Origin of the sequence: Methylobacterium sp. J-070 (assembly GCF_022829385.1) — a bacterium.
Lineage (GTDB): Bacteria > Pseudomonadota > Alphaproteobacteria > Rhizobiales > Beijerinckiaceae > Methylobacterium.
This window is the reverse complement of record NZ_JAKSXX010000287.1, coordinates 1-52,472: the sequence shown is the minus strand read 5'-3', so window position 1 is coordinate 52,472 and position 52,472 is coordinate 1. Positions and strand designations below refer to the sequence as shown.

Here is a 52,472-nt window from a genome sequence, read left to right as displayed (position 1 = left end):
AACCGCGTCCGGCCGCATTCGTCCCTGGGCTATCGGCCGCCCGCGCCTGTCAGCTACCCGGATCTGGCCTTCCGGCTACCCATCGCCGCCACCATGCAGTAGCCTCTCAATCGGCTCGGTCCAAAATACCGGTCAGGTCAGGGGATCCTCGGCCCCAGCCGGGCGGTGGCGCACCGGATCAACGACCCGGATTCCGAGAGCAACTTCCTGATCCAGCGCGGGGTCAATTCCTTCGTCCAGACGGTCCGGAACCGGACCACGCGGGCGGAGAACGGGCCGCAGGGAAAGACCTTCTGGGGCTTCGTCAACACCGCGTCGAACCCGCAGTGGCGGGCGATCAACATGGTCCGCACCCGCAAGGCCGTGCTGGAGGTGATCCCCCGCACCCTCGCCCAGTACATCGGCCGCAACCTCGGGCCGCACCTGATCACCACGATCGGCCGGGCGATCGAGGGCTTCCTCGGCGAGCTGCACGGCCTGCCGGAGCCGGCGATCCTGTCCGGCTGGCGGGTGCTGTGGCCGCGCGAGCTGAACAGCGATGGGGTGATGGCGGTGGGCGGTTCGGCGTTCCGGGTGAAGTTCCAGGAGGCGCCGCCGCTGCTCGACCTCCAGATCTACACCGAGCCGAACGAGCAGTCGTTCGACATCACCGCCGCCGAGATCGCGGCCGCGATGTCGGCCTTCGCCGTGCAGGGCCAGCTCTACGGCGTCGGCGCGGCCGCCTGAGGCCCACCGGACAGCGCGCGAGGAGGCGCAGATGGACAACGTCATCCGCGGCGGCAACTGGTGGTGGTCGCAGCTCAACGCGTGGCGGGTTCTCGAAGAGGTCGAGATGCCCGAGATCGCCCACGAGATGGACAAGTTCGCGGGCTCCGGCCACCACATGGGGGTCGAGTGGCCCGAGGACATGAACCCCCTCACCGCCTCGGTGAAGCACCGCACCAACGACCCGCAGGTGCGCGGCCTCTGCGGCCGGGTGCCGCCGAACTACATCGAGACGACCTACTACGAGAACCTGGAGAGCTACCGGCCCGGCGGCACGCCCAAGGGCCGCACCGTGCTGATGCGCGGCCTGCTCAACGCCGTGAAGTCGAACCCGGTCCGCGGGGTCAAGCGCTCGGACGTGGACTACACGTTCGGGACGATCGTCTACTACCACGACCTGTTCGACGGCCGGTCGGTCCACCGCTTCGACTATTTCGGCGGCCCGGGGCAGACGCTGGTCGACGGGGTGAGCCCGTTCGCCCACCGGGCCCAGAACCTCGCCATCGCCGGCGGGACGGTGCTGTGATGGCCGGCCGCCCGTCTAAGCCGATCGAGAGCTACCCGCCGGCCGATCTCGGCAACCTGCCGCAGCCGCCGGCGCCCCCGCCCGGCGCGACGCAGGCGGCGCCGGGTCAAGCCCCCGCCCCTGCCCGCACCCCCGCCCGGGCCGAGGTCGAGGCGGCCGTGCTCGACTTCCTCGACCCGGCGGCGGTGAGCGCCGGCGTTCCGCTCCGCTTCGGCTTCACCTGGGAGGGCCGGCCCGTCACCGAGATCCCGATCCGGCGCCTGAGCGGCGCCGAGGTCGGCCGCATCGCCGTCGCGCGCGGCGAGGCCGTCGAGCTGTACGATTACTACGCGGCGATGGCGGGCCTGCCGAAGGCGGTCCTGCGCGGGCTGATCGACGACGATCTGGAGGCGTTCGAGGAGACGGCGCGCCCTTTCTTGCCCCGGTTCATGCGGGACGCCCTCTCGTCCCCGACTGGAGCCGGTGGCGCGCCCTCACCCGCCGGGCCGGCCGCGCCCTCGGCGAGCCCTGGTCCCGCGTCCTGACGATGCCCTGGCCGGAGATCGTCCTGGCGGCGGCCGAGGACCAGGACAGCGAGGCGGAAGGCGGCAGCGGCGCGCTGATCCGCGCGCTCGCCGCCCTGCGGGCCATCCTGGAATAGCGTGAGGCGCCCCCGTGTCGCACCTCGACGTAGCGCTGCGCCTGCGCCTTCAGAACGAATTGAAGGCCGGGGCCCGCGAGGCCAGGCGGGACATCGCCGGGATCGGCGAGGCCGCCCGGGGGCTGGGCAAGGAATTCGGCAAGGCGCGCGGCTTCGATCAGCTCGGCCGGGACATCGAGGGCGCCGGCCTGCGCGCCCGGAGGCTGGACCGCCAGCTCGCCGGCCTCGGCCGCGCCCGCGGCGCCTCCGGCCTCGGCCCGGCGCTGGAGGCGGCGTCGGGCCACGCCGCGGAGCTGGCGCGGGCGACCGCGCGGATCGCCGGCAACCTCGACCGGGCGACGGGCCGCGCAGCGGCGCTGCGGGCGGAACTGGCCGGGGTCGCGGATGCGGCCGAGCGGGCGCAGCGCGCGAGCGGCCGCGTCGGGCGCATGGGTGGGCGCATGGGCATGGGCATGGGCATGGGCGTGGGCGGCCGCGGGGCCGGCGGCCCGGTCCTGCCGCCCCGCGGCGGACGGGCCGGGGAGGACGGGGCCGGGGCGGCCGGCGCGCTGGCGGCCCGGTTCGGCGCCGGCGCCCTGGGCATCGGCGGCGGCGCCTACGCGGTCGGGGCCCTGGGCAAGAAGGCGGTCTCCACCTACGCCGACCTCCAGTCGGCCGCGAAGGCGCTGGCGATCACCGCGGACGCGACCGACGCCACCGTGGCGGCGACGGTCGAGCGGTTCCGGACGATCGGCCCGTCGCTGGGCGCCACGCCGCAGGAGATGATCGAGGCCGCCAAGGTCTTCGTGGAGGCGGGCCTGGACTACAAGACGGCGGTCGACGCCGTGGTGCCGTCGCTGAAGACGGCGCGCGCCTCCTTCGGCGAATTGCCCGAGACCGCCAAGGCGGGCGTGGCGGCGATCAGCAACCTCGGCATCACGGTCGACGCGCTGCCCGAGGCGTTCGACCGGATGGCCAAGGCCGGCAAGGAGGGCAACGTCGAGCTGAGGAACCTCGCCCGGATCCTGCCCGCGGTGGCGGCGGGGGGCTCGAACCTCGGCCTGAAGGGCCTGCCCGGGCTCACCGACATCGTCGGCGCGCTGGAGATCATCGGGAAGGTCACCGCCTCGCCGGACGAGGCGGCCAACCGGCTGGAGAACCTGTTCGCGAAGGGCACCGCCGACGAGACGGTGCGGAGCTTCGAGAAGGTCGGCGCGGCGATGGGCCGGACCGTCGACCTGGAGAAGGAGATGGAGGCGGGGGCGGCGAAGGGCGAGAGCAAGCTCGCCGTGCTGCTGCGGCTGACCAGGGAGCTGACGCAGGGCAATCCGTTCCGGATCAACGAGCTGTTCGGCGACATGCAGGCCCGGCAGGCGATCGAGGCGCTCCTGAAGTTCGAGGCCGAGTACGACGGCATCCGCGCGCGGATCAACGCCGGCAGCAAGGGCTTGGTGGAGCAGGATTTCGCCCGCGCCACCGACCGGCTGAAGGCGGATTTCGAGAGGCTCGGCGCGGCCTGGGACCGGCTGGCCGGGCGGGTCGGCGAGGGCCTGGCCCCCGGCGTGGCCGCCGCCACCCGGGAGGCCACGACGTTCCTGGAGCGGCTGGAGCAGGGCGACACGATCCTCCAGCGCATGGCGACGCGCTTCGGCCCGACAGCCGGGGAGGCCGCCCAGGGCAACAAGGCGCTGGGCGACCGCGCCGAGGGCGTCGACGCGTGGTTCGAGGAGAACCTCCCCTGGCTCAGCGGCAAGCGGTGGAACGCCGCGATCGACGCCCGGCTGGGCACGACCGGCCAGGAGGCCGGGCGCCTGCGGGACGATGCGGCCGCGCGCCGCCGCGCCGCCGAGGAGGCCGAGATCCTGGCGCGGCCCGACGCGATCCGGGGGCAGATCGGCCGGCGCCAGGCGGTGCTCGACCGGTCGCGGGCGCGCGCGGCCGGCGAGCCGGGGCTGCAGCGCAATCTGGCCGAGCGGCAGGTCCAGACGAGCGAGGCGGAGATCGGCCGCCTCGAAGGCGAGCTGGCCAAGGCCACGGCAGCCGTCGAGGCGCTGAAGGCGCAACGGCTCGCGGAGGCCGCGACGATCGAGGCCCTGGCGCGCCAGCTCCAGTCCCTGGACCGCCTGTCCGGCTTCGGGCTCGGCGGCCCGAAGGGCGAGGCGGGGGCGGTCGGCTCCGGCCGGGCCGCGTTCGGGCTCGGACCCGGCGGCACGAAGGCCGAGATCAAGGCCGAGCCGCAGGATCTGTCCGGGACCGCCCGGCAGACGATGGACACCTACGAGCGGGCCGTGACGGCGGCCCTGGAGCAGATCGAGGCCGTCGTGAAGGCCTCGGCCGCCCGCATGCAGAGCGCCCTGTCCTTCACCGCCGCGCCGACCATCGCGCCGACGATCTCGGCCCCGTCCGGCGGCGGACGGGGCGCCGCGCCGGCCGCCGCGCCGGGGGGCGGCGGTGCCCCGGCACGCGGCGCAGCGCTCCGCCGGGGCGGCACCACCATCACCGGCCCGATCCACGTCCACGGCGTGACCGACGTGGCGAGCCTCCACCGGGGCATCCAGCGGGAGGCGGACCGGAAGGTCCGCGAGGCCCGCAACGACGCCCTCCACGACACGGGGAACGACTTCGCGTGAGCGACCCGCTGTGCATGATCGGCGACGCCGTGTTCGAGCGGATCGGCCTCAACCCCACGGGCTTCAGGCGCGTGCAGCAGGCGACGCTGGCGGAGAACCAGGTGTTCGACGACGCGCCGTTCTACCAGCCCACCGCCATGGGCGCGCGCAAGATCACCGTGGAGCTGGCGACCCGGCCGCACATCTTCGGCGGCCTGCAGAACATCGCGATCCTGCGGGCGCACCAGGAGGCGCTGGCGATCGTGCCGTTCATGCGCCTCTACGGCGTGCAGACCGGCACGGTCTTTCCGGTCGGGCAGTTCGACGGCGACGTCTTCATCGACGAGATCTCGGAGACCGAGTCCAAGCTGGCCCCCGACGGGATCGGCTACCGGCACGCGTTCACGGTCGAACTGACCCTGGTCGGCGCCCGCGCGGGGGGCTTCGGATGACCACGATCCGCCGCACCGTCCCGGAGGAGATCCGCCTCGACCGGGCGGCCAAGCGCTATCTCGGCACCGAGCAGGGGGGAAGCGTCGAGGCGATCCTCGCCCTCAATCCCGGCCTGGCGGCCGAGGGCGGCTGGGTGCCGGCGGGCTACGAGCTGGTGCTGCCGGTGCCCGATCCCGACGCGGTGCCGGTGCTGCCCAGCATCGATCCCTGGGCGTGAGCGGCGATGTGGCGGCGCCCGCTCCTGGCCGTGGTCAACGGCTCCGGCAGGAACCTCATGGGCCAGCTCAAGGGCCAGTGGCTGGAGGTGAAGGTCACCGACAGGGCGGGCCAGGAGAGCGACAAGGCCACGATCCTGTGCCTCGGGCCGCCCGGCCGGTTCGGGATCCCGAAGCGCGACGAGGAATTCGAGATCCTGATGGGCTGGGCCGACGAGGGCCTGGTCACGCAGGGGCGCTTCAGGTTCCAGAAGGCCAACGCCCGGGGCGCCCCCGAGGACGGCGAGCGGATCGCGCTCGACTTCAAGGCGGCCGACTTCGTGGACGACCTGAAGAAGTCCGGCCGGCAGCACTACGACGACGGCACCACCTTCGGCGACCTCGTCCGCCGCGAGGCGAAGGCGGCCGGGCTGGCGGCGGTGGTCGATCCGGGCCTGGACCGGATGACGCTCGGCTACCGGCTGCGCTGGGATCAGTCGGCGATCGATTTCCTCAACGAGGTGGCGGACGACGTCGGCGGCACGATCAAGCCCGCCGGCGGCAAGCTGGTGGCGATGAAGCGCGGCGGCGGCACCACGGGCGGCGGCCAGGCCCTGGAGCCGATCCTGATCCGCCGCCGCCGCAGCTTCGGCTACGACGTCGACATCGAGCCCCGGCCCGAGGCGGGCCACGTGGCGGCGGCCTGGCAGGACGAGAGGACCGGCCGGCGCCGGCTCACGAAGGTGCCCACCGGCCGCGACGGGCCGATCGTGATCCTGCCGCACCCCTACCGCTCGGAGATCGAGGCGCGGGAGGCGGCCAAGTCCCAGGCCTACGAGCGGAGCAACAACAGCGGCTCGGGCTACTTCGAGAGCCCCGGCCTGCCCCGCGCCCGGGCGGAGGCGCCGGTGATCGCCTCAGGCTTCGGCGGCTTCATCGACGGGCGCTGGACGGCGGAGAGCGTCGAGAAGGTCATCACCGTCCGGGGCGCCTTCACCGCGACGGTCAACATCACCGCCGGCGACGAGAAGAAGGGCCAGAAGGGGCAGTGATCCGGCGGCCCTTCAAGGACCGTTGACGCCAGCCTGCCGCCCCCGCGCCGTGATGACACGCGAACCTGCGCGGCGTGCCATTCGATTTTGCGGGCTACACGACCGCCTCCGCGTTCCTCGACAATCTCGTCACCGGGCTCGCCATCACCCTGTTCGGGACCGGGCTCGCGGCCCTGACCCTGCCGGCCCTGCTCGGCTGCGCCCGGCGCGGCTGGGGCGATCTCGCCCCGTCGGTCGCGTGGATGCCGGTCTACTTCCTGATGGTCAGCCTGGCCGCCTGGCTGGCGCTGATCGAGCTGCTCCGCGCCCCGGACCGCTGGAACAAGACCCCGCACGGCCTCGCGCGCACCTCCCGCAGCGGGCGGCTGCGGCGCGCGCCGGCGCGCTTGGCCCCGGCGGCCCGATGAGGCGCGCAGGGCGGGCAATCCGTCGCGGCGCGCTCCAACGGTGCCGGTCCTGCCTGTCGCCGCCGAGGACGAGGATGCCGGCGTCTCGCCGCCGATCCGGGCGGACGAAGCGTCGGTCCGCCCACGTGGGACTGCGCGGGCGAACCCGGCGCAACGCTTGAGGGCCGCCGGCCGTTGTCGTCCCGGGAAGGGTGTCCATGGCCACGATCGCGATCCTGATCGGCACGCAGGCGGGCGCCCGCCTTCTGGCCGCCGCCTCCGAGCGGGAGGCCGCCCTGTCGGCCGAGGCCTTCCTGCTGCGCCTGCCCGTCCGCGCGCTCCCGGCCCCGCTCTGGGTTCAGTGCGCCGACCCGGCGGTCAGCGGTCGCCTCACCGGATACCTGAACGCCCTGCAGGCCGAGCAGGTGCGCGAGCGCGACGCCCGGGTCTGACGTCCGGCGGGCGAATTCCCCTTTCCCGCGCCATGCGCTAACGCCTCCCGCATGAGCGAGGCAGACGAGGCGGACCGGTCCGGACGGATCGCGGCGGGGGGGGCGCAGGAGCCGCCCCTGCACAGGCTCCTGCGCCTGATGGCGGCCCTGCGCGATCCGGACCGTGGCTGTCCCTGGGACGTGGCGCAGACGCCCGCCACCATCGTGCCCTACACGATCGAGGAGGCCTACGAGGTCGCCGACGCGGTGGCGCGGGGCGACCGCGCCGACCTGCGCGACGAACTCGGCGACCTGCTCCTCCAGGTGGTGTTCCACGCCCGCATGGCCGAGGAGGCGGGCGCCTTCGCGTTCGACGACGTGGCGCGCGCGATCGGCGACAAGCTGGTCCGGCGCCACCCGCACGTGTTCGCGCCCGACGGCTCGCCCCTCCCCGACGGTTCGCCCCTGCGCGACCCGGGGGAGGTCGAGGCGCAATGGGCCGCGATCAAGGCGCAGGAGCGCGCGGCGCGCGGGGCGGCGGAGTCCGCGCCGGATCCGCTCGGCGGCGTCGCCCGGGCGCTCCCGGCCCTCGCCCGGGCGGAGAAGATTTCCCGGCGGGCGGCCGCCTACGGCTTCGACTGGGGGAACGCCGCCCAGGTCATCGAGAAGGTCCGCGAGGAGACCGACGAGGTCGCCGAGGCCCTGGCGGCGCGCGACGCGCGGGCCGTCTCCGAAGAGATCGGCGATCTGCTGTTCTCGGTGGCCAACCTCGCCCGGCATGCCGGGATCGACCCGGAGGCCGCCCTGCGCGACGGGACCGTCAAGTTCGAGCGCCGCTTTTCCGCCATGGCGGCGCATCTGCGGGCCGCCGGGGGCGAGCTCGGCCGGTCGGACCTGCCCGCCATGGAGGCCGCCTGGCAGGCGGCCAAGCGGGACGAGACGACGCGCGGCACGTGAGCGGCGGCGACCGCCCGCGTCGAACGGCGTGCCGGAGGTCTCGACAGGCGGCGGCCGGCGGATATGTTCCGCGCATGCGCCTCACCCTGCTTCCCGCCCTCGCCGCCCTCGCCCTGACCGCCGCCCTGCCCCGGCCCGCGCGCGCCGAGCCGATCGTCCAGGAACGGTTCGGCTGCCACAGCCAGGAGGTCACCGACCGCCTGTTCAAGCTGGTCATGGCGGGGGACGAATCGGGGTTCGGGCAGCTCCTGCAGGGCAGCCTCGCCAGCGGCGAGTGCCGGTCCTGGAAGCTCGGGCAGTCGGTCCGGCTCGAATCCCGGACGATGAGCTACGGCTGCCTCGCCCAGGAGGATACGCAGGAGCGCTGCTACTGGACCCCGCTGAGCGCGATCGAGAAGGCGAACTGAGGACGCCGGGACCGGGAGGCGGGACCCGGCCCCTCAGGCCGCCCGCACGGTGCTGAGGAATCGGTCGACCTCGGTCGAGAGCTGCTCCGCGTGGCGCGACAGGTCCGTGGCCGCGGTGAGGACGTGGTCCGCCGCCCGGCCGGTCTGCTCCGAGGCCTGGGCCACGCCGGCGATGTTGCCGGTGACCTGCTGCGTCCCGGTCGTGGCTTGGCCGACGTTGCGCACGATCTCCTGGCTGGCCGCGCCCTGCTGCTCCACCGCCGCCGCGATCGTCGCCGCCACGGCGTTGATCTCGCGGATGCGGCCCGTGATCGTGCCGATGGCGGCCACCGCCTCGCCGGTCGCGCCCTGGATCTGCGACATCTGCCCGGCGATCTCCGCGGTGGCCCGGGCGGTCTGGTCGGCGAGTTCCTTCACCTCGGCGGCGACGACCGCGAAGCCGCGCCCGCGGCGTGTCCCGGCGGGCGCGGGCGGGAGGGCCGGCGCCGCCCGGAGGGGCGCCGGGTCGCGGGGGCGGCTCAGGCGGCCTTCTTGCCCTTGCCCTTGGACGGCTCCGCATCGTCGTCGGGCATGCCCGCGACGTTGATCGTCTCGGCGATCTTGGAGAGCAGCGCGTCGGTCTTCTTCTCCTCCTGCAGGGTCTCGTCCAGCAGCTTGGCGGCATCCGCGAAGCCGAGCTGGCTGGCCCAGGTCTTCAGGGTGCCGTAGCGGGCGATCTCGTAATGCTCCACCGCCTGGGCGCAGGCGGCCAGGACCGCGTCGGCGGCCGGGCTGTCGGCGAAATCCTCCAGATCCTCCTCCATCTCGGAGGTGATCCCCTGCATCGCCTCGCAGGTCTTGGCCCGGGCCGGCTTGCCGATGATCTCGAACACCTGCGTCAGGCGCTCGACCTGCTGGGCGCTCTCCTCCGCGTGGGTCTCGAAGGCCTGCCGCAGCTCCGCGTGTTCCGCGGCCTTCGCGGATTTCTTGAGCGCTTTCACCGATTGCTTCTCGGCGTAGTAGACGTCCTTCAGGGTCTCGTAGAAGGCATCGTGCAGCGTCTTCTGCTTGGCCATGGCGGTCTGTCTCCGTTGGCGCCGCCGACCGATCGGCGGCATCCGGACGGGGAACGCCGGTCCGCCTCCCCGTATCCGCGCGATTTCTTCGCCCTGTGGAGGAACCTCCTCGCCGGAGCGCGGGACGCGGTCCCGGCTCAGGCGCCGTCCCCGCCCGGGCCCGGCGTCCCGCGCCGGCCGCCCCGGGCCGGACCCGGTTTGACGGGGCCGGGTTCGGCCGGGACGGCTCTGGTCGGGCCGACCGGCCGGGGCCGGAGACGGTCGAGGACGGCTTCGAGGGCACGCTCGACGGCGTCGCGTTCCGGCAGCGCGTCGGGGAGCGGCGGGCGCGCTGGATCCGTGTGTCGCCGCCGCGTCATGCCGTCCGCCCGTATTACGGTCGGGCGGCGCGGTATTCCGTCGCCCCCGGTCTCCGTCCGGCGGTATATCGTCCTGGATCCGGGGATCAAAGCCTGCCGTGATCCGGGGATCGCAGGATCCTGTGATCAAGGTTCCCGGAGGGTTGCTGGCGGGGCTTGCCGCGGGACCGCGCCGTCCGGCCGCGCAGCCTCGGAGGTCTTGCGGTCCGGGTCGGCAGATCTCCGACGGTCGCCGAACGGCCAGTCGATCAGGCCGCCGGCCCAGAGCGCCGCCCAGACGAAGACCGGCTGAAACGCCAGGCGTGGACCGTGATACCACCAGGAATCCGGGAGGCCCTCGATATGGACCTGCGCGAAGGCGTGCTTCAGGTTCGCCGGGTAGACGCAGACCGCGTAGAGGGCGAGGCCGATCGCGGCGGCGCGCCGGAACCGGCGGGTCAGCAGCCCGGCGGCGCCGGCGATCTCGCACAGGCCGGTCGCCAGGATGACGAGGCGCGGCTGCGGCACCCAGTCGGGCATCAGCGGCAGCATCGTGTCGGCCGCGGCGAGGTGCACGACCCCGATGAAGGCGTAGACCGCCGCGAGCCCGTAGCGCAGCCTGCGGCGGCCCGCCGTGAGCGCCGCGTCGGTCACGCGACCGCGTCCTCGGCCACGCCGCAGGCCCGGGCCACGCCGGCGCGGAGCGCCGCCGTGAGACGGGCCACCGCCGCGTGTTCGGCCCCGGGGAAGGCGGTGTCGCCGACCGCGGTCACGGGCGCCAGGAGCCGCAGGGAGTTGGTCAGGAACACCGCCTCGGCGCCCATGAGGTCGGGCAGGCTCAGCGAGCGTTCCTCCGCGCGCAGCCCGCAGCCGGGGGCGAGCCGCAGGATCTCCCCCCGCACGATCCCGGCCAGCACGCCGTCCTCGCCCGGCGGCGTGACCAGGGTCTGCCCGAACAGCGCGAACAGGTTGCCGGTGCCCGCACAGGCGACGCGCCCCCGCGTGTTGCGAAACAGCGCCTCGTCGAACCCCGCCGCCGCGGCCTCGCGGGCGGCCAGCACCGCGTCGAGATAGCCCAGCGTCTTCAGCCGGGCGGCCGGCGACGTGTCGTTGCGGGCGATGGCCGTCGGCCACAGGCGCAGGGACGCGAAGGCCGCGCTCCGGGCGCTCGGCGCCGCGGTGGCGAACAGGGTCGGGCGCGGATCCTCCGGCGGCCTCAGCCCCCGCGGGCCGGAGCCGCGGGTGAGGGTGGTGCGGATCGCCAGCCGCGCGCCGTCGCCGGTCCCGGCCAGCGCCCGCATGGCGTCGCGGATCCGCTCCGGTTCGGCGGGGATCCCCAGCGTCTCCGCGGAGGCGACGAGCCGGGCGATGTGGGCGTCCTCGAAGGCCACGCGGCCGCCGAGCGCCAGCGCCGTGTCGAACAGGCCGTCGCCGAGCGTCAGGCCGCGGTCGGTGTGGTCGAGGGGCGCGGCCGTTCCCGGGACGACCCGCCCGTCACGCCACAGCATCGCGGCGCTCCTCCGGCCTCTCCCGCCAGGCGCGGGCGAGGTCCAAAAAATTGGCGAACAGGGCGTGGCCGCCCTCGGTCAGGACCGATTCCGGATGGAACTGGATGCCGTAGGTCGGATGGGTCCGGTGCGAGAGCGCCATGACCTCGCCCTCCTGGGAGACCGCGTCGACGGAGAGGTGCCGGTCCATCTCGGCGCCGGGCGTCACCACCAGCGAGTGGTAGCGGCCCACCGGCATCGGCGCCGGCAGCCCGGAGAACAGCCGCTCGCCCCGGTGGTCGATCGGCGTCGCCTGCCCGTGCAGCGGACGCCGGGCCCGCTCGACCGTACCGCCGAAGGCCGCGCCGATCGCCTGATGGCCGAGGCAGACGCCCAGGATCGGCACGGCGCCCGACAGCTCCCGGATCGCCGGGAGCGAGATCCCCGCCTCCGCCGGCGTGCAGGGGCCGGGCGACACCACCAGGGCGTCCGGGGCGAGCGCCCGGATGCCGGCGACGTCGAGGGCGTCGTTGCGCACGACCCGGACCGTCTCGCCCAGCTCCTCCAGGTAGCGGACGACGTTGAAGACGAACGAGTCGTAGTTGTCGAGGACGAGGATCATGCGAAGGCCTCGAACACCCGGGCGGCCTTGGCGAGGGTCTCGTCGTATTCCGGGCCCGGCTCCGACAGCAGGGTCACCCCGCCCCCGGCCTGCAGAACCGCCTGCCGGTCGTCCATGAACACGGTGCGGATCGCGATGGAGGTGTCGAGCGCCCCGTCGAAGCCGATCCGCCCGATGGCGCCGCAATAGAGCTCCCGGGCGTCGCCCTCGATCTCGGTGATGATGTCCATGGCGCGGATCTTCGGGGCACCGGTGATCGAGCCGCCGGGGAAGGTGCCTTCCAGGAGGTCGAGGGCGTCGAGCCCGTCGCGGAGCGTTCCGGTCACCACCGACACCAGATGGTGGACGTTGGCGTAGGTCTCCAGGCCGCACAGGGTGGGCACGGCGACGCTGCCCGGCGCGCAGACCCGGGACAGGTCGTTGCGCAGCAGGTCGACGATCATGACGTTCTCGGCCCGCTCCTTGACGGAGGCCTGGAGCGCCTCCGCCGCCGCGCGGTCCGCCGCCGGGTCGTCGAGCCGGCGGGCGGTGCCCTTGATCGGCCGGGTCTCGACCCGCCGTCCGTCGAGCCGGATGAAGCGCTCGGGCGAGGACGACGCCACCGTCAGCCCCTCCAGCTCCAGATAGGCCCCGAAGGTCGCCGGGTTGGTGGCGCGCAGCCGCCGGTAGAGGGCGAACGGGTCGAAGCCGGGCGGCAGGTCGGCGGTGAAGCGCTGGGCGATGTTGGCCTGGTAGATGTCGCCGGCACGGATATAGTGACGGACCTTTTCAACAGCCTGTTCATAGGTTTGTCGGTCGAAATTCGAGTGCCACGTAAGCGTTGCTCCCGGCGCCCGGGCCGGCTCCGCCGGGTCGTCCGCGCTGGCGAGCAGGTCGGCGAAGCGGGCCAGCCGCGCCTCCGCGCGGGTCTGCCGGGCGGCCGGTTCGGTCTCGGGAAAGCCCGTGGCGACGAGCCGGCCGGTGCCGGCGGCATGGTCGATCACCAGCGCGGTGTCGTAGAAGTTCAGGGCGATGTCGTCGGTGAGCCCCGCCCGTCGGGCCGGCGCCGCGACCCGCTCCAGCGCCGCGCCGAGGTCGTAGGCGAAGTAGCCGATCGCCCCGCCCGGGAACGGCTCGGAACCGGGTTCGACCCGATAGGGCGCGAGGCAGGCCCGAAGCGCCGCGAACGGACCGCCCGCGACCGGACGGCCGTCGAGGGTCGCGCGCCCGTCGCGGAAGCGGAAGCGCGCGAACGGGTCGGCGGTCACGATCCCGTAGCGCCCCAGCGGATCGTGCCGCATGGCGCTGTCGAGGAAGGCGAGCGCCGGCAGGCGCCGCATCCGGGCCGCCGCCGCGACGGGATCGATGTAGGGAATCTCTCGGGTCCACATGACCGGGTTCGGGGCTGGTGTCCTGGCGGCTGAGCGCGGTGAGTTGCCGTCGCACAGGCGATGCCGCGGGGAAAGCGGCAGTTCCACGCAGGGGCCGCCGGGGAGAGCCGACAGGGTGTGTCCTGGGCGCAGGACCGGCCGGGCCGATTTTCATGCAACACATCAGCTTATGCGCACAAGCCGATGACCGAGCATCAGATTTTTGGATCTGCGTCAGCCCCACGCGCCGGGCCGGCCACCCCTGCGGCCGGTGGCCTCGCGCGAAGGCCCCGGAGCGGCTATAGGGAGGCCATCCCGAATTCTCGTCCTCGCGTTCCGTGTGCCTGTTCCACCGGTCGCACGCGCGGGCGGCGTCCGACCCGTCGAATGGCCCCATGACCGCCACCGCCTCGCCCACCTCCCCGGGATCCGCCCCCGGAGCGGCCCCGAAGATCTCGTTCGTCTCGCTGGGCTGCCCGAAGGCGCTGGTCGATTCCGAGCGGATCCTCACGCATCTGCGCGCCGAGGGCTACGAGCTGGCCCGGCGGCACGACGGCGCCGACGTGGTGATCGTCAACACCTGCGGGTTCCTCGACTCGGCCAAGGCGGAGTCTCTGGCGGCGATCGGCGAGGCCATGGCGGAGAACGGCCGGGTGATCGTCACCGGCTGCATGGGCGCGCAGCCCGAGGAGATCCGCGAGAAGTACCCGGACCTGCTCGCGGTGACCGGGCCGCAGGCCTACGAGTCGGTGGTGGCGGCGGTCCACGAGGCGGTGCCGCCGGCCCACGACCCGTTCCTCGACCTCGTGCCGCCGCAGGGGATCAAGCTCACCCCGCGCCACTACGCCTACCTGAAGATCTCGGAGGGCTGCAGCAACCGCTGCAGCTTCTGCATCATCCCGTCCCTCCGCGGGAACCTCGTCAGCCGCCCCGCCGCCGACGTGCTGCGGGAGGCGGAGAAACTGGTGAAGGCCGGGGTGAAGGAGCTGCTGGTCGTCAGCCAGGACACCAGCGCCTACGGGGTCGACATCCGCTACGCCGAGAGCCCGTGGCGCGACCGGCAAGTGCGGGCGAAGTTCTACGACCTGACCAAGGAACTCGGCGAGCTCGGGGCCTGGGTGCGGCTGCACTACGTCTACCCCTACCCGCACGTGGACGAGGTCATCCCGCTGATGGCCGAGGGCAAGGTGCTCCCCTACCTCGACATGCCGCTCCAGCATGCCAGTCCCTCAGTCCTGAAGCGCATGCGCCGGCCCGGCAACCAGGAGCGCCAGCTCGACCGGATCCGCAGCTGGCGGGCGACCTGCCCGGATCTGGCGATCCGCTCGACCTTCATCGTCGGCTTCCCCGGCGAGACCGAGGCCGAGTTCGAGGAGCTGCTGGCCTGGCTCCAGGAGGCGAAGCTCGATCGCGTCGGCTGCTTCGAGTACGAGCCGGTGGCGGGCGCCACCGCCAACGCGCTCGGCGACCCCGTGCCGCCGGCGGTGAAGGCCGAGCGCAAGCGCCGGTTCATGGAGGCGCAGAACGGGATCGCGCTCCGGCTCCAGCGGGCCAAGGTGGGCCGGCGGCTGGCCATGATCGTCGACGCCGTCGAGGGCGGGGTCGCGAAGGGCCGGTCCAAGGCCGACGCCCCGGAGATCGACGGCACCGTCCACGCCGCCTTCCGGCGCCCGGTGCGGGTCGGCGACATCGTCACCGTGAAGATCGACCGGGCCGAGGCCTATGACCTCTACGGCACGGTCGCCTGAGGCGGGGCGCCCGTGCCGCTGCTTTCGGCGGATGCCAGGGACTGAACGCTTCTCCCGATCTCACCCCTCATGCCGAGGTGTGGGCGCGGCGAGGCGCGAAGGCGATGTCCAGGGATCGCGCGGCCGGCCGGAGGGCGCCTTCGAGACGTCCGCTCCGGCCCCTCGAAGGTTGCCCTCCCCCCCCGCGAGACGGGAGAGGCAGAACCGCCTTCCGCTCCGAAGACCGAGCGCCGGACGGTCCCCGGAGCCCCGGTAGGGGAGGTTGGGCGCGCCCGCCGTGCCGGGATCCGTTACCGCTTCGGCACAGGATGCCGCTATGACATCCTGTGCAGCAGGCCCCGGCGCGACGTCGCCCCGGACCGAAGGAGTTCCGCGCGTGCAGAAGACCGTGCTCGGCATCGAGACCACCTGCGACGAGACCGCCGCCGCCGTGGTGTCGGTGGACGAGGAGGGCGTCGGTCAGATCCGCGCCAACGAGGTGCTGAGCCAGATCGCCGAGCACGCGGCCTATGGCGGCGTCGTGCCCGAGATCGCCGCCCGCGCCCACGTGGAGGTGCTTGACCGGCTCGTCGCCCGCGCCCTCGACCGGGCCGGGATCGGCTTCCCCGATCTCGACGGCATCGCGGTGGCGGCCGGGCCCGGGCTGATCGGCGGCGTGCTGGTCGGCCTCGTCACCGCCAAGACGCTCGCGCTCGTGACGCGCAAGCCGCTGCTCGCCGTCAACCACCTGGAGGCCCACGCCCTCACCGCCCGGCTCACCGACGGGATCGCCTTCCCGTACCTGCTGCTGCTGGTCTCGGGCGGCCACACCCAGCTGGTCGCGGTGCGGGGCGTCGGCGACTACGTCCGGCTCGGTTCCACCGTCGACGACGCGATCGGCGAGGCCTTCGACAAGGTCGCCAAGCTGCTGGGCCTCGGCTATCCCGGCGGCCCCGAGGTCGAGCGCCTGGCCGAAGCGGGCGACCCGGAGCGCTTCGCCCTCCCCCGCCCGATGCTCGGCCGGCGCGAGGCCGACTTCTCCCTGTCGGGCCTCAAGACCGCCCTGCGGATCGAGGCCGAGCGGATCGCCCCGCTGGCCGAGCGCGACGTCGCCGACCTGTGCGCGAGCTTCCAGGCGGCGGTGGTCGACGTGGTTGTGGACCGCGCCCGGGTCGCCCTGCGGGCCTTCTCGGACGTGGCCGGCCGGCCGACCGCCCTGGTGGCGGCGGGGGGCGTGGCCGCCAACGGCGCCGTCCGGCGGGCGCTGGCGGCGCTGGCGGGCGAGGCGGGCCTCGGCTTCGTGGCCCCGCCCCTGCCGCTCTGCGGCGACAACGGCGCGATGATCGCCTGGGCCGGGCTGGAGCGGCTGCGCCTCGGGCTCGTCGACGACCTCACCGCCCCGGCCCGGCCCCGCTGGCCCCTGGCGGCCGATCCGGCCCGCGCGGCGATCCCGGCCGGATGAGCGCCGCGGCGCGGCGCGCGCATTGGCGGGACTTGGTGGAGCGCCGCCTGCCCGGATCCGCCCGTCCGGACTGGCCGGTCCGCCTCGACCATTGCTTCGCCCGGATCCTCCTGGACAATGCCTGCGGCGGCCCCTGGCGCGCGCAGGTGCGTCCGCCCGCCCACGCCAACATGCCGGTCGACCGGCTCGAGGCGGCGATCGCGCTGGGGGAGGCGGTGCTCGCCGGCCGGGCGGATCTCGCGCTCCTGAACCGGCGCTCGCTCGCCTGGCGCGGCAAGATCGCCGCCGCCCCGGTGCCCGACGCGATCCGGGACGGCGACCTGATCCTGCGCCGCTGGCGGCCCGACGATACGGCGCCGTTCGCGGCGCTCAACGCCGACCCGGCGGTGATGGCTCACTTCCCGCGCCCGCTGACCGCGGCGGAGAGCGCCGCCGAGGCCGGCCTGTGCGATCGGCGTTTCGTGGCCGACGGGTTCGGCCCCTGGGCGCTGGAGCAGGGCGGCCGGTTCATCGGCTTCGCCGGCGCGCTGCGGATCCTGAGGCCCCTGCCCTTCCCGGGCGGCGACCGGCCGGGGAGCACCGTCGAGCTGGCCTGGCGCCTGACGCGGGATTCCTGGGGCCGGGGCTTCGCCACCCGGGCCGCGCGACGCGCCCTCGCCGACCTCGCGGAGCGCTGCGGCCTCCGCGCCGTCGTGGCCTACACGGCGGTCGGCAACGACCGGTCCCGGGCGGTGATGGAGCGCCTCGGCATGGTCCGCGCCGGGACCTTCGCGCATCCGTCGGTGCCGGAGGGGCCGCTGCGCGACCACGTGCTCTACCGGCTCGATCGTGCGGACGCGGAGGAGGCTGCGGCATGAGCGCGGAGACCCCGATCAACGTCGTCGGCGGCGGCGCCTGGGGGACGGCGCTCGCCAACGCCGCCGCGGCGGCCGGGCATCCCGTGACCCTCTGGCTGCGCGACGCGGCCGCGGCCGCCGCCCTCCAGGCCAGGCGGGAGAATCCGCGCTACCTGCCGGGGGTGCCGCTCCATGGCCGGATCGCCGCCACCGCGCAGCCCGAAAGACTTGCCGGCGCCCGGGCGACCCTGCTGGTCGTGCCGGCCCAGACCGTGCGCGGCGTGCTGGAGACCCTGCGCGGCCCCCTGGCCTCGGCCGGTCCGGTGATCCTCTGCGCCAAGGGGATCGAGCGCGGCAGCGACAGCTTCATGAGCGCGGTGGCGGCCGAGGTGCTGCCGGCGGGGACGCCGGTGGCGGTCCTGTCCGGCCCGAGCTTCGCGGCGGACGTCGCCCGCGGCCTGCCCACCGCCGTCACCCTGGCGGCGGCCGATCCCGGTCTCGCCGCTGCCCTGAGCGGGCTGCTGTCCGGGCCGAGCCTGCGGCTCTACCACACCGACGACGTGCGCGGCGTCGAGATCGGCGGCGCCGGCAAGAACGTGCTGGCGATCGCCTGCGGGATCGTGGCGGGGCGGGGGCTCGGCGAGAGCGCCCGGGCGGCGCTGATCGCCCGCGCCTTCGCCGAACTGATGCGCTTCGCCCGCGCCTTCGGGGGGCGGCCCGAGACGCTGATGGGGCTCTCGGGCCTCGGCGACCTCGTGCTCACCGCCTCCTCGCCGCAATCGCGCAACTTCGCCTTCGGCCAGCGGCTCGGCGCCGGGGCGGGCCCGGCGGAGGCCGCGGGCGGCAAGCTCGCCGAGGGCGCCTTCACGGCCGGGGCGCTCGCCGCTCTCGCGGCGGCCCGGGGCATCGAGATGCCGGTGGCGGCGGCGGTCGCGGCGATCGTGGCGGGGGCGGCCGGCGTCGACGACGTGGTCGCCGGCCTGCTCGCCCGGCCGCTGCGGGGGGAGACGGATTAGCGGGTCGGTGGGAACCGGTCGGCCCCCGCGTTCCGCGGCCCGGTGCGAGGCGCCGGCGCCGGACGGCCGCCCGTCACAGGGTTTCGAACGCCGTCCGCGCGGGCTTGTGGAAAGCCGCTGCGGATGGATTTCTGCCGATCGGCTTCGGCACAAACCAAGCACCAGGGCGGACGCTATAGGCCCACATGCCTTCATAGACATCGTCTGGTCCAAGGTCCGACGTGCGGTCGGACCTCGGTCGCTCAATCGTGCTGGCCGCATGGAGCGTACGCGCAGCGCGCGATCAAGTCGCGTACTGGGCCTCCCCGTTGCCGAAGGACCAGTTTTCCTTGGCGATTTCGACGAGGCTGATGAAAACGTCCTCGCGGCGGAGGCCTAGGCGCTCGTGCAGGCCGTCCGCGACCGCCCTGTAGAAATTGCGCTTTTGCTCCACCCCGCGCCCAGCGTTGAGGGTGAGCTGGATGACAACGCAGTCACCCGTCCGGTGGATACCGAGGTAGCCCGGATCGATGAAGAAGTTCTCCGGCTCATGCTCGTTGATGACTTGGAAGCGATCGTCTTTGGGTACGTTCAGCGCTTCGAGCATGGCGGCGTAGACGACCTCGCCGATCGTTCGGCGGTACTCGGCGGACTTGCCCTTGGCGAGATCGATCCGAGCTAATGGCATGTGATGCTCCTGCGGCTAACGAGCGCCGGCCTATCGGGCTGCGTTCACGGTCTGGCTCGGCTGGAATGGCCGCCCGACGCCCATGTCGAGAGCGGACATGCGCGCTCGCCGCCGTACCTCGCGATGCGGGTCACCGCTCCTCCGGTGACCATTCGGGACTGTAGCCGCCGAGAGCGGGATGATACATCTCGTCGCCGGAATGCTGCGTGAACTCCACGTTGAGGCGATCCTCGCGCAGGCCGAGGATCTCGACGCAGTGGGCGCACAGCGCCTTGGCGACCTCCATCCGCAACTCGGCCGAGCGCCCCTTGCGGATGTCCAGCATCATCACGGACACCGGCACCGGCTCGCCGCCGGCATCCGGTATTCGCCACACGCCGCCCGCGCCGAGTTCACGGATGGCGACGCTGATCCGCCTGATGTCGACCGACATCATCTCCGCGTAGGTCCGGCTCATCTGCGCAGCGAGGCGCTTCTTGGAGGCCACGGAATGCGTGCCGGTGACGTCGAGCTGAAGGTACGGCATGGATGGTCCCCGGGTTCAGGCCGCGTTCGTAGCAAGCCCGTAGCGCGCCGAGGGCTTGGCGTTGTTGAACTTGGCGGACATCGCCCGGCGATCCTCCTCCCAGCGCGTCCAGTCGCCGACGTCCTGCAGGCCCGGGATGGTGACGTGCTCGCCCTGGTCGAGCCCGGCCAGCGCAGCATCGACCAGATCGGCCGCCGACATGGTGGTCGACGACGTCTTCTGCGCCGCGTAACCGGCAACATCCCAAAACTCGGTGGCCGTCGCACCGGGCAACACGGTCTGGACGCGCACGCCCTTGTCAGCGAGGTCCTTCTGCAGCGCGTGGCCGAAGCTGAGGACGTAGGACTTCGAGGCGCTGTAGACGCCGTTGAGCATCTCGACCGCGACGCCGACGACGGACGAGATGTTGACGATGGTCCCCGTTCCGCGCGCCACGAAGGCTGGCGCGACCGCGTGGGTCAGGCGGGTCAGCGCGGTGATGTTGAGCTGGATCATCGCGTCCATCGTCTCCACGTCGGCCTGGAGGATCGACGCGACGGAACCGATGCCGGCGTTGTTGACGAGCATGGTGATGCGCGCGTCCTCGCGCAGACGGGCCTCCAGGCGCGCGAGATCGTCCTTGCGGACCAGGTCGGCCTTGAACGCCTCGACCTGTCGCCCGGTCTCGTGGGCCAGGCGGTCGGCCAGCGCCTGCAGGCGTTCCCCGTTGCGGGCGACCAGCAGGAGGTCATACCCCCGCCTGGCGAGACGGTCGGCGTAGATCGCGCCGATGCCGGCGGATGCGCCGGTCACGACGGCGAGACCCTTGTTGGACTGGGTGGTCATTGTCGTTCTCCTCTTCCTTCGCGCCATAGGCTGACGGCGTTCAGTGGGAGGACGCTACCGTTGCCTGGCTGCGGCGCAAATGTCATAGTTGCGTCGATTTAGGACATTGGGGCGAGCATGCAGCGCGTCGGCTTCGTCGTCTATCCCGGCTACTCGATGATGGCGCTGGCGGCCGTGCCGGCCTTCGAGGTCGCCAATCTCGCGGCGGAAGAGGCGACCTACGACATCCATTTCATCTCCGAGCATGGAGGGCCGGTCAGCACCTCGGCCGGCATGAACGTCGAGACGCAGGCATTCGGCGACACGTCCTTCGACACGCTCGTCATCGGCGGCGGCACCTTTGTGCAACCGTCGACGCCAGGCCTTATCGCCCTCGTGCATCGCGCGGCCGCTCAGGCCCGGCGCGTCGCCGCGATCTGCACGGGGGCCTTCGTCCTCGGCGAGGCCGGCCTGCTCGACGGACGGCGGGTCACGACGCACTGGATGCACGCACGCGCGTTGCAGAACCAGTTCCCCAAGTGCTCGACCGACGCGGACCGCATCTTCATCAACGACGGCCCGATCTGGACGTCGGCAGGCATGAGCGCCGGCATCGACTTGGCGCTCGCCCTGATCGAGGCGGATCTCGGCCACGAGGTGGCGAAGGAGATCGCCAAGAAGCTCGTACTGTATCACCGCCGGGCAGGTGGCCAGTCGCAGTTCTCGACGTTGCTCGACCTCGACGCGAAGTCGGACCGCATCCAGGCGGCCCTGACCTATGCCAAGCGGAACCTTCACCGCCCTCTATCGGTCGAGGAGTTGGCGGATGCCGCGCACCTCAGCCCGCGCCAGTTCAGCCGCGTCTTCCATGCCGAGACCGGTCAGTCGCCGGCCAAGGCGGTCGAGAACCTGCGCGTCGAGGCCGCGCGCGTCTTGATGGAGCGCAGCCGGCATCCCATCGATGCCGTCGCCGACCAGACCGGCTTCGCGGACCGCAATCGGATGCGCCGGGCCTTTCTCCGGGCGTTCGGGCAGCCCCCGCAGGTCATCCGGCGCAATGCGCGGGGCGACCTGGATACGGCAAATGCGTAGCGTAGGCCGAGCGCCGTCAACCACTCCCCGGCGATGAAGCCGTCCCGGACGTCAGCTTCTGGCCGCTCGTGATCCATCTGCCGATCTATGTCCAGGCGGTCCTGGGATACGACGGCGTGGCCGCGGGGCTCGCCTACAGCCTGCCGACGCTGGTGGTTGCGGCCGAACGGCTGCTGCTGCGCTACGGCCCCGGCGTGGTCATACCGCTCGGCCTGGTCACCATCGGGGCGGGCTTCCAGCTCATGCGGCGCGCCGCCGGCATCCAGGGGGACTGGCCGGCGATGCTGCCCGGCTGACTCCTGGCCGGTACGGGGCTCGGCCTGACCAACACGCCCGGTACCAACACCGCCACGGCGTCGGTGCCGGCGGAGCGCGCCGGGATGGCCTCGGCGCCTGGGCGCTCGCGGCTGCCAGTCGGCTCGCCTTCGCCCCGCGGCGGTCCGCCCCTGCGCGATGAGCCTCACGCCGCCGCGACATCCCCCTCCCGCTCCGGCCCGGTCCCGTGGGTGTGGGCCGCGAAGAGCGCGATCGGCCCGGGCCGGCCCAGGAGGTAACCCTGGGCGAGGGTGCAGTTCTCCTTTGCCAGGAAGTCCAGCTCCTCGGCCGTCTCCACGCCCTCCGCCACCACGGCCAGCCCCAGGCCGCGCCCCAGGCCCAGCACGGAGCGCACGATCGCGGCCCCCTGCGGGTTGTTGTGGACCGCCTTGATGAACGAGCCGTCGATCTTGATCCGGTCGAACGGGAAGGAGCGCAGGTTCGACAGCGAGGAGTAGCCGGTGCCGAAATCGTCCATGGCGATCTGGACGCCCAGGGCCTTGAGCTGGCGCAGGGTGAGCAGCGCCCGGCCCGGATCCCGGATCAGCGCGGTCTCGGTGATCTCGATCTCCAGCCGCTCGGCCTTGAGGCCCGCCTCGAACAGGGAGCCGTGGACGAACTGCACGAAGTGCGGGTTGTGGAGCTGCACCGCCGAGACGTTGACGGCGATCGCCAGCGGCTGCGGCCAGCCGGCCGCGACCCGGCAGGCCTCGCGCAGCACCCAGGCGCCGATCTCCAGGATCGCGCCGGTCTCCTCGGCGATCGGCACGAACACGGCCGGGGAAATCGAGCCGCGCTCCGGATGGCGCCAGCGCAGCAGCGCCTCGAAGCCGGTCACCGCGCCGGATCCGACCTGGGATTGCGGCTGGTAGACGAGTTCGAGCTCGCCCCGCGCCACCGCGTGGCGCAGGTCGTGCTCCAGCATGCGCCGGTCGCGGATCTGCGCGCCCATGCTGGCATCGTAGCGGCGGCAGATGCCGCGCCCCTCGTTCTTGGCCCGGTACAGGGCGGCGTCCGCGTAGCTCAGGAGCGCGCGCTGATCCGAAGCGTCGTCGGGGTAGACCGCGACGCCGATGCTGGTGGCGATCACCGGGCCGGAGGCCGCCGGCACCGCCGCCAGGGTCGCCAGGATCCGCTCGGCCAGCCGCTCGGCGGTCCGCTCCGCGGATCCCGCCGCCTGGGGTGTCAGGATGGCGAACTCGTCGCCGCCGAGCCGCGCCATCAGCTGGCTGCCGTCGAGCATCCCCTGGACCCGGAGGGCGAACTCGCGCAGCATCGCGTCGCCGGCCGCGTGGCCGAACAGGTCGTTGACCTCCTTGAACCGGTCGAGGTCGAGGCACAGCACCGCCAGCCGGGTGCCCTGGCCGTCGGCGGCGCGCATCTCCCGCTCGAGCCGGGCGTGGAAGCTGGTGCGGTTGGCGAGACCGGTGAGCGCGTCGTGGTGGGCGAGATAGTGGATCTCGCCCTCGGCCCGGCGTCGGGCGCGCAGGTCGCGCACCGCCACGGCGTGGTGCGGCTGGCGGCCGTACTCGGCCACCGGGCGCATGATCACCTCCACCGGGATGGTGCCGCCGCCCGCCTGGGCGAGCTCCGCCTCCAGGGGCTGGTCGGGCGTCCCCATCCCGGCGACGAGGCCCGGCAGGTACACGGCCAGGCTGGTCCCGATCAGGTCGGCCGCCTCGGCGCCCGCGAGCCGGGCGAAGGCGTCGTTGGCGCTGACGATCTGGCCGGCGCGGCACACGACCAGCCCCTCCACGGCCGCGTTGGCGAGGCTGAGCAGGCGCTCGCGCTCGAACGCGGTGCGCCGACGCTCGCGCTGGTCGAGCACGAGGGCGGCCCCGGCCATGAGCAGGATGAGGCAGCTCGCCAGCGCGACGGCGGCGGCCAGCCACTCCGTCCGGATCGCGCTCTCCGGGATCGTGACGGTCGGATCGGGCAGGAGGGTCACCGCCGCCATGCCGGTGAAGTGGTGGCCGCAGATCGCCAGGATCAGCAGGGCCGCGCCGAGGCTCCGGCCCCGGGCCGTGCGGGCCGACAAGCCGACCACCAGGGCGGCGGCCCCGAGCGCCGCGCCGAGTCCCACCGAGACGGCCACCACCGCCGGGTTCCAGACGAGGTGGCCCGGCACCTGGTAGGCGGCCATGCCGGTGTAGTGCATGGCGGCGATGCCGCCCCCCACCACCGCGCCGCCGATCGCCGCCCTGGCTCTGCCGCCGGTTGTAGACAGGGCGAAGCCGAGTCCGGTGATCGCGACGGCGTCCGCGTAGGACAGCAGGGTCAACCCGATGCCGTAGCCCGACGGCAACCCCGGCGCGAAGGCGAGCATCGCCAGGAAATGCGTCGCCCAGATCCCGGAGCCGCCGGCCGCCGCGGCGATCGCCAGCCAGATGTAGCGGCTGCGTCCGCCGGCCCGACCGGCATGGGTCAGCAACGCCATCGCGGTCGCGCTCGCCAGCGTGCAGACCAGCGCCGCCAGCGCGACCAGCCACAGGTTGTGTTCCCCGACGAAGCAGCCGATGACGGTCAACATGCAGACGTTCAACTATGGTTATTGGGCGTACACCCACGTATATGTTCAGATATAATTTAATATTCAAACAACGACCGTGCGAAAATCCCGCCGATAGGATCCCGGCTTTCCACCGCCGACGGGGCTTTCGCGGGGCCGGCCGGACGCCCCGGGGCCTGTCCGCCGGGGACGAAGCTGGGCTATGGCGGGACCCGCCGCCGGGAGCCGGCGGTCCCCGGGGACTTTCAGCGATGGCGTACTGGCTGTTCAAATCCGAGCCCGCGACCTGGTCGTGGGATCAGCAGGTCGCGGCCGGCGCGGCCGGCACGCACTGGAACGGCGTGCGCAACCACCTCGCCAAGAAGCAGCTGATGGCCATGCAGGTCGGCGAGCGGGGCTTCTTCTACCACTCGAACGAGGGCAAGGCGGTGGTCGGCATCGTCGCGGTGATCCGGCCCTACTATCCCGACCCCACCGACGAGACCGGCCGCTTCGGCATGGTCGACTTGAAGGCCGTGCAGGCGCTGCCGCGTCCCGTGACCCTCGAGGCGATCAAGGTCGATCCGGCGCTCTCCGGCATGGTGCTGGTCAACAATTCCCGCCTGTCGGTGCAGCCGGTGACGGAGGCCGAATGGGCGCGGGTGTGTAGGCTCGGCGGCTTGTGAGGGCGCACGCCCTCCCCCGCGCAGGGGGAGGCGTGTCGGTCCCGCACCGCCCGTCCCGGGAGCCGCCGCTCACGCCGCCCGGTCGACGGGCCCCCGGACGGGGGCCAGGGCGGGTACCGGGGCCTCGTCGACCTCGACGGCCGGCAGCGTGTCCATGACCCGGGTGGCCGGCAGCGTCACCACCACCTCGGTGCCCTCGCGGGGCTTCGAGGTCAGCTTGAACCAGCCGCCATGCAGCTCCACCAGCCCCTTGACGATCGGCAGGCCCAGGCCCGAGCCCTGCTCGGCGGTCTTGATCGCCAGCGAGCCGCGCCCGAACGACGACAGCACCGTGCCGAGCTCGTCCTCCGGGATGCCCGGGCCGCTGTCCTTCACCGACACGTACTGCCCCCCCGAGGCGGTCCAGCCGACCTTCAGCCAGATCTCCCCCTCGGGCGGCGTGAACTTCACGGCGTTCGACAGGAGGTTCAGCACGATCTGGCGCAGCGCCCGCTCGTCCGCCCAGAGGCGCGGGAGGGAATCGTCGACGAGGACGTGGAAGGTCTGGTTCTTGGCCTTCGCGCGCAGGCCCATCATGTGGCGGCACTCCTCCACGATGTGGGCGAGCTGCACCGCCTCCTCGTTGAGTTCGTAGCGCCCCGCCTCGATCCGCGACAGGTCGAGGATCTCGTTGATCAGGTTCAGGAGGTGCAGCCCGCTGTCGTGGATGTCGTGCGAATACTCCCGGTAGGACGGCGCCGTGTGGGTGCCGAACACCTCGTTCTTCATCACCTCCGAGAAGCCCAGGATGGCATTGAGCGGCGTGCGCAGCTCGTGGCTCATGGTGGCGAGGAACCGCGACTTGGCGAGGTTCGCCTCCTCGGCCCGGCGGCGGGCCTCGTCGGAATTGGCCTTGGCCTGCTCCAATTCGCCGAACACCGCGTCCTTCTCGGCGCGGGAGCGCAGGGCGCCCATCGTGGTGGCGTAGAGGCGGCGGGACAGGCCGAGGAAGAACAGCTGCGCGCCGCAGGCCATCACCACGAGCATCGCCGCGTCCATCTCGCCCGAGAGGGCGGAGAGCGAGACGGTGGCCAGGGCCAGCGGGACCAGGGCGGCGGCGGCCGCGAGGGGCACGGTCGCGGCCAGCATGGTGGTGACGGCGGACGCGATGACGAGCCCGAACAGCGCGAAGGTCCAGCCGCCGGTGGCGCCGAGCCCGATCATCGCCGCCCACGACAGGCTCTGGAGCACCTCGCCGATCAGGAAGCGACGGCGCCAGCGGGCGAGCGGGCTCGTCGCCGGGTCCGCGCGCAGGAAGCGCCGGCTCAGGGTGGAGTTGAGCGTGATCATCAGGATCACGGCGAGCGCCCAGGCCGCCGCCACCGGCGGCGCGATCCAGACCGTCGACGCCAGGGCGAGCACCGCCGCGAACATCACCAGCGGGATGCCCGCACCGGCCCGGTACTGGGCGTAGTGGCGCAGCAATTCGTAGTCGAAGGCCCGCTCCAGGCCGGTCTGCGACGTCAGCTTCTCGCGGGCGGAGCGGATCTCACGGGCCACTCCAAGGCGGCGCGCCGCCTCCTCCGTCGAGGGGCCGCGACCGCGCTGAACCATCTCGACGGTGAGATCGGACATGCGCGTGTTGAAACTCGGCTGTGGCTCGGTCGGCTCGGGATGGCTCCATGAGGATGCGGTGGATGTGTTAAGAACCGGCTGCAGCGATCCGTCGGATCTTAAGCATCCGGGCTGGCGTCAGGCTGTCGCAGGTCCGGTGCGGCCCCCGTCCGACGTGCGGTCCCGCACATCGCGCGGCCCGGCGCGGGCCCTACGCTGACCGGTGACGGCGGCGGTGCCGCGATCCGGGACGTCCGGGCACGCGTCGAGAGAGGGTCGCCGACCATGCCGAATCTCACCGTCAACGGCGTCACGCACGCGATCGACGCCGACCCGGACATGCCGCTGCTCTGGGTATTGCGCGACCGCCTCGACGCCACCGGAACCAAGTACGGCTGCGGCATCGCCCAGTGCGGCGCCTGCACGGTCCATCTCGACGGCCAGCCGGTCCGCGCCTGCCAGACCCGGCTGGGCGATGTCGGCACCGCGCAGGTGACCACCATCGAGGGCGTGTCGGGCCGGGTCGCGGAGGCCGTCCAGGCGGCGTGGCGCCGGCTCGACGTGGTGCAGTGCGGCTACTGCCAGTCGGGCCAGATCATGTCGGCGATCGGGCTCCTGTCGGGCAACGCCCGGCCCAGCGACGCCGACATCGACGGCGCCATGGACGGCAACATCTGCCGCTGCGGCACCTACCAGCGCATCCGCGCGGCGATCCACGAGGCCGCGCGCAGCCTCGCCTGAGCCTTCTCCGACCCTCCCGCCCCGCGGTCCCGACCGGAGCCTCGCCGCCATGCTGAACGCCCGTCGACCGAACCCGCCCTCCGCCAGACCCAGCCGCCGCACGATCCTGGCCGGCGCCGGCGCCCTCGTGGTCGCCTTCCGGGTCGACCCGAAATCCGCCCGCGCGGCGACCGGCCCCAACCTCGCCGACGTCAAGGCACAGCCCAACGCCTTCGTGCGGATCGGCGCGGACGACACCGTCACGGTGGTGATCAAGCACCTCGACATGGGCCAGGGGAACACGACCGGGCTCGCCACGATCCTGGCCGACGAACTCGGCGCCGACTGGAAGCAGGTCCGCACCGAGTTCGCGCCCGCGGACGCCAAGCTCTACAACAACAGCCTGATGGGCCCGATCCAGGGCACCGGCGGCTCCACCGCGGTGGCCAATTCCTGGTTTCAGCTGCGCAAGGCCGGGGCGGCCGCCCGCGAGATGCTGATGGCGGAGGCGGCCTTCCGCTGGAAGGCTCCGGTCTCCGAGATCACCGTGGCCGAGGGCGTCGTGCGCCACGCGCCGTCGGGGCGGCAGGCCCGGTTCGGGGAGCTCGCGGCCTCGGCGGCCACCCTGCCGGTCCCCACCGAGCCCCGGCTCAAGGACCCGGGCGAGTGGCGCCTGATCGGCCAGACGGTGCCGCGCCTCGATTCCGTCGCCAAGACCGACGGCACGGCGGTCTATTCCCTGGACATCCGCCGTCCCGGCCAGGTGACCGCCGTGGTGGCCCGCGCCCCGCGCTTCGGCGCCACCGTGAAGGCCTTCGACGCGGCCGCCGCCCGCAGGGTCGCGGGCGTCGTCGACGTGGTGCAGGTGCCGACCGGCGTGGCGGTGCTCGCCCGGGACACGTGGTCGGCCATGAAGGGCCGCGAGGCGCTCGCGGTGACCTGGGACGACAGCACCGCCGAGACCCGCTCGTCGGAGGCGATCCTGGCTGAGTACCGGGAGCGCGCCAAGGGTCCGGGCCTCACGGCGTCCGGGCGCGGCGACCCGCAGGCGGCGCTCAAGGGCGCCGCCAAGGTGATCGAGGCCGAGTTCACCTTCCCGTACCTCGCCCACGCGGCGATGGAGCCCCTGAACGCCACGATCGAGCGGGCGGCCGACGGCGGCTACGACGTCTACGCGGGCTTCCAGTTCCAGACCGTCGAGCAGGCCACCATGGCGGCGATCCTCGGGGTGACGCCCGACCGGGTCCGGCTCCACAGCAACTGGGCGGGCGGCTCCTTCGGGCGCCGGGCGACCCCGACCGCCGACTACCTCGCGGAGGCCGCCACCGTCCTGAAGGCGTCCGGCGAGAAGACCCCCGTGCACCTCGTCTGGACCCGCGAGGACGACATGGCCGGCGGCTACTACCGCCCCACCGTGCTGCACAGGGTCCGGGCCGGCATCGACGGCAAGGGCGCGGTGGTCGGCTGGGACCACGTGATGGTCGGCAAGTCGATCATGATCGGCTCGCCCTTCGAGGCGATGATCGTCAAGAACGGCATCGACGCCACCACCGTCGAGGGTGCCTCCGACACGCCCTACGCGCTTCCGGCCTACCGGTTCGGCGTCCACAACGCCCGCGAGGGCGTGCCGGTCCTGTGGTGGCGCTCGGTCGGCCATAGCCACACGGCCCACGTGATGGAGGTGATGATCGACGAGCTGGCGCACGCCGCCGATGTCGATCCGGTGGCGTACCGGCTGTCGCTCCTGACTCAGGCGCCCCGGCTCGCCGGGGTGCTGAGGCTCGCCGCCGACAAGGCCGGGTGGAGTGCCAAGCCGCAGGATCAGGGCCGCGGCCTCGGGGTGGCGGTGCACGAATCCTTCGGCTCCTACGTCGCCATGGTGGCCGACGTCACGGCGCAGGATGCGGGGATCCGGGTGAACCGGATCGTCGCGGCGGTGGATGTCGGCGTCCCGGTCAACCCGGACGTGATCCGCGCGCAGGTCGAGGGGGCGGTGGGCTTCGCCCTGTCGTCGGTGCTGCGGAACCGCATCACCCTGAAGGATGGCCGCGTGCAGGAGCGCAATTTCGACGCCTACGCGCCGACCCGCATGAGCGAGATGCCGAAGGTCGAGGTGCACATCGTGCCGAGCCGGACGGCGCCGACCGGGATCGGCGAGCCGGGCGTGCCCGTGCTGGGCCCGGCGATCGCCAACGCGGTCTTCGCCGCCACCGGCCGGCGCCTGCGCTCGCTGCCCCTCGACCTCTCCGGCGTGAAGGGCGCGTGAGGAAACGCACGTTCAGCCGGCCTTCGGCGGCGTAAGACGCGGGGGCCTTCCCCCAAGGCAAGAGACCCGACTGACAACGGCGCGGCGCGACACCGCGCCGTTTCTTTTTTGCCCGGGGCGGTGCCATCTCGGGACGATGTCCGCCGCCCTCTTCGACGACACCGCCGCCCGGCTGCGCGCCTGCCGCCTCTGCCGGGACAGCCCGCTCTACGGCCCGCCCCTGCCCCAGGAGCCCCGGCCGATCGTGCAGGGCAGCGCCGGCGCACGCCTCTGCATCGCCAGCCAGGCCCCGGGGACGCGCGCCCACAGCACCGGCATGCCGTTCATGGACCCGTCGGGCGTCCGGCTGCGGGCCTGGCTCGGCCTCGACGCGGGGCGGTTCTACGATCCCGCCAAGGTCGCCATCGTGCCGATGGGCGCCTGCTTCCCCGGCCTCGACGCCAAGGGCGGCGACCGGCCGCCGCGCCGGGAATGCGCCGAGCGCTGGCGCGCCGAGCTGTTCGCCGGCCTGCCGAACCTCGACCTGATCCTGGTGATCGGCCAGTACGCGCAGGCCTGGCATCTGGGCCGGCCCGAGGGCGGCCTCACCGGCACGGTGCGGCGCTGGCGGGCGATCCTCGCCGAGCCGCGGCGTCCCCGGGTCCTGCCCCTCCCCCACCCGTCCTGGCGCAACAACGGCTGGCTCAAGCGCGAGCCCTGGTTCGAGGCGGAGCTGCTGCCGGTGCTGAAGGCGGAGGTGGCGCGGGTGCTGGCGGGGTAAGGCGGGGGCCGCGTCGACGGGGATGCCGCGTCGCACGCGCGACTCACGTATATCTCCCGATCCGTGAAGTTCATCGCGCAGGAGCCGAGACGGTCGGCCAACATCGCCTAGCACGGATTCGATCCGGCACACTTCGAGGCGGCTTTCAGGTTCAACCGGTACGCGACTGCGCCCACGAAGCCGAGCCGTACAGGTCGCACCCGGTACCTGCTGATCGGGACTCGGTTCGGCGAGGCCGTCGTGGTGGTGATCGTCTCGCCGCCGGGAACCGAAGCGTTCGACATCGTGAGCGTCCGCCGTGCCAACCGGACGGAGAGATCGATCTATGAAGCCCGCAGGAGGATTGGGAATAGGTGTCCGACAACCCCGCATTGACGCCCGAACAATTGGCAGGGATGCGGCTCGGGCCCGAAGGCCTGCCGGCGGATCTCGCGGCCGCGCTCAGCGAGCGCGCCGATGAGGCGAGGACCGCGGCCCGCGGCATCGCGATCTCGTTGCGGGTCGATCCCGACGTGCTCGCCGCCTACAAGGCCGGCGGTCCAGGCTGGCAGACGCGCATGAACGAGGCACTGGCCAGGGGTGCCCCGCGCGGACCGGACCGGGCCAAGGCGGCCAAGCGGGTCTGACCTCCACCGCATTGACAGCGATCGCCGGGCCGTGATCCGTGCCGCGACCCCCGAGGACGCGCCGATGACCGAGATTGCCGACCCCCGCGACCGCCTGATCGTCGCCCTCGATCTGCCCGGCGTGCCCGAGGCCGAGGCGCTGATCGACCGGATCGGCGACGCCGCGACCTTCTACAAGATCGGCTACCGTCTGGGCTACGCGGGCGGGCTGGCGCTCGCCGAGCGGCTGGCGGCGCGCGGCCTCAAGGTGTTCCTCGACCTGAAGCTCCACGACATCGGCAACACCGTCGAGGAGGGCGTGCGCTCGGCCTCCGGCTCGGGCGCCACCTTCCTCACCGTCCACGCCTACCCGCAGACCATGCGGGCGGCGGTCCGCGGCCAGGGCGCGGGCCTGAAGATCCTCGCCGTGACGGTGCTCACCTCCTACGACGATGCCGACGCCGCGGAGGCCGGCTACGCCCTGCCGGTGGCGGAGCTGGTCGCCCAGCGCGCCGCCCAGGCCGCGGAGATCGGCATCGACGGGCTCGTCTGCTCGGCGGCCGAGGCGGCCTCGGTCCGGCGCGTCGTCGGGCCGGACCGGCTGATCGTCACCCCGGGGATCCGTCCCGCCGGCGCCGAGGCCGGCGACCAGAAACGGGTCATGACCCCCCGGGATGCCCGGCGCGCCGGCATCGACCACGTCGTGGTCGGGCGCCCGATCACCGGCGCGGCGGACCCCCGGGCCGTGGCGCAGGCGATCGTGGCCGAGCTGGCCTGAACCCGACGGCATTGCCTTCGGCCGGATCAAGTCCACTTCGTCCCGCAACGAGGAGACGCAGCATGACGAAGGGCTACTGGATCGCGCGGGTCGATGTCCGCGACGCGGAGGCCTACAAGGACTACGTGGCGGCCAACGGCGCCGCCTTCGCCAAGCATGGCGGCCGCTTCCTCGTGCGCGGCGGCGCCCACGAGGCGGTGATGGGCCCGGCGCGGTCGCGCAACGTGGTGATCGAGTTCCCGAGCTACGCCGACGCCCTCGCCTGCTGGAACTCCGACCTCTACCAGGCCGCCAAGGCCAAGCAGCGGGGCGGCGTCGAGGCCGAGATCCTGGTGATCGAGGGCTACGACGGCCCGCAGCCGAGCGCCTCCGAGCCGGCGCCGGAGGCGGGGCCGGCTTCCGAGTAGGCCTGCCGCCCGGGGGGGCAGCCTCTCCATCGCCCGCCGCGGGCGTGGCGGTGACGATCGGGACCCGAAGCGGCCGGACGCTCCTCGTCGATCCCCGTCTCCGGCCGCGTCGCGGCACGGCGGGACCTCGGGGGTGCGTTTCCCGCCGCGGGCACGGCCGGACTGCAGACGGACCGGGGCCTCGCCGCCGCCCCCCCAGAGCATTTTCGGTTTGAATGGGATCACGCGCGACGGTCTGGGCGCGCATCCCCTCCCCGCAAGAGGAAGGAGCGCGCGTCGCGCTTCGTGATCCGCATCGGATAGAAAACGCTAAGGCCGAGATCCCGTCGGCGCCAAGCTCCGCAGCAGGAACGCCGTCATGGCCTCCACGGGCGGCACGGGCTGGAGCGGCGACTTCCCCACCAGCACCGGATGCGTGTAGCGGGCGATCGCGGCGTGGATGCAGGCTGCCGCCTCGGCGGGATCCTCCGCCTCGAACGCGCCGCGCGCCACGCCGTCGCGGATGATCCGCTCGAACCCGGCGGTGATCCGGGCGACGTGGTGGCGGCAGACCTCCCAGCTCTCCGCCATCGCCGCCTCGATCATCTCGTGCAGGCGGGGGAACGCGTCGCAGCGCCGGGTACAGTCGCGGTGCAGGGTCTCGATCGCCGCCACGAGCCGCGCGGTGGCGTCGAGGCCCGGCCGGTCGGCGATCTCCGAGATCAGCGCCTCGACCTCGCCGATCAGGCGCTCCAGCACCGCCTCGTTGATCGCCTTCTTCGACTCGAAGAAGCGGTAGACGTTGGCCGGGCTCATCTTCAGCGTCCGGGCGATGTCCGCCACCGTCGTCTTCTGGTAGCCGATCTCGCGGAAATACGCGTCCGCGGTCGCCAGGATGCGGCTGCGCGTGTCGGGCGCGCTCTCCTCCGCGCACCGTGGCATCGTGTCATCGAGGGACATGGGTCCTCAGTAGGCCATGCGGCCGCGGAGCGTCAAAGGCGGGAGCCGGACGCGGGTTCCGCCCCGGGGGCGCCTGCGGCCGGTGCGCGCGTGCGGAACCGGGTCGGGCGGCACCCATTGCCCCGGCATCCGGCCGCGACCGCGGCGCGCCTGCGAGACCCGCACGATGACATTGACCGACACCCGTGTCCTGATCACCGGAGCCGATTCCGGGATCGGGCAGGCGACCGCGGAGCTGTTCGCCCGCGAAGGTGCCGACGTGGCGATCACCTACCACACCGACGCGGCGGGCATCCGCGAGACCGCCGCCCGGGTGGAGGCCGCCGGGCGCCGGGCTCTGGTGCTGCAGCTCGATGTCGGCGACCCGGCCGCCGTCACGGCCGCCTTCGACCGGATCGGCAGCGAGTTCGGCACCCTCGACGTGCTGGTGGCCAATGCCGGGCAGGCGATGAGCGGCGTGCCGGTCGCCGAGATGGACGACGCGCTGCTGGAGCGGATCCTGCGGGTGAACCTGATGGGGCCGCTGTTCTGCGCCCGGCCGTTCATCAAGATGCGCAAGGCGCAGGGCGGGAACGGCAAGATCGTGTTCGTCTCCTCCGTGGCCCAGCACCTGCCGACCCCGGAGAGCGCCCCCTACGGCATGTCGAAGGCGGGGCTCGGCTCCCTGTGCCGCTCCCTGTCCCGGGAACTCGCCGAGGATCGGATCAACGTCAACAACGTCGCCCCGGGCCTGATCGAGACCCCGATGACCGCCGACCGCTTCGAGAAGCCGGAGGTGCTCGACCGGTCGCTGGAGCGGATCCCGTGGCACCGGGCCGGCCAGCCGGAGGAGATCGCCCGTGCGATCCTCTACCTGGCCTCGGGCGCGGCCGACTACGTCACCGGCCATACCCTGGTGGTCGATGGCGGCCTGACGATGCAATGGGGCGGGGCCTGAACGACCAACGGCGCCGGACGGGGGTCCGGCGCCGTTGGTCGCGCGGGCGGTGGCTCAGGAGCCGAACTGCGAGCCCAGGCGCTCCAGGTATTCGGCGAGGTCGACGCCGCCGATCCGCTTGCCGTAGTCGAAGCGCATGCCCTGACGGATGTCGATGTTGGCATCCCGCGTGGTCAGGGTGAAGGGCCGAACGCAGACCCAGGCGCCGTCACGGCGGTGCTCGAAGTAGCCGAGGATCTCGTGCTTGGCCATGATCTGTCCTCCGGAGGCGTGTTTGGAGACATAACGGCCGCGCTGGCCGCAAGTTCGCGGGGCGACACTGTTTTTCGCGCCGGCTTCGACACCAGCCGGACGGTTCGTGTCCCGCAGAGCCGCGAAAGGCGGCGGACTGGTCTCGCCTGAGCTTGGCCGTAGACGCCAAGGCCCGGCGAATGCTCGGCGCCCGGGCTTCGCGCGCTCACCGCCGGCGGTCGAGCATCTCGGCGGTGGTCATCGTCTCGACCGGGTGGCCGTAGCGCATCCGGACCATCGGCAGCAGCGCGTCACGGGCCTCGCCGCGGGAGCTGCGCAGGCCGTCGGTGGCCACCGCGACCCGCGAGCCGCGGTCGACGCCCCGCACCCGGAGGCGTGCGTTGAGCCAGGGCGTGTCGAAGCCCGTGTCGTCGACCTTCGCGGGCAGGACCAGCCGGGCGAGATCCGCAATCGGGCACGTCCGGCCACGGTCCTGCGACCGGACGCAGGCGGGGCCGGCGCCTACCGGTCCGCCTTCTCGCCGGCGGTGGTCAGCGACAGGTAGCGCTCCGTGGTCGGCCGGATCAGGCTGCGCACCGTCTCCGCCATGGTCTGCTCTTCTTCGAGCGACTGTTGGAAGGCCGTCCGGTGCCCCTGCTGGCCGGCCGCGTCGCCGATGGCGAGCAGCGACTCGTAGGCGGCGATCTCGAAGTTCTCGAAGGCGTGGTTGGCATAGGTGTTCTTCAGGATCTCGTCCTGAGCGGGGGCGTGTCCCAGGGCCATCATGTTCCCGACGAAGCCCAGAAAGCCCTCCTTGAGGGCCGAGGGGCTGTCGTCCAGGCTCCGGAGCGCTTCCTCCAGGCGGTCGCGCTGGCCGTGCGTTTCCGCGATGTGGCGGCGCAGGGCCTGCTCCATCTCCGGATAGCGCTCCAGGCGCTCGACCTGACGCTCCATGATCTGCAGGGCTTGCATCTCGAGGGCGTGGGTGTTCTTCAGGGCCGTGACGTAGATCGCGCGTGCGTCCAAGACCATCGGGGTCACCTCCGTTCGGTTGCGGGCCTTTGCAGCCCGATCTCCCGGGGAACGCGGTCGCCGTACGGTCAAGTTCCGGTTCGGGAGGTCCCGGCGGAAGGTCGCAGGCTGCCGGCTGCAGGCCCGGGCCATCCGCCCGCACGCCGTCCCCGGGGATCCGGCACACGAGGCGCGAGCATGGATCCCTGTCAGGACAACGCGGTAGCGAGCGTGGCGCCACCGACCCGGCGCGGCTTCCGGTCCCGGCGGTCCGGTGTCCCGCGGAGATGCGGGGCTTGCCCGCGCGACGTCACGCGCGCGTCGCACGCCGGATCCTACACCTTTTGGATGTTCATCTCCCGATCCCGTCCGGGGATCGTCAACCCCGCCGGTGACCGCCGATGCTGCGCCTGACCCTGGGAAGCGCCCGCGCCGCCGCGACCGGGCTCGCTCTCGGCCTCCTGTCCCTTCCGGCCCGCGCCCAGAGCACCGCCGAGATGGCGGCCCGGATGGACGCGATGCAGCGCCAGATGGCGGCCATGCAGCAGGAACTCGCCGCCCTGCGCCGGCAGGCCGGCGCGCAGCGGACGGCGATCGCCGGGGAGGCCCGGGAGCGCCGGGTTCTGTCGCGGGAGCAGGCCCGCCTCGCCGCCCGCACCGAGCGCCAGCAGCGCGTGGCACAGGCGGGCGGCCCCGGCGGGGCGCCGGCGGCCGCGGGCGCGCCCGTGCCGGTGATCCTCGCCAACGACCTCGCCTGCAATGCCGGAAGCTACGCGCTCGGGCCGGCGCTCTGCTTCACCCCCGGGGGCTTCGTCGAATTCGCGGGCATCTTCCGCAATCCCAACACGGTGTCGGACGTCGCCACCGACTTCAACGGCGTCCCGTTCCGCAACAGCCCGCAAGCGCGGGAGAGCGAGTTCCGCTTCTCCGCCCGGCAGAGCCGCCTGAGCGGGCTGTTCACCGCCCGGGTCGAGCCGACGCTGCAGATCTCGGGCTATTACGAGCTCGATTTCCTGGCAGCCGGCACCACCTCGAATTCGCGCGAGAGCAACAGCTACACGCCCCGCATCCGGCAGATCTTCGCGACCGTCGATGCCCTCGATACCGGCTGGCACGTCCTGGCCGGGCAGGCCTGGAGCCTGATCACCACCGACGCGTCGGGCATCACGCCGCTCAAGGAGCAGATCCCGCTCACCATCGACGCGCAGTACGTGCCGGGCTTCAATTGGACCCGCAATCCGCAGGTGCGCGTGGTCAAGGACGTCGCCCCGGGCCTGTGGGTCGGCCTGTCGGCGGAATCGCCCCAGAGCGTGCTGCCGCCGAGCCCGTTCGCCGCCCCCGGCCTCGTCAACGTCAACAACACCGGCGACGCGGCGGGCCTCCTCAACAATTCCACCACCTACTCGAACAGCAGCGTCCCCGACATCATCGGCAAGGTCGCCGTCGAACCGGGGTTCGGGCATTTCGAGCTGAAGGGCCTGGTGCGCGTCTTCGACGACCGGCTGAGCGCCACGAACCTCACCGCCGCCACGCGCCTCCCCGGCCGCACCGACACGGCGCTGGGCTACGGCATCGGCGGGGCCGCGACCCTGCCGGTGGTCGACAAGCGCCTCGACCTGCAGGTCAGCGGCCTCGTCGGCCAGGGCATCGGCCGCTACGGCTCGGCGCAGCTGCCGGACTTCGCCCTGAAGGCCGACGGCTCGGTCGCGCCGATCCCCGCCTTCCAGCTCCTCGCCGGCGCGGTCGCCCACGTCCAGCCGGGCACCGACGTCTACGTCTATGCCGGCTGGGAGCACGCCTCCCGGGCGGGCGCCTTCAACGCCACCGGCTACGGCTCCCCGACGCTCGTGGTGACGGGCTGCGACGTCGAGGGCGCGGCGAGCGGGTCCTGCCAGGCGGAGAGCCGCGACATCCGCCAGATCACCGGCGGCTTCTGGCACGACCTGTACAAGGGCCAGTTCGGGCGGCTCGTGGCGGGGGCGCAGGTCTCCTACACCGAGCGGGACGCCTTCCGGGGCGCGGCCGGGATCGCACCCTCCAACCACCTGGTCACCGGCCTGACCTCGCTGCGCTACTACCCGTTCTGATCGGCGGGACGCCGATGCTCCGCCCGCTCGCCGGCTGGATCGGCCGCAGAACCAGCGGCGACCTTCGTACGCGTCGCCTCAGGGCCGCCCTTTCCAGGGCACCAGCGCGCGCTCGAGGAGCCGCATCCCGAACTCGAACAGGGCGGCGAACAGGCCGATCACCAGGATCCCCATCAGCACCACGTCGGTGCGCAGGAAGTTGGAGGCGTTGAGGACGAGCTGGCCGAGCCCGGCCTGGGCCGCCACCATCTCGGCGGCGACCAGGGTGGTCCAGCCCACGCCCATGCCGATCCGCAGGCCGATCAGGATCTCCGGCAGCGCCGCCGGGAACACGACGTGGCGCAGGACCTGCCAGCGGCTCGCCCCCAGCGCCCGGGCCGCGTTGACCTGGTCGGTCGAGGCGGAGCGCGCCCCCGCCCGCGCGGCGAGCGCCACGGGCGCGAAGCAGGCGAGGAAGATCAGCAGCACCTTCGACAGCTCGCCGATCCCGAACCAGATGATCATCAGCGGCAGGTAGGCCAGCGGCGGCAGCGGCCGGTAGAACTCGATCGGCGGGTCGAGGAGGCCGCGGGCGATCCGGCTCGTGCCCATGGCGAGGCCGGCGGGGATCCCCACCAGGGCGGCGAGACCGAAGGCGCCGAGGACGCGCAGGAGGCTGTCGCGGACGTGGATGCCGAGCGGGGCGCCGTCGATCGCGCCGCTCCAGGCCTGCCCGAAGGCCGACAGGACCGCCTCCGGCGGCGGCAGGAACAGCGGCTTCACCCAGCCGGCCCGGGTGACGAGCACCCATAGGCCGAGGGCCGTGAGCAGGGTGGCGGTGCCGATGGCCGGGACCAGCGCGGCGCCGCCGCGGCGGGGTCCGGGCCGCGGCTCCGGATCGGCGGCCGCGGCCGGCGCGTGCGGGGCCGGGCCGCTCATCGGCGGGCCTCGGGCGGCGCCTCGGCACCCTGGCGGATGCGCCCGAGCACGCGCTCGCGCACGGCGATGAAGGCGGGGTCCGACTTCACGGCCCGCGTGTCGCGGCCGCCGACCGCCGCCCGGGAGAACGGCAGTTCGAGGGTCTCGACGATGCGCCCGGGGCGCGGGCTCATGATCACCAGCCGGGTCGCGAGGAACACCGCCTCCTCGACGTCGTGGGTGATGAAGAAGGCCATCTTGCCGGTCCGGTGCCAGACCCGGAGGATCAGCTCCTGGATCTGCTCGCGGGTGAAGGCGTCCAGCGCCCCCAGCGGCTCGTCCATCAGCAGCGCGCGCGGGTCGCCCGCCAGCGCGCGGGCGAGGCCGACCCGCTGCTGCATGCCCCCCGAGAGCTCGTAGACCTTCCGGTCGGCGCAGCCGGCCAGGCCCACGAGGTCGAGCATCGCGAGGGCGATCCGGCGCCGCTCCGTCCGGGGGACGCCCCGCATCCGCGGACCGAAGGCCACGTTCTCGGCCACGTTCAGCCAGGGCATCAGGGCGTGGCGCTGGAACACCACGCCCCGGTCGGCCCCCGGACCCCGGATCGGCACGCCGTCGAGGCGGATGCTCCCCTCCGTGGGTTCGAGGAAGCCCGCGATCGCCGAGAGCAGGGTGGTCTTGCCGCAGCCGGAGGCGCCGAGCGCCACCACGAATTCCCCGGGGGCGATGGTCAGGTCGATCCGCGACAGCGCGGCGACCGCATCGGCGCCCGCGCCGTAGCAGACGCTGAGGTTGCGGATCTCGATCATGGGCCCTCCGGTCCCGGGACAGGCTATTTCCGGGCCGCGTCCACGTAGGCCCCGGTGACGAACCGGCCGTAATCCGGCGCGAGCGCCTGGACGCGGCCCTGCGCCTTCAGGAACGCGGCCGTCTCGGTCAAGGCCTTGGCGGCGCCGCCGCCGAGCCAGGCCGGAGAGGCCTGCGCGGCCAGCGCCGGGAACCGGTAGGCTGCCAGGCTCGCCGGCACCTCCGCCGGGGTCGAGCCGGTGATCTGCGCCACCGCCGTCACCTCCGGTGCGCCCTCGCCCCACGGCTTGGCCGCGTAGGCGGCGTCCTGGTCGGCGATCAGCTTGACGAGCGTCACCAGGAAGTCCCGGTTCCGGGCCGCCCAGGCCCGGTCGACCACGAGGCCGTCGAAGGTCGCCTTGCCCCGGCGGGCGATGTCGCCCGCCGAGATCACCACGGTGCCGGAGGTCTTCACCCGGGCCAGCACCGGGTCCCAGATGAAGGTCGCGTCGATGTCGCCGCGCTCCCAGGCGGCGGCGATCTCGGGGGGGCGCATGTTGAGGATCGTGACGTCCGCCTGGGTCAGCCCGGCCTCCGCCAGGGCGGCGATCAGCTGGTAATGCGCCGTCGACACGAACGGCACCGCGATCCGCTTGCCGCGCAGGTCGGCGACGCCTCTGACGCCGCTGCCGGTGCGCGCCACGAGCTGCTCGGCATCGGCGATCTCGTCGAGGATCCAGAACAGCTGGATGTCGAGCCCCTGCGAGGCGGCGGCGGCGATCGGGCTCGATCCCGCCTCCCCGATCTGGACGCCGCCGGAGGCCATGGCGCGGATGACGTCGCCGCCGCCGCCGAACTTGCGCCAGTGGATCGTGTAGCCGGTCGCCTTCTCGATCGCGCCCGAGGCCATCAGCGCCCGGAACGGCACCACCATGTCCTGATGGGCGAAGGTGACCTCCCGGTCGGCGGCCCGGACGGGGCCGGGCGCCAGGACGGACAGGACCAGGGCCATCAGGACCGCCAGCGCGACGGGGCGGCTCTGCGTACCGGCTGATGTCATCTTCGGTGTTCCCCCGCGCCGACGGGACTCACGTCGGCCGATCGATGCAGGGTCGGACACACTCGGCTCCGGACGCAAGGGGCTGGCCGCGGCGTTCCAGTCCGCTCCGGGCGGTCAGGCCGCCCGCAGCGCCGCGATCTCGGCGATCGTCTCCGCCGCCCGGGCCCGGAGCGGGCCGATCATCGGCGCGACGTCCTCCCCGGCCCGGCAGGCCGCCTCCACCGTCCGGCAGGTCTCGGCGAGGCCCACGAATCCCACCATGCTGGCCGCCGACACCATCGCGTGCGCGTCCAGCATGAGCCGGTCGCGGTCGAGTTCCGGGGCGAGGGATCCGAACCGCTGCGTGAGTTCCCGGGACAGCATCGCCAGGAGGTCGCCCATCCGCGCGTGGCCGACCATCCCGGTCATCTCGTCCAGGACGGACCGGTCGATCGTGCCACCCGGCCGCGGCTCCGCGTCCCGGCCGGTCCAGCGGTCGACCGCCGCGAGCAGCGCCTGCGCGCGGAACGGCTTGCCCACGTGGTCGTCGAGCCCGGCGGCGCGCAGCGCGGCCACCTGCTGGGGCAGGACGTTCGCCGTCATCGCGACGACCGGCAGGCGGCCGGCGGATCCGCCGAGCCCGCGGATCCGCCGGGTCGCCGCGAGGCCGTCCATCACGGGCATCTGCACGTCCATCAGCACGAGGTCGTAGGACCGGGCCTGCACGGCCGCCACCGCGGCGACGCCGTCGCCGACCACGTCCACCGCGTGCCCGGCCGCCTCCAGGATCGTCCGGGCGAGGTCCTGGTTCAGCGGAACGTCCTCCGCCAGGAGGAGGCGCTTGCCCGTGCCGCGGAGGGCGGCGGCGGCCGGCTCGCAGCGCGCCGCCGGGGCGGCGGCCGGAAGCGGGGCCTCGAACCAGAAGGTCGAGCCCTGTCCCGCGGCGCTCGCGACCCCGATCGTCCCGCCCATGAGCTCGACCAGGGATTTCGAGATGGCGAGCCCCAGACCGGTCCCGCCGTATTCGCGGCTGACGGAGCCGTCGACCTGCGAGAACCGCCGGAACAGGCGGTCGCACTTGTCGGCCGGGATGCCGATCCCGGTGTCGCGGATCGCGAAGCGCAGCGTCCGTGCGCCGGCCCGTCCGGCGGGGCCCGCCTCGACCGTCAGGCCGATGCTGCCGGCCGGGGTGAACTTCACGGCGTTGTTGAGCAGGTTGAGGAGGATCTGCCGGAGCCGGTCCTCGTCGGCCTCGATCCAGTCCGGCAGGCCCGGCCCGCGCGCGATGGTCAGCGCCAGCCCCTTGCGCTCGGCGGACGGGCGCACGATCGAGACCGCGTCGTCGATCAGCGCCGCGAGGGCGAAGGGCCGGGGCACGATCTCGATCTGCCCGGCCTCGACCTTCGAGAAATCGAGGACGTCGTTGACCACCGTCAGCAGCGCCGCGCCGGCGCCGCGGATGCGCTCGGCGTGCCGGCGCGCCACCGGCCCGAGATCGGCCTCGTCGAGCAGCAGGTCGGCGTAGCCGATCACCCCGTTCAGCGGCGTGCGGATCTCGTGGCTCATGGTGGCCAGGAACTCGCTCTTGGCCGCGCTCGCCCGCTCGGCCTCCAGGCGCGCGGAATCCGCCGCGGCCTTGGCGGCGATGAGCGCCGCCTCGGCGGCCTTGCGGGCGGTCACGTCGATGTTGAGGCCCAGCATCCGCCGGGCGCGCCCGTCCGGCCCGGTCACGCCGCGCCCGACGCTGCTGATCCAGCGCACCCCGCCCGCCGGGGTCGGGACCCGGAACTCGATCGTGAAGGTCTCCCCGGCCTCCGCGGCCGCGGAGGCGATCCGCAGGGCCCGCTCCCCGTCCGCGCGGTCGATCAGGCCGAGCCAGGTCTCGGCGTCGAGTCGGTAATCCCGGTCGGTCTCGATCCCGTGCAGGCGCGCGCTCCCGGGGGACCAGTCGATCCGGCCGCTGTCGAGGTCGAGATGCCACGTGCCCGCGTCGGCGGCCTGCTGGGCCAGGACCAGCAGGCTGCTCGCCTCCTCGACCTCCCGCCGCGCGGCCACGATCTCGTCGATGTCGAGGGCGGTGCCGAGCATGCCGATCATGGTCTCGCCCTGCCAGATCGGCAGGAGCACGAGCTTGTGCCAGCGATAGGCGCCGTCGTGCCGCTGCAGCCGCCCCTCGACCTCGTAGGCGCTCCCGCGCGCCCGGGCCGCGGACCACAGCTGCTCCATCCGCTCCGCGTCGTCGGGATGGTTGCGGGCGATCCGGGCCGCCCGCGACGGGCCGATCGGGCCGTAATAATCCTCGAAGCGCCGGTTGACGTAGGTCGCCACGCCGGTCTCGGTGCTGGCGATCCAGACGAGCTGGGGCAGCGCGTCGGCGAGGGCCCGGTAGCGCGCCTCGCTGAGGCGGAGCGCGTCCTCCGCGGCCTTGCGGCCGCTCACGTCGCGCAGGGTGGCGACGTAGCCGTCCGGCGCGCCCGTCGCCCCGTCGTGGGTCAGGCTGAACGAGATCTCCAGCCAGACCCAGTGGCCGTCCCGGTGCCGGTAGCGCTGGCAGGTCAGGGCCTGCGCGGTGCGGCCGCTGGTCAGCCCGTCGAGCACGGCGCGATAGGACGCCACGTCGTCGGGATGGACGAAGTCGAGGGGCTGCGTGCCGACGAGCGCCTCCGGCGCGTAGCCGAGGACGGCGCGCACCGCCGGCGAGACGTAGCGGCGGCAGGTGGTCAGGTCGGACCAGATGATGATGTCGGTGGCGTTCTCGGCGAGCAGCCGATACCGGCGCTCGCTCTCCTCGAGCGCCCGCTCGGCGATGCGGTTCTGGGTCACGTCGCCGAAGGTGAGGACCGCGCCGCCATCCGCCAGGGCCGAGCGCCGGACCTCCAGGACGACCCCGCTGGGCAGGCGCCAGTCGAAGACCGGCGGCAGCGCCTGGGGGTCGCGGCCGATCAGCCCGAGCCGCAGCTCGGATTCCGCGGCCGCGAAGTCGCCCCGGGCGCGCTGGTAGGCGTGGATGTCGGGAAAGGCCACGCCGACGCGCAGGACGTCGCCCGGCAGGTCGAGGAGCTCCGCCGCGCTGCGGTTGAACACCCGGACGCGCTGGGCGGCATCGAGGACCACGAGGCCCTGGTCCATGCTGTCCAGCGTGCCCCGCAGGAGCGTGTCGGTCTCGTGCGCGCGCCGCTCGGACCGCACGAGATCGGTCACGTCGAGCAGGAGCCCGTGCAGCGCGATCAGCGTGCCGTCGGGGCCGATCTCCGGGAAGCCCTGGATGATCGCGTCGCGGCCGGTGCCGTCCGGCCGGACGATGCGCGCCCGCGCCTGATAGGGTATCGCCGGCGCGCGCCCGGCCAGCAGGTCCTCGACGCGCGCGATAACGGCCGCCCGGTCGTCCGGGTGATAGCAGGCGAAATGCGCGTCCAGGGACAGGCTGCGCTCCGCGGGCGGATCGCCCAGGACGCGCGACAGGGCCGCCGACCGGGTCATGCGCCGGGTGCGCGGATCGAGGCGCCACTGCCCGAACCCGAAGGCGCCCTCCCCCGGCCCCCGGTCGCCGCCGGCCGGGGCCGGGGTGGGGCCCGGCGGCGCAGCCGGGGGAAGCACGTCTGGCGACATCGGCGCGTCCGGATCCGTTCGACCGGCGCGAACCGCGCCCCGGACACCCGCGGCGCCCGTCCGGATGCAGTCTGCCCATCTGAGGGTTGCGGATCTCTTGCCGGATGCGTCGTCCCGCCGAGCCGGCGGCCCGGAGCCGCCCCGCCGTCACGGATCGGGCCCGCCTCGACCGAGGCGCCCCGATGGTGGGCGGGTGTCGCCGTGTCGACGCCGGGGACGCGGTCGCCGGGCCTGGGCGCCACGGCTCCGGACGGCGCGCCGTCCCGGATCACGCCGCGTCGCCAAAGGTGACGGACGGGGTCGCGTCCCCCGCGGGCTTCGACCGGATGCCGTCTCAGTCCTTGCGGACCAGGACGGCCGGAGCGGCCGCCTCGCCGAAGCCGAAATCGGCCAGCCTGTACGAGAGCTGCACGAAGCCGCCGTAGCGCTCGGTCTGGAACTTGATCGGGCTGGGCACGCTCTGGAACGGGAAGGCCGACGTGCTGCCCTTGTCGGTCTGCATCCGCCAGTAGCGGCCCCCGACGCCGACGCTGACGGACGGCGTCAGGTCGTAGGAGACGATGCCCTCCAGGAAGTAGCCGTCGCCCCGGCCCCATTCCGCGCCCGGGTTGATGTCCGGGCGGTTCCAGTGGCGGTCGACGCCGTCCACCCGGACGACCGGCAGGTAGGCGCCCTCCAGGCTCAGCCGGACCCGGTCGAACCGCGCCTCGCCGATCACGCCGACGCGCAGGGCGTTCCACTGCATGATCTCGCCGAGGCCCTTGCTGCTGTTCGGGTCCGGGTTGCCGGCGCAGACGGTGCCGCCCGCCACCTGGCGGCAGCCGTAGCCGTTGTACAGTTCGGACGCGTACTGGTACCCGAGGAAGCCCCCGAGCTTGAACCCGTCGCTGCGCAGGAGTTCGTATCCGAAATCGATCACGCCGTAGCCGATATCGCCGTCCTTGATCGGGTGGTGCGTCTTCGAATACGGCACTTCGACGGGCGGGAAATCCTCGTCGGCGAGGCGCCCGTTCGTGACGCCGCCCGTCCCGAGGAAGCCCTTGGCGAACAGGCCCGTGGGGGTGTGCTCGAGCCGGGCGAAGCCCTCGCCGGCATGGGCCTGGGCGTCGCCGTAGGTCAGGCGGGAATTGAGCTGGCCCGGCGCGGACGGGTCGCCGAGCTTCTCGCGCGGGCTGCCGGAGCTGAAGACATAACGCAGGCCGCCCTCGAAATCCTAGGTGGCGGGACCGGCCGCGCCCGCGGGCGGCAGGTCGGGCAGCCCGGCTCCGAACCGGTAGTTGAGACCGACCCGGGTCAGGAAGCCGTCCGTCGCGATGCGCGTGCCGGCGCGATAGCCGGTCAGCAGGGGGTAGCTCGGGGCCGCCAGGACCGCGCGGCTGCCGAGGTCGTAGTACAGGCCCTCGACCTTGACGGAGAGATGCTCGCTGAACGCGTGCTCGATGCCGGCGCCGGCCACGTAGCCCAGGCGCATCTCGCCGTGCCGGCCGTCGAACAGGGGAAATCCCGACAGCGTCAGGTTGTTGTCGATCCGGACATTGCCCATGGCCAGGCCGCCCGTGGCGTAGACGAGGGTCCGGTCGACGGCGAAGCCGACCTTGCCGCGGAGCGTCGTCAGGTCATCCAGCCGCTGGCCGGAATGGGCGACGCTGCGGGGATAGCGGCCGCCGCCTTCGGTGGGGAACGTGCCTCTCCAGCGGTCGTAGCCCCACAGCCGGGTGAACTGGTAATCCGCGGCGCCGCCGGCGACCAGCCCGGACTCCAGCTGCCACGTGTAGCCGAGTTCGCCCCCCGCGACGAAGCCGTCGTCCGAGGCCTGCTTCCCGGGGAGGATTGGGCAGGACCGTGCCCCCGGCTGTCCCCCCGGACCCGTGCAGACGAACTGCGTGGCGCGGTCGAGGGCGCCGTACCCGGCGAACAGGCCGGCATAGGCCCCCGTCCAGGTGAAGAGCGGCGGGACCACGCGGTCCGGCTTCGCAGCCCGCGGGAGATCCGCGGCAACGGCGGTCTGCGAGAGGAGGACGAGGAGAAGCCCGGAACCCAGGGTGCGATGCATTTGAGAGCCCCAAACAATCCACGCTCCCTGCCCCGAGACCGGTCGATTTCCATCGGATCGGGGAAAAGGGAGCGTTGACTTGCCGATCTTGATCGAGTGTCGGCGGGACGCCGCGACCCGCGACCAAGCTTAAGACGGTCTTTATGATTCGGAAACGCGAAACTCGTCGGAGGAACGATCATGTTTTGGAATCGATAATCTATAAAATACATTGCATCTTAGTATAATTTGGCGAAATATATAAACAAGAACCGCATCGATATCATTCTAAAAAGAATAGACGCGAGAATTCATGACCCGGGTTCGTGACGCGGAACGACATGTCGCCGGCGCGGTTCCGATCCGGCGATGCGTCCCGGCAACACCGCAGGTCGGCCCGCACAGGCCGGATCGTCCGGCGCCGTCCCGGACGGCGGCCCTCACCGCCGTTCGTCGGATACGGTCCGGCGGGACGCGCGCCCGGTGGCGGGGATTCAATCCTGGGAACCATCCGGGCGGCCCGGGGCTTCCTGGGCGGTGCCTGGGCCGGAGCTGGTCCGGCCTTGGACCCGTGGAAACGCCCGCCCCCTCGGGGGCAGCGTAGAGAGGATACTGCCCGTGCGTAGTTCGATCATTACTGCCGCCCTGCTCGCCGTCCTCGGCAGCGCCGTCGCGCTTCCCGCTTCCGCCGCCCCGATCGGCCCCGGCGCCGTCGCCGCTCCGGCCGGCCTCGTCTCGACCGTCCAGATGGACCGGATGGAGCGCCACATGATGCGGCGGCGCATGGAGCACCGGATGATGCGTCACCGGATGGAGCGGCACATGATGCATCGCGAGATGCGTCACCGCATGATGCGTCGGGAGATGATGCACCGCATGTGAGGACGTTCCCGGCCGGGCCGCGACCCGAGCCCGGCCGGGAATCCATGATCCGCCGTCAGGGATGCCAGGACGGTGCGCGGCACGCCGGAACAAGGCGCCCTCCGCGACGCGATCGAGCGCTGCCCGTGTCGCGACATCCCGAAAAGCGATCACGCGTCGGGGAAACCGGATCTCAGCGCAACTGGCCGAGACGGGATTCTGTGTCAGGCACTAGCTTCAGACAAGCGGCATCCTGTTTCAGGATGCGCCGTGACTATAAGGGGAACATCGCATCGATCAGGCGACGGTCTGGCGTCATTGTCCTTGCCGCAGCACTACCGGACCTGATGGCGTTGCGACCGGATGTTGCCTCCGGAGGATCGGCTTCTAGGGGGGCTGTCAGCCGGATCCCGCTTCCGCGCCGTGCTGCGTGGCTCGACGGAACCCGTCTCTTGACGGAATTCATGAGCGAGCCCCGGGACGGTCGGAGCGGCGGCGCTACGTTCGGGGCGATCGAACCATCCGCCCCGCGACGCGTTTCAAGCCACCGATAAGGGAGGATTGGCACGATGAAGGTGTTTTTGGCAGCGGCAGCGGTGAGTCTCGGGATCCTGGGCGTGGTCGGCCCGGTCTCCGCACAGCCGCGCCCTGATTACGAAGATTACGGCTACCGGGACCGCGGTTATCGGGATCGCGGCGACTATGACGATCGGGGCCGCGGGTATCGGGACGATTCGCGCGGTCGGGCCTACGGCTTCGACGAGCGCGAGTACCTGCGCTGCAACCCGGATGTCCGCCGCGCCGTGGCCGCCGGCCAGATGGAGTCCGGCGCCGCGCATTACCGCGTCTTCGGCCGTCGCGAGGGCCGCCGGCTCAGCTGCTGATCCGGGTGGGCGCGCACCGCTCGGGCGGCGCGCGCCCTACCGCGTCCGGGCGCGGTCGTGCAGCAGGTTGAGGATCAGCGCCGTCCAGCCCGTCTGATGCGCGGCGCCGAGCCCGCGCCCGGTATCGCCGTCGAAGAACTCGTGGAACAGCAGGGCTTCCTCGGCACCGGGCGCCGGGGCGATATGCGGCCCGGGCCCCAAGGCGGGCCGGCGGCCGTCCGTGTCCCTGGCGAACAGCGCGATCAGACGGTCCTGCAGGGCATCCGCGATGGAAGCGAGGGTGCGCATCGTGCCGGAGCCGGTCGGGTATTCCACCAGGAAATCGTCGCCGTAATAGGCGTGGAAGCGGCGCAGCGCCTCGACGATGAGGAAGTTCATCGGCATCCACACCGGCCCGCGCCAGTTCGAGTTGCCGCCGAACATGTTGGAGGTCGAGTCGGCCGGGTCGTACCGCACCGTGAAGGAGGCGCCGAACTGGTTGAGCACGTAGGGCGCGTCGCGGTGGACCTTGGAGAGCGAGCGCACGCCGTAGGGCGAGAGGAACTCGGTCTCGTCGAGCATGCGCCGCAGCAGCGCCTTCATCCGGTGGCCGCGCAGGAGCGACAGCAGCTTGCGATCCTTCACGCCGCCCTCGTTCCAGCGGGAGACCAGCCGGGCGAGGTGGGGCCGGTTCTCCAGGACCCAGTTCAGGCGCCGCGCGAAGTCGGGCAGCCGCTGCAGCACGGAGGGCTCGATTACCTCCACGGCGAAGAGCGGCACCAGCCCGACCATGGAGCGGACCCGTAGGGGCAGCCGCTCGCCGCCGGGGATGTCGACTTCGTCGTAGTAGAACTCGTCGACCTCGTCCCACAGGCCGAAGCCTTCGCCGCCGCCGTCCCCGCCCATGTCGGTCATCGCCTCGGCGATGAGCAGGAAGTGCTCGAAGAATTTCGAGGCGGTGCTCTCGTAGACGTCGTTGTGGAGGGCGAGCTCCAGGGCGATGCGCATCATGTTGAGGGCGTACATCGCCATCCAGGCGGTCCCGTCCGCCTGGTGGACCACCCCGAAGCCCGGGGGCGGGCGCGAGCGGTCGAACACGCCGACATTGTCGAGCCCCAGGAAGCCGCCCTGGAAGACGTTGCGCCCCTGCGCGTCCTTGCGGTTCACCCACCAGGTGAAGTTGATCAGGAGCTTGTGGAACACGCCCTCCAGGAAGGCGAGGTCGCCGCGCCCGCCCCGCCGCTCCCGGTCGATCTCGAACACCCGGTAGGTGGCCCAGGCATGGACCGGCGGGTTGGCGTCGCCGAACTCCCACTCGTAGGCCGGGAGCTGGCCGTTCGGATGCATGTACCACTCGCGGGTGAGCAGCAGGAGCTGCTTCTTGGCGAAGTCCGGGTCCAGCAGCGCCAGCGGCAGGCAGTGGAAGGCGAGGTCCCAGGCGGCGAACCACGGGTACTCCCAGGTGTCGGGCATCGACAGGACGTCGGCGGCCGCGAGGTGGCGCCACTGGCTGTTGCGGCCGCCCTCGCGCTCGCGCGGCGGCGCTGGCTGGAGGGGGTCGCCCTCCAACCAGCGGCGCACGCCGTAGCCGTAGAGCTGCTTGGACCAGATCAGGCCCGCGGCGGCCTGCCGGAAGATCGTGCGGGCGTCCGGATCGGTGATGCCGTCCTGCAGCCCCTCGTAGAACGCGTCCGCCTCGGCGATGCGGCGGCGGACGACGGCGCCGTCGGCGTCGACCGGTCGCACCCGGGATCCGGCCGACAGGCGCAGGCGGATCCGGGCCGTGGCGCCGGGCTCGAGCCGCAGGGGGTAGTGCAGGCCGAGCCGGGTCCCCGCATCCCGGCGGATGGCGGTCGCATCGCCCCCGACGATCGCCGCGTGCAGGCCGTCCTTGAACGGGCCCGGGGCGTCCGGCTGGCCGCCGTGCAGGCGAAGGTTGGTGTCGTTCTCGCAGAACAGGAGGTCCGGCGCGCCGTCATAGGCGAGGCGATAGGGGCCGAGCCGCGGATGCGTGCAGGTCACGCCGCCCTCGGGATCGGCGGCGATCCGCGGCCGCTCCTGCCCGGCCTGCCAGGACCAGGTGTTGCGGAACCAGAGCTGCGGCACGAGATGGAGCTCGGCGGTCTCGGGCCCCCGGTTCAGCGCCGTGACGACGGCGTGGATGTCGTCGGCATCCGCCTTGGCGTACTCGACCGTGACGTCGAAGAACCGGCCGTCCTCGAAGATCCCGGTCTCCGCGATCTCGTATTCCGGCCGGTCGCGCCCGCGCGCCAGGTTCTCGCGCACCAGCGCCTCGTAGGGGAACGCCGCCTGCGGGTAGCGGTAGAGCTGCTTGAGGTAGGCGTGGCTCGGGACCGCGTCGAGGTAGTGGTAGACCTCCTTGACGTCCTCGCCGTGGTTGCCCTCCTGATTGGTCAGGCCGAACAGGCGTTCCTTGAGGATGCGGTCGCGCCCGTTCCACAGGGCCAGGGCCAGGCACAGGCTGCCGCGCTCGTCGCAGATCCCCGCCAGCCCGTCCTCGCCCCACCGATAGGCACGGGAGCGGGCCTCCTCGTGCGGCAGTGCCCGCCAGGCATCGCCGTCGGGGCTGTAATCCTCCCGCACGGTCCCCCATTGCCGCTCGGCGAGATAGGGGCCCCACAGGGACCACGCCCGGTCGCCCCGGCCCTGCTCGGCGATCCGGCGGCGCTCCGCCCAATCGATCGAGTCATCTCCGCCCGGACTCATCAGCCGCGTCCCGGGCGCGGGGCGGGGAACGGCCTGCGGCCGGATGTGCGGAGCGGCGGAGGAACGGTCATCGATCTCGACGGGCTGCGACGGAGGCGTCCGCCCGATGCATCTTCGAAGCCACGCCACCTCAGGTCGGGGGACCCTGCGGATTCCCGGGCAGGATTCGGGCGGTGCCGCCCAGAACGTCGGCTTCGCCGGAGCGGCCGGAGGGGTCGGAGCGGTTTCGGATCGATCCGGCCCGGCGCTTCCCTATGCTTGCGGCCTTGACGCCGCCGCGCGTTGAAAACAGGGTCAGGCCCGCGTCGCCGCAGATCAGAACCCGGACAGCGAGTCTGGACAAAATATTGCGTGCGGGTGCCGGGGCAAGAACTCCTTAAAACGCGGGGGAAGACATGAGAACCATACTGTCAACGGTCATTGCTGGACTTGTGATGATTGGAGTCGCGCAGGCTCAGGACAAGGACGGTCCCTTGAAGATCGGTATCTCGGCCGGCGTGACCGGGTCGTATGCGGCCTTCGGCGTGCAGGTGAAGAACGGCGCCAGCCAGGCGATCGAGGACATCAACAAGGCCGGCGGCATCAAGGGCCGGCTCTTCGAGCCCGTCTACGGCGACGACGCGTCCGATCCGAAGCAGGGTGTCTCGGTGGCCAACAAGCTCGCCGCGGACGGCGTGACCATGGTGGTCGGCCCCTTCGCCTCCAGCGTGTCGATCCCGGCCTCAGACGTCTATCTCGACGCCGGCATCGTCCAGGTCACCCCGGCCTCCACCAACGTGAAGTTCACCGAGCGGGGCATGTGGAACACCTTCCGCACCTGCGGGCGCGACGACCAGCAGGGTGTGGTGGCGGGCACGTACCTGGCCGCGCACTTCAAGGACAAGCGGATCGCCTTCGTCCACGACAAGTCGTCGTACGGCAGGGGCCTCGCCCAGGAGACGCAGATGACGCTCAAGGCCAAGGGCGGCAAGGCGGTGCTGGTCGAGGGCGTCAACCCGGGCGAGAAGGACTATTCGGCGCTCGTGTCCAAGCTGAAATCGGCCAATGTCGAGCTCGTCTATTACGGCGGCTACCACACCGAGGCCGGGCTGATCCTCCGGCAGATGCGCGACCAGGGCCTGAAGGCGATCCTGATCGGCGGCGACGGCCTCGCCCCGAAGGAGTTCGTGCAGATCGCCGGCGATGCCGCCGAGGGCACGCTGATGACCTTCTCGCCGGACGCCCGCAAGAACCCGAAGGCCCAGGCCGCGGTGGCGGCGCTCAAAGCCAGGAAAATCGATCCCGACGCCTACACGCTCTACACCTACGCGGCCGTTCAGGTGCTCGCCCGCGCCGCCGCCGAGACCGGCTCCAGCAACGGCAAGGTGCTGGCCGACTGGCTGCACCGGGGTCAGACCATCGACACCGTGGTCGGCCCGATCGCCTACGACAAGAAGGGCGACATCACCCGGCCCGACTACCTCATGTACGCGTGGACGAAGGGCGCCGACGGCAAGATCGACTATGCCGGCAACGAGCTGGCGCCGTGAGGCCGGCGCCGGATCCCCAGCGTGACCCGCGCGCCGCACCGGCGGCGCGCCCCGTGGACTGCCCCCGCACAAGAGTCGCGTCACCATCCACAATCTGGGAGCGTATCGTGAGAGCAACCCTGGCGTTTTGTCTCCTCGGGCTTCTGACGGCGGGCGCCGTGCAGGCGCAGGACAAGGGGGGGCCGGTGAAGATCGGCATCGCCGCGCCCCTGACCGGGCCCTACGCGGCCTTCGGGGCGCAGCTCCGCAACGGCGCCAGCCAAGCCGTCGAGGACATCAACAAGGCCGGCGGGATCAAGGGCCGGACCTTCCAGACCGTGGTCGGCGACGACGCCTCCGACCCGAAGCAGGGCGTGTCGGTGGCCAACAAGTTCGCCAGCGACGGCGTGACGATGGTGATGGGCACCTACAATTCCGGCGTGTCGATCCCGGCTTCCGACGTCTATCTCGACGCCGGCATCGTCCAGGTCACCCCGGCCTCCACGAACGTGAAGTTCACCGACCGCGGGATGTGGAACACCTTCCGCACCTGCGGCCGCGACGACCAGCAGGGCGCGGTGGCCGGCACGTATCTGGCCGATCATTTCAAGGACAAGCGGATCGCCTTCGTCCACGACAAGACCCCCTACGGCAAGGGCCTGGCCGACGAGACCCTGAAGGCGTTCAAGGCCAAGGGCGGCGCCGCGGTGCTGGTCGAGGGCATCAACCCGGGCGAGAAGGACTACTCGGCGCTCGTGTCCAAGCTCAACTCGGCCAATGTCGATCTCGTCTATTACGGCGGCTCGCTGTTCAAGGCCTACGAGCCCTTCAAGGGCGAGATCGCCGGCCGCCGCAACGGCGTGCTGATCTCGAACGACAAGGGCGAGGCGGTGGCCTACGCCATGTGGAACCTCGAGGATCGCGGCCCGATGATGATCGAGCCCGGC

The 52,472-nt window shown here is 72.5% G+C and carries 50 protein-coding genes and 2 pseudogenes; 30 read left to right on the top strand and 22 right to left on the bottom strand.

From position 1 onward, the window contains the following. Window positions 1–165: 165 nt before the first annotated feature. From MKL01_RS32035 to MKL01_RS31985, 11 genes and pseudogenes are all read left to right on the top strand, one after another. The gene (locus MKL01_RS32035) at window positions 166–726 is read left to right on the top strand and encodes a hypothetical protein (RefSeq protein WP_243909213.1); all 561 of its coding nucleotides are present in this window, start codon (window positions 166–168) and stop codon (window positions 724–726) included. A gap of 31 nt (window positions 727–757) precedes the next feature. Beyond that, complete coding sequence (locus MKL01_RS32030; RefSeq protein WP_243909212.1) at window positions 758–1,291, top strand: phage major tail tube protein; 534 nt, start codon at window positions 758–760, stop codon at window positions 1,289–1,291. Further along, window positions 1,291–1,815, top strand: a complete 525-nt coding sequence (locus MKL01_RS32025; RefSeq protein ID WP_243909211.1) for a hypothetical protein — start codon at window positions 1,291–1,293, stop codon at window positions 1,813–1,815. Before MKL01_RS32030 ends, MKL01_RS32025 begins: the two co-directional genes overlap by 1 nt. A gap of 130 nt (window positions 1,816–1,945) precedes the next feature. Next, window positions 1,946–4,540: a phage tail tape measure protein gene (locus MKL01_RS32020; RefSeq protein ID WP_243909210.1), complete on the top strand. Its 2,595-nt coding sequence runs from the start codon at window positions 1,946–1,948 to the stop codon at window positions 4,538–4,540. Continuing rightward, window positions 4,537–4,971, top strand: a complete 435-nt coding sequence (locus MKL01_RS32015) for a phage tail protein (protein WP_243909209.1) — start codon at window positions 4,537–4,539, stop codon at window positions 4,969–4,971. The genes MKL01_RS32020 and MKL01_RS32015 overlap by 4 nt, the downstream gene beginning before the upstream one ends. Further along, window positions 4,968–5,189 (top strand): tail protein X, encoded by a 222-nt coding sequence (locus tag MKL01_RS32010; RefSeq protein ID WP_243909208.1) that lies wholly within the window; start codon window positions 4,968–4,970, stop codon window positions 5,187–5,189. The genes MKL01_RS32015 and MKL01_RS32010 overlap by 4 nt, the downstream gene beginning before the upstream one ends. A gap of 6 nt (window positions 5,190–5,195) precedes the next feature. After that, the gene (locus MKL01_RS32005) at window positions 5,196–6,218 is read left to right on the top strand and encodes a phage late control D family protein (RefSeq protein ID WP_243909207.1); all 1,023 of its coding nucleotides are present in this window, start codon (window positions 5,196–5,198) and stop codon (window positions 6,216–6,218) included. Between the two features lie 104 nt (window positions 6,219–6,322). Further along, window positions 6,323–6,625, top strand: a pseudogene (locus MKL01_RS32000) (glycosyl transferase); the annotation flags it as partial. Between the two features lie 197 nt (window positions 6,626–6,822). Beyond that, window positions 6,823–7,056, top strand: a complete 234-nt coding sequence (locus MKL01_RS31995; RefSeq protein WP_243909206.1) for a hypothetical protein — start codon at window positions 6,823–6,825, stop codon at window positions 7,054–7,056. A 51-nt stretch (window positions 7,057–7,107) separates the two neighbouring features. After that, window positions 7,108–7,992: a nucleoside triphosphate pyrophosphohydrolase gene (gene mazG, locus MKL01_RS31990; protein WP_243909205.1), complete on the top strand. Its 885-nt coding sequence runs from the start codon at window positions 7,108–7,110 to the stop codon at window positions 7,990–7,992. 74 nt (window positions 7,993–8,066) lie between these two features. Then, entirely contained in the window at window positions 8,067–8,399 is a 333-nt protein-coding gene (locus MKL01_RS31985) for a hypothetical protein (RefSeq protein WP_243909204.1), read from the top strand. 33 nt (window positions 8,400–8,432) lie between these two features. On the opposite strand, the pseudogene MKL01_RS31980 reads toward MKL01_RS31985, so the two are convergent. The 6 genes and pseudogenes from MKL01_RS31980 to pabB form a co-directional block, all read right to left on the bottom strand. Next, window positions 8,433–8,849 (bottom strand): annotated as a pseudogene (locus MKL01_RS31980) (methyl-accepting chemotaxis protein); the annotation flags it as partial. A gap of 68 nt (window positions 8,850–8,917) precedes the next feature. Beyond that, a complete protein-coding gene (locus tag MKL01_RS31975) occupies window positions 8,918–9,454 on the bottom strand; it encodes a ferritin-like domain-containing protein (RefSeq protein ID WP_243909203.1) in 537 nt (178 codons plus the stop codon). 485 nt (window positions 9,455–9,939) lie between these two features. Then, complete coding sequence (locus MKL01_RS31970) at window positions 9,940–10,446, bottom strand: DoxX family protein (protein WP_243909202.1); 507 nt, start codon at window positions 10,444–10,446, stop codon at window positions 9,940–9,942. Next, entirely contained in the window at window positions 10,443–11,300 is an 858-nt protein-coding gene (locus MKL01_RS31965; protein ID WP_243909201.1) for an aminotransferase class IV, read from the bottom strand. The genes MKL01_RS31970 and MKL01_RS31965 overlap by 4 nt, the downstream gene beginning before the upstream one ends. Then, a complete protein-coding gene (locus MKL01_RS31960; RefSeq protein ID WP_243909200.1) occupies window positions 11,287–11,901 on the bottom strand; it encodes an anthranilate synthase component II in 615 nt (204 codons plus the stop codon). The genes MKL01_RS31965 and MKL01_RS31960 overlap by 14 nt, the downstream gene beginning before the upstream one ends. After that, a complete protein-coding gene (pabB, locus tag MKL01_RS31955) occupies window positions 11,898–13,271 on the bottom strand; it encodes an aminodeoxychorismate synthase component I (RefSeq protein WP_243909199.1) in 1,374 nt (457 codons plus the stop codon). Before pabB ends, MKL01_RS31960 begins: the two co-directional genes overlap by 4 nt. A gap of 374 nt (window positions 13,272–13,645) precedes the next feature. On the opposite strand from pabB, the gene rimO reads away from it, so the two are divergent. From rimO to MKL01_RS31935, 4 genes are all read left to right on the top strand, one after another. Next, window positions 13,646–14,998, top strand: coding sequence for a 30S ribosomal protein S12 methylthiotransferase RimO (rimO, locus tag MKL01_RS31950; RefSeq protein ID WP_243909198.1), 1,353 nt, complete (start codon window positions 13,646–13,648; stop codon window positions 14,996–14,998). 376 nt (window positions 14,999–15,374) lie between these two features. Beyond that, entirely contained in the window at window positions 15,375–16,439 is a 1,065-nt protein-coding gene (gene tsaD, locus MKL01_RS31945; protein ID WP_243909197.1) for a tRNA (adenosine(37)-N6)-threonylcarbamoyltransferase complex transferase subunit TsaD, read from the top strand. After that, window positions 16,436–17,296 carry a GNAT family N-acetyltransferase gene (locus MKL01_RS31940; RefSeq protein ID WP_243909196.1) on the top strand — a complete coding sequence of 287 codons (861 nt, stop codon included), beginning with the start codon at window positions 16,436–16,438 and terminating at the stop codon, window positions 17,294–17,296. Before tsaD ends, MKL01_RS31940 begins: the two co-directional genes overlap by 4 nt. Beyond that, window positions 17,293–18,291 (top strand): NAD(P)H-dependent glycerol-3-phosphate dehydrogenase, encoded by a 999-nt coding sequence (locus tag MKL01_RS31935; protein WP_243909195.1) that lies wholly within the window; start codon window positions 17,293–17,295, stop codon window positions 18,289–18,291. Before MKL01_RS31940 ends, MKL01_RS31935 begins: the two co-directional genes overlap by 4 nt. A 283-nt stretch (window positions 18,292–18,574) precedes the next feature. On the opposite strand, the gene MKL01_RS31930 is transcribed toward MKL01_RS31935, so the two are convergent. The 3 genes from MKL01_RS31930 to MKL01_RS31920 all read right to left on the bottom strand — a co-directional run bounded on the left by MKL01_RS31930 (window position 18,575) and on the right by MKL01_RS31920 (window position 20,309). Beyond that, on the bottom strand, window positions 18,575–18,958 hold the full coding sequence (locus MKL01_RS31930; protein WP_243909194.1) for a tautomerase family protein: 384 nt from the start codon (window positions 18,956–18,958) through the stop codon (window positions 18,575–18,577). A gap of 130 nt (window positions 18,959–19,088) precedes the next feature. Next, entirely contained in the window at window positions 19,089–19,484 is a 396-nt protein-coding gene (locus MKL01_RS31925; protein ID WP_243909193.1) for a tautomerase family protein, read from the bottom strand. 15 nt (window positions 19,485–19,499) lie between these two features. Next, entirely contained in the window at window positions 19,500–20,309 is an 810-nt protein-coding gene (locus MKL01_RS31920) for an SDR family NAD(P)-dependent oxidoreductase (RefSeq protein ID WP_243909192.1), read from the bottom strand. 117 nt (window positions 20,310–20,426) lie between these two features. Between MKL01_RS31920 and MKL01_RS31915 the strand changes: the two genes are divergently transcribed. Both MKL01_RS31915 and MKL01_RS31910 read left to right on the top strand, forming a co-directional pair. Then, window positions 20,427–21,380, top strand: a complete 954-nt coding sequence (locus tag MKL01_RS31915) for a GlxA family transcriptional regulator (protein WP_243909191.1) — start codon at window positions 20,427–20,429, stop codon at window positions 21,378–21,380. Between the two features lie 68 nt (window positions 21,381–21,448). After that, the gene (locus MKL01_RS31910; protein ID WP_409566392.1) at window positions 21,449–21,676 is read left to right on the top strand and encodes a hypothetical protein; all 228 of its coding nucleotides are present in this window, start codon (window positions 21,449–21,451) and stop codon (window positions 21,674–21,676) included. Between the two features lie 164 nt (window positions 21,677–21,840). Here MKL01_RS31910 and MKL01_RS31905 read toward each other — a convergent pair whose 3' ends face one another. Then, window positions 21,841–24,225, bottom strand: a complete 2,385-nt coding sequence (locus MKL01_RS31905) for an EAL domain-containing protein (protein WP_243909190.1) — start codon at window positions 24,223–24,225, stop codon at window positions 21,841–21,843. A gap of 230 nt (window positions 24,226–24,455) precedes the next feature. Here MKL01_RS31905 and MKL01_RS31900 point away from each other — a divergent pair, with 230 nt between their 5' ends. Further along, complete coding sequence (locus MKL01_RS31900) at window positions 24,456–24,869, top strand: EVE domain-containing protein (RefSeq protein ID WP_243909189.1); 414 nt, start codon at window positions 24,456–24,458, stop codon at window positions 24,867–24,869. Window positions 24,870–24,938: 69 nt separating this feature from the next. Here the strand turns inward: MKL01_RS31900 and MKL01_RS31895 are convergent, their stop codons facing one another. Further along, window positions 24,939–26,483, bottom strand: a complete 1,545-nt coding sequence (locus MKL01_RS31895) for a sensor histidine kinase (RefSeq protein ID WP_243909188.1) — start codon at window positions 26,481–26,483, stop codon at window positions 24,939–24,941. Window positions 26,484–26,747: 264 nt separating this feature from the next. Between MKL01_RS31895 and MKL01_RS31890 the strand changes: the two genes are divergently transcribed. The 6 genes from MKL01_RS31890 (at window position 26,748) to MKL01_RS31865 (ending at window position 31,998) form a co-directional block, all read left to right on the top strand. After that, on the top strand, window positions 26,748–27,203 hold the full coding sequence (locus MKL01_RS31890; protein ID WP_243909187.1) for a (2Fe-2S)-binding protein: 456 nt from the start codon (window positions 26,748–26,750) through the stop codon (window positions 27,201–27,203). A gap of 49 nt (window positions 27,204–27,252) precedes the next feature. Beyond that, on the top strand, window positions 27,253–29,448 hold the full coding sequence (locus tag MKL01_RS31885; protein ID WP_243909186.1) for a xanthine dehydrogenase family protein molybdopterin-binding subunit: 2,196 nt from the start codon (window positions 27,253–27,255) through the stop codon (window positions 29,446–29,448). 136 nt (window positions 29,449–29,584) lie between these two features. Beyond that, window positions 29,585–30,208: a uracil-DNA glycosylase family protein gene (locus MKL01_RS31880; RefSeq protein ID WP_243909185.1), complete on the top strand. Its 624-nt coding sequence runs from the start codon at window positions 29,585–29,587 to the stop codon at window positions 30,206–30,208. Between the two features lie 353 nt (window positions 30,209–30,561). Continuing rightward, window positions 30,562–30,834 carry a BrnA antitoxin family protein gene (locus MKL01_RS31875; RefSeq protein WP_243909184.1) on the top strand — a complete coding sequence of 91 codons (273 nt, stop codon included), beginning with the start codon at window positions 30,562–30,564 and terminating at the stop codon, window positions 30,832–30,834. 64 nt (window positions 30,835–30,898) lie between these two features. Next, window positions 30,899–31,591 carry an orotidine-5'-phosphate decarboxylase gene (gene pyrF, locus MKL01_RS31870; RefSeq protein WP_243909183.1) on the top strand — a complete coding sequence of 231 codons (693 nt, stop codon included), beginning with the start codon at window positions 30,899–30,901 and terminating at the stop codon, window positions 31,589–31,591. Between the two features lie 62 nt (window positions 31,592–31,653). Continuing rightward, the gene (locus MKL01_RS31865; protein ID WP_243909182.1) at window positions 31,654–31,998 is read left to right on the top strand and encodes a DUF1330 domain-containing protein; all 345 of its coding nucleotides are present in this window, start codon (window positions 31,654–31,656) and stop codon (window positions 31,996–31,998) included. 309 nt (window positions 31,999–32,307) lie between these two features. On the opposite strand, the gene MKL01_RS31860 is transcribed toward MKL01_RS31865, so the two are convergent. Next, complete coding sequence (locus tag MKL01_RS31860; RefSeq protein WP_243909181.1) at window positions 32,308–32,937, bottom strand: TetR/AcrR family transcriptional regulator; 630 nt, start codon at window positions 32,935–32,937, stop codon at window positions 32,308–32,310. Window positions 32,938–33,103: 166 nt separating this feature from the next. Here MKL01_RS31860 and MKL01_RS31855 point away from each other — a divergent pair, with 166 nt between their 5' ends. After that, window positions 33,104–33,874 carry an SDR family NAD(P)-dependent oxidoreductase gene (locus tag MKL01_RS31855; RefSeq protein WP_243909180.1) on the top strand — a complete coding sequence of 257 codons (771 nt, stop codon included), beginning with the start codon at window positions 33,104–33,106 and terminating at the stop codon, window positions 33,872–33,874. A gap of 54 nt (window positions 33,875–33,928) precedes the next feature. Here MKL01_RS31855 and MKL01_RS31850 read toward each other — a convergent pair whose 3' ends face one another. The 3 genes from MKL01_RS31850 to MKL01_RS31840 all read right to left on the bottom strand — a co-directional run bounded on the left by MKL01_RS31850 (window position 33,929) and on the right by MKL01_RS31840 (window position 35,137). Further along, complete coding sequence (locus MKL01_RS31850) at window positions 33,929–34,126, bottom strand: hypothetical protein (RefSeq protein ID WP_243909179.1); 198 nt, start codon at window positions 34,124–34,126, stop codon at window positions 33,929–33,931. A gap of 205 nt (window positions 34,127–34,331) precedes the next feature. Continuing rightward, complete coding sequence (locus MKL01_RS31845; protein WP_243909178.1) at window positions 34,332–34,493, bottom strand: hypothetical protein; 162 nt, start codon at window positions 34,491–34,493, stop codon at window positions 34,332–34,334. A gap of 134 nt (window positions 34,494–34,627) precedes the next feature. Continuing rightward, window positions 34,628–35,137, bottom strand: a complete 510-nt coding sequence (locus MKL01_RS31840; protein WP_243909177.1) for a ferritin-like domain-containing protein — start codon at window positions 35,135–35,137, stop codon at window positions 34,628–34,630. Window positions 35,138–35,517: 380 nt separating this feature from the next. Here MKL01_RS31840 and MKL01_RS31835 point away from each other — a divergent pair, with 380 nt between their 5' ends. Next, the gene (locus MKL01_RS31835) at window positions 35,518–37,203 is read left to right on the top strand and encodes a hypothetical protein (RefSeq protein WP_243909176.1); all 1,686 of its coding nucleotides are present in this window, start codon (window positions 35,518–35,520) and stop codon (window positions 37,201–37,203) included. 78 nt (window positions 37,204–37,281) lie between these two features. Here the strand turns inward: MKL01_RS31835 and MKL01_RS31830 are convergent, their stop codons facing one another. The 6 genes from MKL01_RS31830 to MKL01_RS31805 form a co-directional block, all read right to left on the bottom strand. Beyond that, on the bottom strand, window positions 37,282–38,121 hold the full coding sequence (locus tag MKL01_RS31830) for an ABC transporter permease subunit (protein WP_243909175.1): 840 nt from the start codon (window positions 38,119–38,121) through the stop codon (window positions 37,282–37,284). Continuing rightward, window positions 38,118–38,909, bottom strand: a complete 792-nt coding sequence (locus tag MKL01_RS31825; RefSeq protein ID WP_243909174.1) for a taurine ABC transporter ATP-binding protein — start codon at window positions 38,907–38,909, stop codon at window positions 38,118–38,120. The genes MKL01_RS31830 and MKL01_RS31825 overlap by 4 nt, the downstream gene beginning before the upstream one ends. Window positions 38,910–38,932: 23 nt before the next feature. Then, a complete protein-coding gene (gene tauA / locus MKL01_RS31820) occupies window positions 38,933–39,946 on the bottom strand; it encodes a taurine ABC transporter substrate-binding protein (RefSeq protein ID WP_243909173.1) in 1,014 nt (337 codons plus the stop codon). A gap of 114 nt (window positions 39,947–40,060) precedes the next feature. Beyond that, window positions 40,061–43,534, bottom strand: a complete 3,474-nt coding sequence (locus MKL01_RS31815; RefSeq protein WP_243909172.1) for a PAS domain S-box protein — start codon at window positions 43,532–43,534, stop codon at window positions 40,061–40,063. Between the two features lie 334 nt (window positions 43,535–43,868). Continuing rightward, a complete protein-coding gene (locus MKL01_RS31810) occupies window positions 43,869–44,507 on the bottom strand; it encodes an omptin family outer membrane protease (protein WP_243909171.1) in 639 nt (212 codons plus the stop codon). A gap of 240 nt (window positions 44,508–44,747) precedes the next feature. Continuing rightward, window positions 44,748–45,587 (bottom strand): outer membrane protein, encoded by an 840-nt coding sequence (locus MKL01_RS31805; protein WP_243909170.1) that lies wholly within the window; start codon window positions 45,585–45,587, stop codon window positions 44,748–44,750. A 597-nt stretch (window positions 45,588–46,184) separates the two neighbouring features. On the opposite strand from MKL01_RS31805, the gene MKL01_RS31800 reads away from it, so the two are divergent. Both MKL01_RS31800 and MKL01_RS31795 read left to right on the top strand, forming a co-directional pair. Further along, on the top strand, window positions 46,185–46,448 hold the full coding sequence (locus tag MKL01_RS31800) for a hypothetical protein (RefSeq protein ID WP_243909169.1): 264 nt from the start codon (window positions 46,185–46,187) through the stop codon (window positions 46,446–46,448). 548 nt (window positions 46,449–46,996) lie between these two features. Beyond that, window positions 46,997–47,311: a hypothetical protein gene (locus tag MKL01_RS31795; RefSeq protein ID WP_243909168.1), complete on the top strand. Its 315-nt coding sequence runs from the start codon at window positions 46,997–46,999 to the stop codon at window positions 47,309–47,311. 36 nt (window positions 47,312–47,347) lie between these two features. Here MKL01_RS31795 and MKL01_RS31790 read toward each other — a convergent pair whose 3' ends face one another. Further along, window positions 47,348–50,017, bottom strand: a complete 2,670-nt coding sequence (locus tag MKL01_RS31790) for an MGH1-like glycoside hydrolase domain-containing protein (RefSeq protein WP_243909167.1) — start codon at window positions 50,015–50,017, stop codon at window positions 47,348–47,350. Window positions 50,018–50,412: 395 nt separating this feature from the next. Between MKL01_RS31790 and MKL01_RS31785 the strand changes: the two genes are divergently transcribed. Together MKL01_RS31785 and MKL01_RS31780 are read left to right on the top strand one after the other, a co-directional pair. After that, a complete protein-coding gene (locus tag MKL01_RS31785) occupies window positions 50,413–51,546 on the top strand; it encodes a branched-chain amino acid ABC transporter substrate-binding protein (RefSeq protein WP_243909166.1) in 1,134 nt (377 codons plus the stop codon). A gap of 107 nt (window positions 51,547–51,653) precedes the next feature. Then, window positions 51,654–52,472 (top strand): ABC transporter substrate-binding protein (locus MKL01_RS31780; protein ID WP_409566391.1); only part of this gene is annotated, 819 nt, incomplete at its 3' end.

What these genes read in the sequence shown, in the direction of transcription:
- MKL01_RS32030 (WP_243909212.1), top strand. Translation starts at nt 758, where the DNA reads ATGGACAACGTCATCCGCGGCGGCAACTGGTGGTGGTCGCAGCTCAAC.
- MKL01_RS32025 (WP_243909211.1), top strand. Translation starts at nt 1,291, where the DNA reads ATGGCCGGCCGCCCGTCTAAGCCGATCGAGAGCTACCCGCCGGCCGAT.
- MKL01_RS32010 (WP_243909208.1), top strand. Translation starts at nt 4,968, where the DNA reads ATGACCACGATCCGCCGCACCGTCCCGGAGGAGATCCGCCTCGACCGG.
- MKL01_RS32005 (WP_243909207.1), top strand. Translation starts at nt 5,196, where the DNA reads ATGTGGCGGCGCCCGCTCCTGGCCGTGGTCAACGGCTCCGGCAGGAAC.
- MKL01_RS31995 (WP_243909206.1), top strand. Translation starts at nt 6,823, where the DNA reads ATGGCCACGATCGCGATCCTGATCGGCACGCAGGCGGGCGCCCGCCTT.
- mazG (WP_243909205.1), top strand. Translation starts at nt 7,108, where the DNA reads ATGAGCGAGGCAGACGAGGCGGACCGGTCCGGACGGATCGCGGCGGGG.
- MKL01_RS31985 (WP_243909204.1), top strand. Translation starts at nt 8,067, where the DNA reads ATGCGCCTCACCCTGCTTCCCGCCCTCGCCGCCCTCGCCCTGACCGCC.
- MKL01_RS31975 (WP_243909203.1), bottom strand. Translation starts at nt 9,454, where the DNA reads ATGGCCAAGCAGAAGACGCTGCACGATGCCTTCTACGAGACCCTGAAG.
- MKL01_RS31965 (WP_243909201.1), bottom strand. Translation starts at nt 11,300, where the DNA reads ATGCTGTGGCGTGACGGGCGGGTCGTCCCGGGAACGGCCGCGCCCCTC.
- MKL01_RS31960 (WP_243909200.1), bottom strand. Translation starts at nt 11,901, where the DNA reads ATGATCCTCGTCCTCGACAACTACGACTCGTTCGTCTTCAACGTCGTC.
- pabB (WP_243909199.1), bottom strand. Translation starts at nt 13,271, where the DNA reads ATGTGGACCCGAGAGATTCCCTACATCGATCCCGTCGCGGCGGCGGCC.
- rimO (WP_243909198.1), top strand. Translation starts at nt 13,646, where the DNA reads ATGACCGCCACCGCCTCGCCCACCTCCCCGGGATCCGCCCCCGGAGCG.
- MKL01_RS31940 (WP_243909196.1), top strand. Translation starts at nt 16,436, where the DNA reads ATGAGCGCCGCGGCGCGGCGCGCGCATTGGCGGGACTTGGTGGAGCGC.
- MKL01_RS31935 (WP_243909195.1), top strand. Translation starts at nt 17,293, where the DNA reads ATGAGCGCGGAGACCCCGATCAACGTCGTCGGCGGCGGCGCCTGGGGG.
- MKL01_RS31930 (WP_243909194.1), bottom strand. Translation starts at nt 18,958, where the DNA reads ATGCCATTAGCTCGGATCGATCTCGCCAAGGGCAAGTCCGCCGAGTAC.
- MKL01_RS31925 (WP_243909193.1), bottom strand. Translation starts at nt 19,484, where the DNA reads ATGCCGTACCTTCAGCTCGACGTCACCGGCACGCATTCCGTGGCCTCC.
- MKL01_RS31920 (WP_243909192.1), bottom strand. Translation starts at nt 20,309, where the DNA reads ATGACCACCCAGTCCAACAAGGGTCTCGCCGTCGTGACCGGCGCATCC.
- MKL01_RS31915 (WP_243909191.1), top strand. Translation starts at nt 20,427, where the DNA reads ATGCAGCGCGTCGGCTTCGTCGTCTATCCCGGCTACTCGATGATGGCG.
- MKL01_RS31905 (WP_243909190.1), bottom strand. Translation starts at nt 24,225, where the DNA reads ATGTTGACCGTCATCGGCTGCTTCGTCGGGGAACACAACCTGTGGCTG.
- MKL01_RS31900 (WP_243909189.1), top strand. Translation starts at nt 24,456, where the DNA reads ATGGCGTACTGGCTGTTCAAATCCGAGCCCGCGACCTGGTCGTGGGAT.
- MKL01_RS31895 (WP_243909188.1), bottom strand. Translation starts at nt 26,483, where the DNA reads ATGTCCGATCTCACCGTCGAGATGGTTCAGCGCGGTCGCGGCCCCTCG.
- MKL01_RS31890 (WP_243909187.1), top strand. Translation starts at nt 26,748, where the DNA reads ATGCCGAATCTCACCGTCAACGGCGTCACGCACGCGATCGACGCCGAC.
- MKL01_RS31885 (WP_243909186.1), top strand. Translation starts at nt 27,253, where the DNA reads ATGCTGAACGCCCGTCGACCGAACCCGCCCTCCGCCAGACCCAGCCGC.
- MKL01_RS31880 (WP_243909185.1), top strand. Translation starts at nt 29,585, where the DNA reads ATGTCCGCCGCCCTCTTCGACGACACCGCCGCCCGGCTGCGCGCCTGC.
- pyrF (WP_243909183.1), top strand. Translation starts at nt 30,899, where the DNA reads ATGACCGAGATTGCCGACCCCCGCGACCGCCTGATCGTCGCCCTCGAT.
- MKL01_RS31865 (WP_243909182.1), top strand. Translation starts at nt 31,654, where the DNA reads ATGACGAAGGGCTACTGGATCGCGCGGGTCGATGTCCGCGACGCGGAG.
- MKL01_RS31860 (WP_243909181.1), bottom strand. Translation starts at nt 32,937, where the DNA reads ATGTCCCTCGATGACACGATGCCACGGTGCGCGGAGGAGAGCGCGCCC.
- MKL01_RS31855 (WP_243909180.1), top strand. Translation starts at nt 33,104, where the DNA reads ATGACATTGACCGACACCCGTGTCCTGATCACCGGAGCCGATTCCGGG.
- MKL01_RS31850 (WP_243909179.1), bottom strand. Translation starts at nt 34,126, where the DNA reads ATGGCCAAGCACGAGATCCTCGGCTACTTCGAGCACCGCCGTGACGGC.
- MKL01_RS31840 (WP_243909177.1), bottom strand. Translation starts at nt 35,137, where the DNA reads ATGGTCTTGGACGCACGCGCGATCTACGTCACGGCCCTGAAGAACACC.
- MKL01_RS31835 (WP_243909176.1), top strand. Translation starts at nt 35,518, where the DNA reads ATGCTGCGCCTGACCCTGGGAAGCGCCCGCGCCGCCGCGACCGGGCTC.
- MKL01_RS31830 (WP_243909175.1), bottom strand. Translation starts at nt 38,121, where the DNA reads ATGAGCGGCCCGGCCCCGCACGCGCCGGCCGCGGCCGCCGATCCGGAG.
- MKL01_RS31825 (WP_243909174.1), bottom strand. Translation starts at nt 38,909, where the DNA reads ATGATCGAGATCCGCAACCTCAGCGTCTGCTACGGCGCGGGCGCCGAT.
- tauA (WP_243909173.1), bottom strand. Translation starts at nt 39,946, where the DNA reads ATGACATCAGCCGGTACGCAGAGCCGCCCCGTCGCGCTGGCGGTCCTG.
- MKL01_RS31815 (WP_243909172.1), bottom strand. Translation starts at nt 43,534, where the DNA reads ATGTCGCCAGACGTGCTTCCCCCGGCTGCGCCGCCGGGCCCCACCCCG.
- MKL01_RS31805 (WP_243909170.1), bottom strand. Translation starts at nt 45,587, where the DNA reads ATGCATCGCACCCTGGGTTCCGGGCTTCTCCTCGTCCTCCTCTCGCAG.
- MKL01_RS31795 (WP_243909168.1), top strand. Translation starts at nt 46,997, where the DNA reads ATGAAGGTGTTTTTGGCAGCGGCAGCGGTGAGTCTCGGGATCCTGGGC.
- MKL01_RS31790 (WP_243909167.1), bottom strand. Translation starts at nt 50,017, where the DNA reads ATGAGTCCGGGCGGAGATGACTCGATCGATTGGGCGGAGCGCCGCCGG.
- MKL01_RS31785 (WP_243909166.1), top strand. Translation starts at nt 50,413, where the DNA reads ATGAGAACCATACTGTCAACGGTCATTGCTGGACTTGTGATGATTGGA.